This window comes from Ditibartonella choladocola (genome assembly GCF_002007565.1).
Classification (GTDB): domain Bacteria; phylum Pseudomonadota; class Alphaproteobacteria; order Rhizobiales; family Rhizobiaceae; genus Bartonella; species Bartonella choladocola.
On the sequence record NZ_CP015625.1, the window covers coordinates 2,475,001 to 2,532,671 of the forward strand.

General features: G+C 46.9%; 50 protein-coding genes and 1 riboswitch. Of the genes, 33 read left to right on the forward strand and 17 right to left on the reverse strand.

The genetic code is table 11. The annotated features are described in order from the left end of the window. Nucleotides 1-471: 471 nt before the first annotated feature. Nucleotides 472-1,407 (reverse strand): zinc ABC transporter substrate-binding protein, encoded by a 936-nt coding sequence (locus tag BBC0122_RS10710; RefSeq protein WP_149866696.1) that lies wholly within the window; start codon nt 1,405-1,407, stop codon nt 472-474. Nucleotides 1,408-1,613: 206 nt separating this feature from the next. Here BBC0122_RS10710 and BBC0122_RS10715 point away from each other — a divergent pair, with 206 nt between their 5' ends. The 6 genes from BBC0122_RS10715 (at nt 1,614) to BBC0122_RS10740 (ending at nt 7,601) form a co-directional block, all read left to right on the forward strand. Beyond that, the gene (locus tag BBC0122_RS10715; protein ID WP_077993707.1) at nt 1,614-2,402 is read left to right on the forward strand and encodes an ATP-binding cassette domain-containing protein; all 789 of its coding nucleotides are present in this window, start codon (nt 1,614-1,616) and stop codon (nt 2,400-2,402) included. Further along, complete coding sequence (locus tag BBC0122_RS10720; RefSeq protein WP_077993709.1) at nt 2,395-3,204, forward strand: metal ABC transporter permease; 810 nt, start codon at nt 2,395-2,397, stop codon at nt 3,202-3,204. Before BBC0122_RS10715 ends, BBC0122_RS10720 begins: the two co-directional genes overlap by 8 nt. Further along, entirely contained in the window at nt 3,194-3,592 is a 399-nt protein-coding gene (locus BBC0122_RS10725) for a Fur family transcriptional regulator (protein WP_077993711.1), read from the forward strand. Before BBC0122_RS10720 ends, BBC0122_RS10725 begins: the two co-directional genes overlap by 11 nt. An 86-nt stretch (nt 3,593-3,678) precedes the next feature. Next, nucleotides 3,679-4,785 (forward strand): HlyD family secretion protein, encoded by a 1,107-nt coding sequence (locus BBC0122_RS10730; protein ID WP_077993713.1) that lies wholly within the window; start codon nt 3,679-3,681, stop codon nt 4,783-4,785. Nucleotides 4,786-4,792: 7 nt separating this feature from the next. Continuing rightward, the gene (locus BBC0122_RS10735; protein ID WP_077993715.1) at nt 4,793-6,358 is read left to right on the forward strand and encodes a DHA2 family efflux MFS transporter permease subunit; all 1,566 of its coding nucleotides are present in this window, start codon (nt 4,793-4,795) and stop codon (nt 6,356-6,358) included. 79 nt (nt 6,359-6,437) lie between these two features. Next, nucleotides 6,438-7,601 carry an iron-containing alcohol dehydrogenase gene (locus tag BBC0122_RS10740; protein ID WP_077993717.1) on the forward strand — a complete coding sequence of 388 codons (1,164 nt, stop codon included), beginning with the start codon at nt 6,438-6,440 and terminating at the stop codon, nt 7,599-7,601. A gap of 558 nt (nt 7,602-8,159) precedes the next feature. On the opposite strand, the gene BBC0122_RS10750 is transcribed toward BBC0122_RS10740, so the two are convergent. Beyond that, entirely contained in the window at nt 8,160-9,293 is a 1,134-nt protein-coding gene (locus BBC0122_RS10750; RefSeq protein WP_077993721.1) for a type III PLP-dependent enzyme, read from the reverse strand. A gap of 100 nt (nt 9,294-9,393) precedes the next feature. Next, nucleotides 9,394-9,681 carry a hypothetical protein gene (locus tag BBC0122_RS10755; RefSeq protein WP_077993723.1) on the reverse strand — a complete coding sequence of 96 codons (288 nt, stop codon included), beginning with the start codon at nt 9,679-9,681 and terminating at the stop codon, nt 9,394-9,396. Nucleotides 9,682-9,985: 304 nt separating this feature from the next. Here BBC0122_RS10755 and BBC0122_RS10760 point away from each other — a divergent pair, with 304 nt between their 5' ends. Beyond that, nucleotides 9,986-10,888 carry a LysR family transcriptional regulator gene (locus BBC0122_RS10760; RefSeq protein WP_077994673.1) on the forward strand — a complete coding sequence of 301 codons (903 nt, stop codon included), beginning with the start codon at nt 9,986-9,988 and terminating at the stop codon, nt 10,886-10,888. A gap of 401 nt (nt 10,889-11,289) precedes the next feature. On the opposite strand, the gene BBC0122_RS10765 is transcribed toward BBC0122_RS10760, so the two are convergent. After that, nucleotides 11,290-11,982 (reverse strand): tellurite resistance TerB family protein, encoded by a 693-nt coding sequence (locus tag BBC0122_RS10765; protein WP_077993725.1) that lies wholly within the window; start codon nt 11,980-11,982, stop codon nt 11,290-11,292. A gap of 394 nt (nt 11,983-12,376) precedes the next feature. Between BBC0122_RS10765 and BBC0122_RS10770 the strand changes: the two genes are divergently transcribed. Then, nucleotides 12,377-13,015 (forward strand): 2-dehydro-3-deoxy-phosphogluconate aldolase, encoded by a 639-nt coding sequence (locus tag BBC0122_RS10770; protein WP_077993727.1) that lies wholly within the window; start codon nt 12,377-12,379, stop codon nt 13,013-13,015. Between the two features lie 285 nt (nt 13,016-13,300). Here BBC0122_RS10770 and BBC0122_RS10780 read toward each other — a convergent pair whose 3' ends face one another. Then, entirely contained in the window at nt 13,301-14,131 is an 831-nt protein-coding gene (locus BBC0122_RS10780) for a ferredoxin--NADP reductase (protein WP_077993731.1), read from the reverse strand. A 246-nt stretch (nt 14,132-14,377) separates the two neighbouring features. On the opposite strand from BBC0122_RS10780, the gene BBC0122_RS10785 reads away from it, so the two are divergent. Both BBC0122_RS10785 and BBC0122_RS10790 read left to right on the forward strand, forming a co-directional pair. Beyond that, complete coding sequence (locus BBC0122_RS10785; RefSeq protein WP_077993733.1) at nt 14,378-15,844, forward strand: phosphomannomutase; 1,467 nt, start codon at nt 14,378-14,380, stop codon at nt 15,842-15,844. Beyond that, nucleotides 15,841-16,128 carry a putative quinol monooxygenase gene (locus BBC0122_RS10790; protein WP_077993735.1) on the forward strand — a complete coding sequence of 96 codons (288 nt, stop codon included), beginning with the start codon at nt 15,841-15,843 and terminating at the stop codon, nt 16,126-16,128. The genes BBC0122_RS10785 and BBC0122_RS10790 overlap by 4 nt, the downstream gene beginning before the upstream one ends. 345 nt (nt 16,129-16,473) lie before the next feature. Here BBC0122_RS10790 and BBC0122_RS10795 read toward each other — a convergent pair whose 3' ends face one another. Further along, nucleotides 16,474-17,850, reverse strand: coding sequence for a nucleobase:cation symporter-2 family protein (locus BBC0122_RS10795; RefSeq protein WP_077993737.1), 1,377 nt, complete (start codon nt 17,848-17,850; stop codon nt 16,474-16,476). Nucleotides 17,851-18,172: 322 nt separating this feature from the next. On the opposite strand from BBC0122_RS10795, the gene cueR reads away from it, so the two are divergent. Continuing rightward, on the forward strand, nt 18,173-18,574 hold the full coding sequence (cueR, locus tag BBC0122_RS10800) for a Cu(I)-responsive transcriptional regulator (protein ID WP_077994674.1): 402 nt from the start codon (nt 18,173-18,175) through the stop codon (nt 18,572-18,574). Nucleotides 18,575-18,769: 195 nt separating this feature from the next. After that, nucleotides 18,770-19,930 (forward strand): alpha-hydroxy acid oxidase, encoded by a 1,161-nt coding sequence (locus BBC0122_RS10805; RefSeq protein ID WP_077993738.1) that lies wholly within the window; start codon nt 18,770-18,772, stop codon nt 19,928-19,930. A 589-nt stretch (nt 19,931-20,519) separates the two neighbouring features. On the opposite strand, the gene BBC0122_RS10810 is transcribed toward BBC0122_RS10805, so the two are convergent. Next, nucleotides 20,520-20,969, reverse strand: a complete 450-nt coding sequence (locus BBC0122_RS10810; protein ID WP_077993740.1) for an Lrp/AsnC family transcriptional regulator — start codon at nt 20,967-20,969, stop codon at nt 20,520-20,522. A 194-nt stretch (nt 20,970-21,163) separates the two neighbouring features. On the opposite strand from BBC0122_RS10810, the gene alr reads away from it, so the two are divergent. Together alr and BBC0122_RS10820 are read left to right on the forward strand one after the other, a co-directional pair. Next, on the forward strand, nt 21,164-22,309 hold the full coding sequence (gene alr, locus BBC0122_RS10815; RefSeq protein WP_077994676.1) for an alanine racemase: 1,146 nt from the start codon (nt 21,164-21,166) through the stop codon (nt 22,307-22,309). Next, on the forward strand, nt 22,306-23,562 hold the full coding sequence (locus tag BBC0122_RS10820; RefSeq protein ID WP_077993741.1) for a D-amino acid dehydrogenase: 1,257 nt from the start codon (nt 22,306-22,308) through the stop codon (nt 23,560-23,562). The genes alr and BBC0122_RS10820 overlap by 4 nt, the downstream gene beginning before the upstream one ends. A gap of 535 nt (nt 23,563-24,097) precedes the next feature. Here the strand turns inward: BBC0122_RS10820 and gcvP are convergent. The 4 genes from gcvP to crcB form a co-directional block, all read right to left on the reverse strand. After that, nucleotides 24,098-26,893 (reverse strand): aminomethyl-transferring glycine dehydrogenase, encoded by a 2,796-nt coding sequence (gene gcvP, locus BBC0122_RS10830; RefSeq protein WP_077993743.1) that lies wholly within the window; start codon nt 26,891-26,893, stop codon nt 24,098-24,100. Between the two features lie 4 nt (nt 26,894-26,897). Then, nucleotides 26,898-27,266 (reverse strand): glycine cleavage system protein GcvH, encoded by a 369-nt coding sequence (gcvH, locus tag BBC0122_RS10835; RefSeq protein WP_077993745.1) that lies wholly within the window; start codon nt 27,264-27,266, stop codon nt 26,898-26,900. Between the two features lie 5 nt (nt 27,267-27,271). Further along, a complete protein-coding gene (gcvT, locus tag BBC0122_RS10840) occupies nt 27,272-28,378 on the reverse strand; it encodes a glycine cleavage system aminomethyltransferase GcvT (RefSeq protein WP_077993747.1) in 1,107 nt (368 codons plus the stop codon). Between the two features lie 143 nt (nt 28,379-28,521). Next, nucleotides 28,522-28,624: riboswitch (glycine riboswitch) on the reverse strand. A gap of 192 nt (nt 28,625-28,816) precedes the next feature. After that, complete coding sequence (gene crcB, locus BBC0122_RS10845) at nt 28,817-29,200, reverse strand: fluoride efflux transporter CrcB (RefSeq protein ID WP_077993749.1); 384 nt, start codon at nt 29,198-29,200, stop codon at nt 28,817-28,819. Nucleotides 29,201-29,370: 170 nt separating this feature from the next. Here crcB and BBC0122_RS10850 point away from each other — a divergent pair, with 170 nt between their 5' ends. The 11 genes from BBC0122_RS10850 (at nt 29,371) to BBC0122_RS10905 (ending at nt 39,028) form a co-directional block, all read left to right on the forward strand. Then, entirely contained in the window at nt 29,371-29,877 is a 507-nt protein-coding gene (locus tag BBC0122_RS10850; RefSeq protein WP_077993751.1) for a prolyl-tRNA synthetase associated domain-containing protein, read from the forward strand. Nucleotides 29,878-29,947: 70 nt separating this feature from the next. Beyond that, complete coding sequence (trxA, locus tag BBC0122_RS10855; RefSeq protein WP_077993753.1) at nt 29,948-30,898, forward strand: thioredoxin; 951 nt, start codon at nt 29,948-29,950, stop codon at nt 30,896-30,898. A 105-nt stretch (nt 30,899-31,003) separates the two neighbouring features. Further along, nucleotides 31,004-31,669, forward strand: coding sequence for an LON peptidase substrate-binding domain-containing protein (locus tag BBC0122_RS10860; RefSeq protein WP_077993754.1), 666 nt, complete (start codon nt 31,004-31,006; stop codon nt 31,667-31,669). Between the two features lie 36 nt (nt 31,670-31,705). Further along, the gene (locus BBC0122_RS10865) at nt 31,706-31,897 is read left to right on the forward strand and encodes a Trm112 family protein (protein WP_077993756.1); all 192 of its coding nucleotides are present in this window, start codon (nt 31,706-31,708) and stop codon (nt 31,895-31,897) included. 159 nt (nt 31,898-32,056) lie between these two features. Further along, a complete protein-coding gene (leuB, locus tag BBC0122_RS10870) occupies nt 32,057-33,169 on the forward strand; it encodes a 3-isopropylmalate dehydrogenase (RefSeq protein ID WP_077993758.1) in 1,113 nt (370 codons plus the stop codon). A gap of 659 nt (nt 33,170-33,828) precedes the next feature. After that, nucleotides 33,829-34,863 (forward strand): aspartate-semialdehyde dehydrogenase, encoded by a 1,035-nt coding sequence (locus tag BBC0122_RS10875; protein ID WP_077972742.1) that lies wholly within the window; start codon nt 33,829-33,831, stop codon nt 34,861-34,863. A gap of 727 nt (nt 34,864-35,590) precedes the next feature. Beyond that, the gene (locus BBC0122_RS10885; RefSeq protein ID WP_077993762.1) at nt 35,591-35,776 is read left to right on the forward strand and encodes a hypothetical protein; all 186 of its coding nucleotides are present in this window, start codon (nt 35,591-35,593) and stop codon (nt 35,774-35,776) included. Nucleotides 35,777-36,026: 250 nt separating this feature from the next. Then, on the forward strand, nt 36,027-36,857 hold the full coding sequence (locus BBC0122_RS10890) for a MetQ/NlpA family ABC transporter substrate-binding protein (protein WP_077993764.1): 831 nt from the start codon (nt 36,027-36,029) through the stop codon (nt 36,855-36,857). Further along, nucleotides 36,851-37,897, forward strand: coding sequence for a methionine ABC transporter ATP-binding protein (locus BBC0122_RS10895; RefSeq protein WP_369805751.1), 1,047 nt, complete (start codon nt 36,851-36,853; stop codon nt 37,895-37,897). Before BBC0122_RS10890 ends, BBC0122_RS10895 begins: the two co-directional genes overlap by 7 nt. Next, complete coding sequence (locus BBC0122_RS10900; protein ID WP_077993766.1) at nt 37,890-38,549, forward strand: methionine ABC transporter permease; 660 nt, start codon at nt 37,890-37,892, stop codon at nt 38,547-38,549. The genes BBC0122_RS10895 and BBC0122_RS10900 overlap by 8 nt, the downstream gene beginning before the upstream one ends. Before the next feature lie 26 nt (nt 38,550-38,575). Then, nucleotides 38,576-39,028 carry a hypothetical protein gene (locus BBC0122_RS10905; RefSeq protein ID WP_077993767.1) on the forward strand — a complete coding sequence of 151 codons (453 nt, stop codon included), beginning with the start codon at nt 38,576-38,578 and terminating at the stop codon, nt 39,026-39,028. 613 nt (nt 39,029-39,641) lie between these two features. Here the strand turns inward: BBC0122_RS10905 and BBC0122_RS10910 are convergent. Then, entirely contained in the window at nt 39,642-41,951 is a 2,310-nt protein-coding gene (locus tag BBC0122_RS10910) for a Tex family protein (protein ID WP_077993769.1), read from the reverse strand. A gap of 157 nt (nt 41,952-42,108) precedes the next feature. Between BBC0122_RS10910 and BBC0122_RS10915 the strand changes: the two genes are divergently transcribed. Beyond that, the gene (locus BBC0122_RS10915; RefSeq protein ID WP_077993770.1) at nt 42,109-43,224 is read left to right on the forward strand and encodes an alkene reductase; all 1,116 of its coding nucleotides are present in this window, start codon (nt 42,109-42,111) and stop codon (nt 43,222-43,224) included. 78 nt (nt 43,225-43,302) lie between these two features. Here the strand turns inward: BBC0122_RS10915 and BBC0122_RS10920 are convergent, their stop codons facing one another. From BBC0122_RS10920 to BBC0122_RS10930, 3 genes are all read right to left on the reverse strand, one after another. Continuing rightward, the gene (locus BBC0122_RS10920) at nt 43,303-44,274 is read right to left on the reverse strand and encodes a WD40 repeat domain-containing protein (protein ID WP_077993772.1); all 972 of its coding nucleotides are present in this window, start codon (nt 44,272-44,274) and stop codon (nt 43,303-43,305) included. Between the two features lie 16 nt (nt 44,275-44,290). Further along, nucleotides 44,291-45,382 carry a CobW family GTP-binding protein gene (locus BBC0122_RS10925; protein WP_077994678.1) on the reverse strand — a complete coding sequence of 364 codons (1,092 nt, stop codon included), beginning with the start codon at nt 45,380-45,382 and terminating at the stop codon, nt 44,291-44,293. 87 nt (nt 45,383-45,469) lie between these two features. After that, the gene (locus tag BBC0122_RS10930) at nt 45,470-46,213 is read right to left on the reverse strand and encodes a creatininase family protein (RefSeq protein ID WP_077993774.1); all 744 of its coding nucleotides are present in this window, start codon (nt 46,211-46,213) and stop codon (nt 45,470-45,472) included. A gap of 166 nt (nt 46,214-46,379) precedes the next feature. On the opposite strand from BBC0122_RS10930, the gene BBC0122_RS10935 reads away from it, so the two are divergent. Next, nucleotides 46,380-46,859, forward strand: coding sequence for a MarR family winged helix-turn-helix transcriptional regulator (locus BBC0122_RS10935; RefSeq protein WP_077993776.1), 480 nt, complete (start codon nt 46,380-46,382; stop codon nt 46,857-46,859). Nucleotides 46,860-47,195: 336 nt separating this feature from the next. Continuing rightward, a complete protein-coding gene (locus BBC0122_RS10940) occupies nt 47,196-48,221 on the forward strand; it encodes a LacI family DNA-binding transcriptional regulator (RefSeq protein ID WP_077993777.1) in 1,026 nt (341 codons plus the stop codon). 430 nt (nt 48,222-48,651) lie between these two features. Here BBC0122_RS10940 and BBC0122_RS10945 read toward each other — a convergent pair whose 3' ends face one another. Next, the gene (locus BBC0122_RS10945) at nt 48,652-49,419 is read right to left on the reverse strand and encodes a gamma-glutamyl-gamma-aminobutyrate hydrolase family protein (protein WP_077993779.1); all 768 of its coding nucleotides are present in this window, start codon (nt 49,417-49,419) and stop codon (nt 48,652-48,654) included. Between the two features lie 316 nt (nt 49,420-49,735). Here BBC0122_RS10945 and BBC0122_RS10950 point away from each other — a divergent pair, with 316 nt between their 5' ends. The 4 genes from BBC0122_RS10950 to BBC0122_RS10965 are packed head-to-tail and all read left to right on the forward strand — an operon-like array spanning nt 49,736 to nt 54,099. Beyond that, nucleotides 49,736-51,028 (forward strand): Re/Si-specific NAD(P)(+) transhydrogenase subunit alpha, encoded by a 1,293-nt coding sequence (locus tag BBC0122_RS10950; protein WP_077993781.1) that lies wholly within the window; start codon nt 49,736-49,738, stop codon nt 51,026-51,028. Then, complete coding sequence (locus tag BBC0122_RS10955; RefSeq protein WP_077993783.1) at nt 51,028-51,438, forward strand: NAD(P) transhydrogenase subunit alpha part 2; 411 nt, start codon at nt 51,028-51,030, stop codon at nt 51,436-51,438. Before BBC0122_RS10950 ends, BBC0122_RS10955 begins: the two co-directional genes overlap by 1 nt. A gap of 11 nt (nt 51,439-51,449) precedes the next feature. After that, complete coding sequence (locus BBC0122_RS10960; protein ID WP_077993785.1) at nt 51,450-52,850, forward strand: NAD(P)(+) transhydrogenase (Re/Si-specific) subunit beta; 1,401 nt, start codon at nt 51,450-51,452, stop codon at nt 52,848-52,850. Between the two features lie 46 nt (nt 52,851-52,896). Beyond that, a complete protein-coding gene (locus BBC0122_RS10965) occupies nt 52,897-54,099 on the forward strand; it encodes an NnrS family protein (RefSeq protein WP_077993787.1) in 1,203 nt (400 codons plus the stop codon). Nucleotides 54,100-54,777: 678 nt separating this feature from the next. On the opposite strand, the gene BBC0122_RS10975 is transcribed toward BBC0122_RS10965, so the two are convergent. Further along, a complete protein-coding gene (locus BBC0122_RS10975) occupies nt 54,778-56,094 on the reverse strand; it encodes an NAD(P)H-dependent oxidoreductase (protein WP_077993791.1) in 1,317 nt (438 codons plus the stop codon). A gap of 364 nt (nt 56,095-56,458) precedes the next feature. On the opposite strand from BBC0122_RS10975, the gene BBC0122_RS10980 reads away from it, so the two are divergent. Then, a complete protein-coding gene (locus BBC0122_RS10980) occupies nt 56,459-56,932 on the forward strand; it encodes a MaoC family dehydratase (RefSeq protein ID WP_077993792.1) in 474 nt (157 codons plus the stop codon). The last annotated feature ends 739 nt before the right edge of the window (nt 56,933-57,671 follow it).

The following is a 57,671-nucleotide window of genomic DNA, read 5'->3' on the forward strand; positions in this document are numbered from 1 at the left end:
AAAATGCGGATTTCAGGATGAAAAAACGGGATTCATCAAAAAAATATGCCGTTTTTTACAGAATCGGTTTTGTCGACTAACGAATCGCGGGCGAATCTTTCAAGTTGCGAGAACTTACCGGAGAATCTCCTGCCAATATCCGAGCACTTGCCGGAGTATCGCCTGCTGATTCTTACAAGTTTGTTTTCCTCACTTATAAGAGACGCTGATAAAACTTCCGCAATCCGGTTTCAGTTCAGGCATTGGTTATGATTCTTGAAGCATTGTTTGAAATGACATTTTCCGATTCTGGAGCACAATTATGGGCTCTGGAACCGGATTCCGGATATTGACGCATGCCACCGGGATCGGTTCTTTGTTTTTCGATTTATATGTTCGCTTGGCAAAGATTGATTGTGACCTCTGCACCTTTCAAAATGCAGATATGACAATCAGGTTCCATTCGAGAGCCAAAATTTTAATCGTCAAAATTTATTTGCGTGTGAGGCAATTGACCAGATTGTCGGCAAGATTGGCAATCAATTCGGGATAAAGTCCGGCGCCTTCGGGCAAGGACTGTCCGAGAGGATCGAGCATACCGACTTTAGCGGGCGTGTTTTCGATAACGATATCGACCAACTTGTTGGGATATTGGGGTTCGGCGAAAACACAAACAACCTTTTCTTTCAAAATGGTCGTTTTGATTGCACTTATCCGTTGGGCACCAGGTTGACGTTCCGGATCAAGAGCGACAGACCCTATGGCATGAAGGCCGAAGCGGTGTTCAAAATAATGGTAGGCATCGTGAAAAACAATGAAGTTCTCGTCGCTTACCGGTGCAACAGATTGTTTTATGTTCTCTTCGGTTTCGGCAATCACTTTATCATATGCGTTTGCATTATGATGGTAGACTTCGGCATGATCGGGATCTTTCTTTGCCAAAACATCGGCCACATAGGCTAAAACTTTTCGGGCATTTTCCGGATCAAGCCAGAAATGAAAATCCATGGCATGCGCCGTGTCACTCCCGTGATTATGGTCATCACCGTGGTGTTCAAACAAGCCGCCTTCCCTGATTGGAAGGAGTTCAACTCCGGGAGCTTGCGAGAGCGCAATCATCCGGTCTTTCAAACCAAAATTTTCGATGGGCTTGATAAGAAAAAGTTCCATATCGGGGTTGGCGATGAAAATAATATCGGCTTCAGACAATATTTTTGCATCGGAGGGTTTTAACGCATAGCTATGTTCGGAGCCTGACTGTTTCACAATCAAAGCAGGTGTACCCAATTTTCCCATCACGGCAGCAACAAGCGAATGAAGCGGTTTTATGGAAACCACCACTTGCGGCACTGAAGACGCTTGAGCATTTACACCTGAAACGACAGCAAACAGACACGCCGACAATGCATAAAAAAGAGACCGAAACACTATCAAGCTCCGAATGTTACTTTATTACATTACGGTTTTGTATTAAGTCAGCCATTAAAAAAGTACAAGGATTTTGCATATCAAACTTTGGTGTGAAACAGGCTGGGTCAAGGTTATGCGTGTAATTGAATTTTCATCAAAAGATCGGCCGATCATTCAGAAATTGGATGACTGACTGCAAAACCCCGATACCGAAGGATAGAAAAATGGATAAAGAATGGCTGCTATCGCTCAACAAGGCAGGCATCGAAAGAAATGGTCGCTGGCTTGTCCACGACATTGATCTTGATATTTATCGTGGAGAAATTGTCACATTGATCGGTCCGAACGGTTCGGGAAAATCGACAACGGCAAAAATGGCACTGGGAATTTTGAAGCCGTCCGCGGGGACTGTAACCAGAAAAGCAGGCTTGCGCATTGGCTATGTGCCGCAAAGATTGGTAATCGACCCATCTCTGCCTTTGACAGTCCGCCGTTTCCTGACCTTGACGGCCAAACTTGATAAGAAAGGCATAAAATCGGTTTTATCGGAAACCGGTGTTGAAGATTTGGTAAATGCCAATGTTGCCGATTTGTCGGGTGGAGAATTGCAGCGGGTTCTGCTTGCCCGCTCTATTGCAAGAAAGCCTGATCTTCTTGTTCTCGACGAACCGCTACAGGGGGTTGACTATAATGGAGAAACCGAACTTTATGGATTGATTGCAAGTTTGCGCACAAAGCTTGATTGCGGCATTCTTCTTATCTCGCATGATCTTCATATTGTTATGGCAGCGACCGATCGCGTGATTTGTCTGAATGGACATATTTGTTGCAGCGGGGCGCCAACGGAGGTTGCCCAAAGCGAGGCTTACGGGCGTCTTATCGGTGCGATACCGGATAATGGTTTGGCGCTTTATGAGCATCACCATAACCACCGTCATAACATTCATGGTGCAGTTATCAATGCTCCATCGGGAAAGCCAACGAAAAATATCGGAGCCAACGACAATGCTTGACGATTATCTTGTAAGAGCGTTTTTAGCCGGTATCGGCGTGGCATTGATGGCGGGGCCGCTCGGCTGTTTTATCGTCTGGCAAAAGCTTGCCTATTTTGGCGACACGATGGCGCATTCGGCTTTGCTTGGCGTGGCATTTGCCCTGCTTTTCAATATTGATACGGTGCTCGGTGTTTTCCTTGTTGCTGTCATTGTTTCCATTGCACTCTTTATTCTTCAGGCAAGAGAAAAATTGTCGGGAGATTCGCTTTTGGGAATTCTTGCCCATGCAACGCTCGCCATCGGGCTTATCCTGATCGGATTTATGACCTGGACGAATGTCGACATCAACAGTTACCTGTTCGGGGATATTCTGGCAGTTTCACGCACCGATTTACTGACAGTATGGATTGGCTGTGCCTTTATTCTGGTTGTCCTTTTTATTTTATGGCGTCCACTTCTGGCACTGACGATCAATATCGACATGGCAAAAGCCGAAAATATGAAGCCGGAACGCGCCCGCTTCATATTTATGCTGCTTATGGCCATTGTCATTGCTGTTGCCATCAATATTATCGGCATCCTTTTGATAACTGCACTTCTCATTATACCTGCCGCCACTGCCAGACGCTTTTCAACAACCCCTGAACAGATGGCCATTCTTGCCTCTCTGATCGGTATTGTGGGAACGGTTCTCGGCCTCTATGCGTCAATCGGGTTTGACAGCCGTTCCGGCCCCAGCGTTGTCGTTGCACTGTTTATTCTTTTTATTGCAAGCCGGTTGACGAGCGCAGCCATCAAGGAATTTTCCCATGACAAATAAGCTGACGCGCAACCAGATGCTTGTGCTCGCCGTTCTTGAAAACGAACACACACCTTTGAGCGCCTATACAATCCTTGACCGGCTTCGCGACAAGGGGTTTCGCGCGCCTTTACAGGTCTATCGCGCGCTTCATAAACTTGTTTCCGAAAAATTGGTTCACAAGCTTGAAAGTGTCAATGCGTTTATGGCCTGCTTGCACCCTGAATGCCATAAACATGGGCTTACCGTTTTTATCATTTGTGAAAAATGCAGCCACGTTGCAGAGGTAGAAGATCCGACACTTGCCGAAACTATTCTACAAATGACACAAAAAGAAGGCTTTTTACCGGAAACAACCACTATTGAAATCCGCGGTTTGTGCACCAATTGCAACCGCAAGCGGGCTTAAGCGTTGATAGCTCATCCGTTTTATTGACGGTATTGACCGTTTTGGATAAACACCGCATTCCTTCATCAGATCTGGAAGTTTGTACCATGCCAGAATTCTCGAACACCACGCCTAAGACAATGCAGGCCAAACAACGCCCCCACAAGAAAATTGCTATCATCATAGCACTCATCGTTGCTATTGCAGTTTTGTGGCTGGGGTTCAGGTGGCTTACCGAATGGCGTTTTCTTGTCACGACCGACGACGCTTATGTTCAAGGTGACATTGCCTCTATAGCCCCGAAAGTGAACGGTTATATCGACGATATACCGGTTGAAACCAACCATTATGTTAAAAAAGGTGACGTGTTATTCCGTCTGGATGATGGCGATTATAAAATTGCCTATGACGAGGCGGAAGCCAAACTTCAAACGCAAAACCGCACACTTGCACGTATTGAAGCGCAGATTGCCGCTTCAAAAACCTCGCTCGACGAAGCCAATGCGCAAAAGGACGCTGCCAATGCAGTGGCCGTCAACGCCGATATTACATTAAAACGTGCAAAAGAACTGAATGTCGGGAGTTTCGTTGCAAAATCGGCTGTTGATAATGCCCAGTCGGCCTACGATCAGGCCATTGCCAATGTCACGCGCGCCAAGGCGCAAATTGCTGCGGCGGCTGCCAATATTACAGTTCTTGAAGCGCAACATGACGAGGCGGTAAGCGAAACGCGAAGCCTTGAACTGGCACGCGACAAAGCCCGTCGTGACCTTGATTTTACAGTGTTGCGCGCGCCTTTTGACGGCGTTTTGGGAAATCTTGCCGGTAAAAAAGGCGACTATGTCGTCGTTGGTCAACGTCTGGCTGCACTGGTTCCTGTCAATGCCCTTTATATTGATGCCAATTACAAGGAAACCCAACTTCCTTCGATCTATGGTGGTGAAAAAGTGCGCATCTCTGTTGACGGGCTTGATGGTGAAAGCTTTGAGGGTACAGTCGTTTCATTGTCACCTGCATCAGGTGCTGTTTTTTCACTTTTGCCACCGCAAAATGCCACCGGCAATTTTACCAAAATTGTCCAGCGTGTTCCGGTCAGAATTTCGATACCTGAAAATATTCTTGCAACCGGGCGCATTCGCGCCGGCATGAGCGTTGTTGTCAGCGTCGACATGCGCACAAAACCGGAAGGTGCAAAACCCTTGGCAATGAAGTGAGGTTTTGATGACCGCTGCCAGCCTCCCCCACATGGAAGAACATATCGAACCGAAAAAAATCGTGGCCTTTGTGGCTATGGTTTTCGGCATGTTTATGGCTATTCTCGACATCCAGATTGTCTCTGCCTCCTTGTCGGAAATACAGGCAGGACTTTCTGCAAGCTCGGATGAGATAGCCTGGGTGCAAACATCCTATCTCATTGCCGAAGTCATTATGATTCCGTTATCAGGATTTTTGGGCCGGTTGTTGTCAACGCGTGTGCTTTTTACAATTTCGGCAGCCGGTTTCACCATTGCATCCGCCCTTTGTGCAACGGCCGGTTCCATTGAACAGATGATTGCCTACCGTGCGCTTCAGGGCTTTATCGGTGGCGGCATGATTCCAAGTGTGTTCGCCGCCGCCTTTACTATTTTCCCGCCTTCAAAACAGCCGATTGTTTCACCTATTATCGGGCTGGTGGCAACACTTGCCCCCACGATCGGCCCGACGGTCGGCGGTTATCTGAGCCATGCTTTTTCCTGGCATTGGCTGTTTCTTGTCAATGTGCCGTTCGGTATTCTTGTAACCATTGCCTCATGGAAACTTATCGACTTTGATAAAGGTGACAGCTCGCTTTTCCAATCCTTCGACTGGTTCGGTTTAATTACCATGGCGACCTTTCTCGGCTCCCTTGAATATGTGCTTGAAGAAGGCCCCCGTAATGACTGGATGGAAGACGAAATGATCTTCCGTTTTACAATTGTTATGGGCGTTTCTGCCATTCTGTTTTTCTGGCGTGTACTCACAGCAAAAAACCCGATTGTCGATCTCAAGGCCTTTGTAAATCTGAATTTTGCGCTCGGTTCGATCTTTTCTTTCGTTATGGGTATCGGGCTTTACGGGCTTACCTATCTTTACCCGCTCTATCTTGGAGAAATTCGCGGTTATGACGCCTTGATGATCGGCGAGACGATGTTCGTTTCCGGTTTGATGATGTTTTTTTCCGCTCCCCTTGCCGGTTTTCTTTCCACCAAGCTTGACCCGCGTTTAATGATGGGGCTGGGATTTGCCGGTTTTGGCTGGGGCACATGGCTTGTAACCGGAATGACAGCCGACTGGGATTTCTGGGAATTGTTCTGGCCGCAAATTTTGCGCGGCGGCTCGCTCATTTTGTGTATGGTGCCGATCAACAATATCGCACTTGGTACACTTTCCGCCGAAAAACTTAAAAACGCATCCGGTCTTTTCAACCTCACCCGTAATCTCGGTGGAGCGGTGGGGCTTGCAATCATCAATACCATTATTATGCGACGCACAGATTTTCACTATGAGCGACTATCGGAAAGTGTGCAATGGGGAAACCGGCAGGCAGTCAACCTGTTGAACTCTTTGGCGAGCCAACTTGATATGGCAGGCTTGAACCCGAAAGATTCGGCGTTGATGCAACTTTACAATATTGTCCGCCAACAGGCGACAGTAATGGCTTTTATCGACGCTTTCTTCATACTTACCCTTTTATTCGCAATTCTCACACTTCTGGTTTTTGCTGTGAAAAAGCCGAAAACCGTGAGTGGAGCCGTTGGCGGGCATTAACACTCCAAACTTTGAGGAAAAAACACAAAAAACGATTATGGGTTTTGCTTTTTTTACTCTTCTCACGTAAATATAAATAATGACGATTGCAAACGAATGGACATTTCCAACCGATATTTTGTTGGGGCCAAAAAGCCTTGCAGCACTTGGCTCTGTTTTCGAGAAAAACGGCGTCACAGCAATAATGGTTTTGACCGATCGCGGCCTTAGCCAATCTCCAGCGTTAAAAAAACTGCTTAAACGAATAGACAAACTGAAATTGCCTTTCGGCGTTTTTTCTTCACTGGATGGAACAGCAACGCGTGAAACATTGGAATTGACCGTTCGCCTTTATTTGAGTGGCGGTTTTAATGCTATCCTTGCCTTTGGCGGCGGTGCAACAATGGATCTTGCCAAAATGACCCGCCTGTTTTGTGCTCAAGGTGCCAATGTCAAAACACTCGGAAGCCCTTCCCCTTACACACCGCTCCCTCCGCTCATTGCTGTACCGACGCTCGCCGGAAGCGGTGCCGAAATCAGTGACAATGCCTATTTGATTGATAACGCAAACAATAACAGTTTTAGATTTTATGACAAACGTCTGACACCGACATGTGTCATTGCCGATCCGGTTTTGACAGGAACTGCTCCGGCAAGCTTCATTGCGGGAGCCGCCATGAATGCACTGACGAATGCGATTGATAGCTGGTGCATCCCCTCATTCAATCCGGTTTCGGATGCCCTCGCACTCGAAACAGTCCGTCTCGTCTTTAATCATTTGCCGAAAGCGGTAAGCGACCCCTCGAATAATGAAGCGCAAATTGCCCTGTTGTCGGCTTCGCTTACCGGTGCGCTTGCAGCAAAAAAGGGGTCAGGCATTACCAGTGCTCTCGCGCGTTCAATAGGTAACCGTTATCAAACCCATTTCGGCATGACAGCAGGTGTGCTTTTGCCCTATGTCATTGCCTATAACCAATCGGCAGTGGGAACCAGAATTTCAACGCTTGCCGAACGCCTTAATATAAAGGGCGGTTTTAACGGCTTTGTTCGCCACCTTCTGTCCTTGAGAAAATCTGCCAATATCCCGACAAAATTGGCAGGCTTGACAAAAGACCAGAAAATCAAGGCAAAAGACAAAGCATTGATTGAAAGTGTCGCGGTAGAAGATCAAGGGTCTGATGAACCACTTTTCCGCCTGACGAAAAAAGCAGCACTTGCCATTGTGAACGCAGCAATTGCCGGAAAGATGAACCGCAAGAAATAACAAATCCTGACTGTTTTTTCCCTTCCGCTTGCACCATGGGACAAACAGTTATTCGGGTTTCCGGTTGAAACTCACGGCTTTCACCGAACGGTATGCGCAAAAAAGAATCATTATTTTTTAAAGTCGCGAATTTTGAAGCTTTACATGCGATTTTCGTAAGTTTTGAAAAAAACAGCTTTTATCCTGTTCGGCCTTCCGATTTTTTAAAACAAATCCCGATAAAATTTAAATCACCTCCGGATAAAGGTGCTGTTGCATTTTTTAAAATGCGGCTCAAACGGTGAAAATAGCTGATGAACAACAATGTCTTCCACTTTATTCGACCTTATAAAGTCCCGTTGCAAATAAATTCACGCGATGAAAAAAGCTGGCGGAAGGTAAAAAAAGAGAAGAAAAATATTTGTGGCGGGGAAGATATTTTGGCCTGACTGACAACATTATTTGAACCCTCTACCACTATGAACAAGCACAATTCAAAGCAAATAAAAACGCCCGTAGAAAACTACGGGCGCCAATTGTTGCTTATTCGGATCTTCTCTTATCCAGCGGCATTGCCGGTCAGATAACATAAGAGCGGATCGGCTCGAAACCGTTAAAAGCTACAGAAGCATAGGTCGTTGTATAAGCACCGGTTCCTTCAATAAGGATTTCATCACCGACGGTAAGTGAAATCGGCAAAGGATAAGGTGTTTTTTCATACATCACATCGGCTGAATCGCAGGTTGGTCCGGCAAGCACACAAGGCACTTTTTCATCACTATCCTTTGCTGTTTCAATCGGATAGCGAATGGCTTCATCCATTGTCTCGGCAAGGCCGTTGAATTTGCCGACATCCAGATAAACCCAACGCAATTTGTCATTTTCCGATTTTTTTGAAACCAGCACAACTTCAGAGCGGATAACACCGGCATTGCCGACCATACCGCGTCCCGGTTCGATGATTGTTTCGGGAATACGATTGCCGAAATGTTTTGAAAGGCTATCAAAAATTGCCATGCCATAAGCTTGTGCCGAAGGCACATCTTTCAAATAGCGTGTCGGGAAACCACCGCCCATATTGACGAGTTTCAATATAATGCCTTCCTTGGCCAATGTTCTGAAAACTTTGGACGCATCCGACAAAGCACGATCCCAAGCCTTCAGATTTGTCTGCTGTGAACCGACATGGAAAGAAACACCATAAGCATGCAACCCCAATTCATGGGCACGACGCAAAACCGTAACAGCCATTTCCGGCACACAACCGAATTTGCGTGAAAGCGGCCATTCGGCTCCTTCACCATCTGTCAAAACGCGGCAGAAAACACGCGCACCGGGGGCAGCACGGGCGACTTTTTCAACTTCCTCGACACAGTCGACTGCATAAAGTGAAACACCCAATTCATAAGCGCGGGCAATATCGCGCTCTTTCTTGATGGTGTTACCGAAAGAAATCCGATCCGGTGTTGCGCCGGCATCAAGAACCATTTCGATTTCGGCGACAGTGGCTGTATCGAAAGACGAACCAAGCGACACCAGCAAACGTAGAATTTCCGGTGCCGGATTAGCTTTTACTGCATAAAAAATGCGTGATTGGGGAAGTGCTTTGACAAAGCCTTCATAGTTTTCACGCACCACATCAAGATCCAGAATCATGCACGGGCCTTCAGGGCGTCGTGTTGCGAGGAAATCACGAATACGTTGAGTTGCCATTTCGGTTCTCCTTAGGAAACCCTTCGGGTTCCCTACATCTTGCTTCTCGTGACATCAGCCACGATCAGCCCATGGACAAAGTGCAAGGTCTATATTCGTTTCAACCGGTTATTGGAGGTACCGGAAAAAACTCTATAAAACTTGCGGCGATGGAACAGCGCGCTAACGCATTGCTCCGCTTTGTCTGCCTTTTGATTGGAATAACGAAAACCGCATCCGCACGGAAGGCAATGAGGTGTGCCTCTTCAGTAATTTCGACTTTTGGACAGCCGAAAGACACCAGAAAGGCCCGCACCGTCGTTGCTTCAAGATGTCCCCATTCTTCCGGTTGGCCGTAAGAATGACTGGAGCGGTTAGGTCCAGGTACCGTACCGGTTTTTCTCACCATTCGAGGACCGGCGGACACCCACAGGCACGTGCGACTTTGGGCAAAAACGCATATAAGCGTAACCGTGTCGCCTTTCAATATTTTTTTTAACCTTCAGACAATTTTATTTAGCCACGTGGCAATAATGCACAATTGTTTATTCTTGAAGCCGCCCCACCCTGTGTTGAAAGAAAATTGGGACTTTTCAGAATAGAAAACCGACAGCCGTTTTATAAGTTCGGTATTTTTGTTATTTAAATATAAAACGTGTTTATTGAATAAAATGGCATTTAACGGGTGCTTTTCACGCGAAGGGATGAAACTCTTGGGATTGTTAACGAAAATAAGGGGTTTTATCGAAGTTGTTGAAGCTGGCGGTTTTTCTGCCGCTGCCCGCAAGACCCACAAATCAAAAGCTCTCCTTTCAAAACATGTTCATGAACTTGAAGATGAATTGGGCGCTGTCCTTTTAAACCGGACAACCCGCCAATTATCTTTGACAGAAGCGGGCCACGCTTATTATCTGCGTGCTCTTGAGATCATCAAGGAACTCGACGACCTCAATGACACAATTACACGCTCCAATAAAACCACTCACGGACGCATCAAAATCGGTACATCACGCACCTTTGCCGATGCGCCGATAGGTCAATCTCTTATCGATTTTCTATCGACTTATAAGGACATCCACCTCGACATCAGTCTTGATGACCGGTTTGTCGATATGGTCAATGAAGGTTTCGATCTTGCTATCCGCATTACCGACATGCAGGACTCCTCCCTCATTCAACGCAAACTTATGGACATCCATTCGGTTATTGTTGCTTCTCCCGAACTCCTGAAGGCGACAAACGTTCCAAAATTGCCGCGTGATCTTAAAACACTTCCCTGTCTTGTCGACCGGAACAGCGTGAATTCCGACCATTGGGTATTCAAGGATAAAGAAGGCAGCACCTTTTCGGTTGCCGTTTCCGGACGCATGGCGGTAAACGGTCCGGTCATTATAAAGCGGGCTGCCATTGCCGGCATAGGCTTTGCCAAAATTCCGCGTTTTATAGCCGAAGAAGAGTTGCGTGATGGTCTTATCAAAACCGTTCTTGACGATTTTATACCGGACGGAGCCGGCCTTTATGTGGTTTATCCGCAAAAGCGTTATTTACCGGCAAAAGTGCGCATGTTTATCGACTATCTGGTTCAATGGTTCAAAACCTATGAACAAAAACTGTAAGCAAAACAAAAAATCCGGTTTCCCTTCTGTTACAGTTTTTTTCTTGGTGAAGGGCTAACCGGAACCGGAATCACGATCAAAAACCGGACCAACCCGATCAAAGCAAGCCAAACAATAAGCCATCCGGCTTGTTACCGGTTGCCACCATTTCCACCGCCGGACGGAACGCAACTGCCAAAGCCCGTTATTGCCAAGCCCCTTAAAGAAGAAACTTTGTCAAAGCCGTTCAATTGCAGTTTAAGACTCGACTTAAAAACCCCGTAATAATGTTGGAAGCCCTGACTACCGAACAGAAGCCAAAGCGTTTTCCACTTTTCGGAGTGGTTCGTTTTGCTTATTTGCAGTGGCTTGCTTTGAAATGGCTTGATTAAGCCAATTCCGGAACGATCATCCGGATGGGATTATCGTAAAAAGCTGACAATTGCCTGTTCTATATGTTGTTCAAGATCTTTTGGCAGTCCGAGTTTATCCATAAGATTATCAAGATATTGGCGATTATCCGGCTTATCCGGATCAAGTGTCATACGGGAAGCCACATAAAGTTCGGTTTTTTGTTCGTCTGTATTCACATTGCTGACGAGATTGTCGAGATCAACCGGCTTGTTCAATTCATCCATCAAAAAGGAAGCCGTTTTCTGGTCAATTCCGGAACTTGCAATCTTGTTTTGTATCAGCTCGCGCTCCTTGTCATCGACATGGCCGTCGGCTTTGGCAGCCGTTATCATTGCCCGAACCAATGTCAGGGCAAAATCGCCATTATGGTCGGCACCGGTTTGACCGATTTCTGTCATATCAACTTTGGAATTGGCATTGGCATCATGTTTTTCGAAGTTTTTCAATGCATTGAAGGCAACACTGGCAATCGCCGCCAAGCCGCCGCCTTTTATCAAACCTTCAAGAATATTGCCCTTTTCATTTCCGCCAAATAGTCCGCCCAAGAGATCGACGACCGAAAAGGTCGAAGATGGTGCGGAAGAAGCCGGTTTGTTTGCACTGTCTTTGGAAGCGGTATTGTCAGGGGAAGCGGTATTGTCAGGGGAAGCGGTATTGTCAAACTTCAGCAAATCCGAAAAAATCTGTTTAGGGTCAATCATTGTCGTCTCCGTTTCGTGAAACTCCCGCTTCTTTGAAAAAGTTAGATAGCGCCCGCTCGCCCCATTACAAGCTCGAAGAGAAAACGGGCGTCAGCAATTTCTGCGAACCTTTTTGGGCAGAAGGTGATTTTATTTTGAGGTTTCGGGATGAATGGCCTTTTGCAATCGGCTGATATATTCGCAACTATCCAGCTTTTCGGGAACTCGATCGTTTCAATCTGCTGTTTTTACGTGTTCATCCGAATTCACGTTTTTTTCCGGTATTGCGTTAAACTCCGGTATCACTTTAACTTTAAGTATTTTTGACAAAGCCGACAGGAAACTTGTCCGAACACTCTTTTCTAAAGCTTGGCTTACGCTTATAAGAATTAAAAAAGCTTTTTGGAGAACGATAATGTCTCAGAAGACCGAACGTCTTTTACCTATTCTGCTCGGACAAAGTGTTATTCCGGTTCTTGTTATTGAACGATTGGGAGATGCGGTGCCGGTTGCACGTGCCCTTGTTGAAGGGGGGCTGAAAGCTATCGAAATCACATTGCGCACCCCCGCAGCGCTTGATGCCATCCATGCGGTTTCGGAAGATGTGCCTGATGCCATTGTCGGAGCCGGTACGATTTTGAACGGCGACCAATATGTATCGGCTGAAGGTGCGGGGGCAAAATTTATTGTCAGCCCCGGACTGACCGGCGAACTCATCGACGCTGCCGAGGATAGCGATGTACCGCTTCTTCCCGGAGCAATCACGCCAAGTGAATTGATGGGTGCACTCGAAGAAGGCTACCAATGTTTGAAATTTTTCCCGGCAACGGCGGCCGGCGGCATTGATTTTGTCAAATCGCTGGCTTCCCCTTTTGCCGAGGTCAAATTTTGCCCGACGGGCGGTATTTCGCAAAATAACGCCGCCGATTGGCTGAAATTGCCCAATGTCGTTTGTATTGGCGGCTCATGGGTTGCACCGAAAAAACTGATTGATGCCGGTGATTTTAAAGCCATTACCGAACTTGCGAGAAACGCAACAAAATTGACTGCCTGAAAAACCGGTAGGCAAACAACCGCCCAAGCTCATTGGAATATAAAGGCTTGGCAAAGAAATAGGAAAACCTGCCAAAGCGGGCGGAATTGCTAATAAACAGGAAGCCTCGGAGCCTTTAAAACTTTAAAGCCCTTGAGCCCTTGAGCCCTTAAGCCCTTGAGCCCTTGAGCCCTTGAGCCCTTGAGCCCTTGAGCCCTTGAGCCCTTGAGCCCTTGAGCCCTTGAGCCCTTGAGCCCTTGAGCCCTTGAGCCCTTGAGCCTGTCCAAAAACAGTTTTACTCTTTTGTCAATCGACAAAAGCGCGTTCAACCACATAAGTAGCGGGGGCGTTATTTGCGCCTTCGACAAGGCCGAAATCACGACACATAGCAGCACAATCTTTGAGCATTGCCATGGAACCGCAAATCATCGCGCGATCGGTTTCCGGATCAAGTTTTTTCAAACCGGTCCGTTTAAAAAATTCGCCACTGCGCATTGTGTCGGTAATTCGCCCCATATGCTCGGATTGCTCCCGTGTGGTCATCGGATAGAATTTCAACTGATCTGAAAATTCGCCAATGAGAGGATCATTTTTAAGTTCCGCAACAAGTTCGCGCGCATAGTCGAGTTCGGCAACAAGCCGCGTTGTCTGGATCAGAATAACTTCTTCAAATTTTTCATAAGTTTCCGGATCACGAACAAGGCTTGCAAAAGGTGCAACACCTGTTCCAGTCGAAAAGAGATAAAGCCGCTTACCCGGCAAAAGCGCATCCAGCACCAGAGTGCCGGTGGCTTTTTTGCGCATCAGCACCGTGTCGCCCACTTTGATTTTTTGCAAATGTTCGGTCAAAGGGCCATTCGGAACTTTGATGGAGAAAAACTCCAATTGCTCGCTCCAGAACGGGCTTGCAATGGAATAGGCGCGAAAAACCGGCTTTTCGGCATTGGGTAGGCCGATCATCACAAACTCGCCCGAACGAAAACGGAAACTGTCCGGCCGGTTCAGGCGGAAACGGAAAAGCCTATCAGTATAATGTTTGACATCCTGCACAGTTAAAGCAAAAACATTTGCCGGTATCGGAAATGAAGACGGCGTGGCAGTCGCATTCGGGGCTGCATTGTCGACAGGCGTTGTCATCGAAATTCTTCCTTAATAAACTTTAGCAGATAAACTTGACAAATTCATGCATGATATAATGCCAAACGGTTGATCTGCCAACATCATAAAGCGAAGTTTCTTTATAATAACAAAATTGTTTTCGTCAAATGACAGTTGTAGATAGTCCGTTGTCTATGCAAAATAATTGCTTCAAAGCCGATAGACAAAACAGCTATTGTGACCACATATAGACAATCGGAAGGCCGTTCGGGAACAAACCACATCATGACAGAACAACTCAAATTCGGAACAAGCGGCTTGCGCGGTCTGGTGAGCGATTTAACCGATGATATTATTATGCGCTACACTTGCGGCTTCTTGCGACATTTGGAACAAATTGGCAAGATCAACAAAGATACAAGTGTTGTTGTCGGCCATGATCTGCGTTCATCAAGCCCGCATATCAAAAACGTTGTCATTAAAACAATCGAAGATCAGGGTTTTTCTGTTATCAATGCCGGTGAAGTGCCAACCCCTGCCCTCGCGCTTTATTCACTCAATTCTCGCTCTCCGGCAATTATGGTTACAGGAAGCCACATTCCCGACGACCGCAACGGGCTAAAATTTTACCGCCCCGATGGAGAAATAACCAAGCAGGACGAGCGAGCTATTGTCAGCGAACTTGATAAATCGGCAAAAGATGAAAAAGGTGGACTTTCAGAAAATAATACGCCCTTTCACCTTGCCGAAAACTATCAATCCCCTCCCGTTGTTCCGGATGTTCTTGAACTTTATCGGAAACGCTGTCTTTCCATTTTGCCGAAATCGGCACTTCAGGACATGAAAATCGGCGTCTATCAGCACAGTTCCATTGTGCGCGATTTTCTCGTCGAAGTTTTATCAGCTCTCGGCGCAAAGACGGTTGCAATCGGGCGGGCCGACCATTTTGTTCCGGTCGATACCGAAGCATTACGCGATTTCGACCGCAAGCTTGCTCTTGATGCCGTTCGCCAATACGGGCTTGATGCACTGGTGTCGACCGATGGTGACGCAGACCGGCCGTTAATTGCCGGTTCTGACGGAATATTTCTGAAAGGTGATGTGGTCGGAATGCTCACAGCAAAATATCTTTTTGCCGATGCTGTCGTCACCCCTGTCACCTCCACCTCGGCGGTCGAGACAAGCCATTTTTTCGAGCATGTTTACCGCACCTCCGTCGGCTCCCCCTATGTTATTGCCGGCATGAAACAGGCGTTAAGCGATGGCTATCATACGATTGTCGGTTTTGAAGCCAATGGCGGCGTTCTTCTGGGAAGCGATATTTCGAGTGAGACCTGCGAATTGAAGAAATTGCCAACACGCGATGCAATGCTCCCCATTCTGGCTTTGTTAGGATTTGCACAATTGCGCGGCTCCTCCGTTCAGGCACTTTCGAGCGGACTTCCCAAACGTTTTACTGCCAGCAACCGGCTTTCCAATATCAATATGGATAATGCCCGAAAGGCTCTCCATAATCTTGAAGATGCTGCAACACGTGTGCATTTTTTCCATCCGCTCGGAAATATCAAACATTGGGATATGATTGACGGTTTGCGTGTCATCATGGAAAATGGTGATATTGTGCATTTCCGCCTTTCCGGCAATGCGCCGGAATTGCGGTGTTATAGCGAAGCGGCCTCGCAAAAACAGGCCGACAAGCTTCTCGAATGGGGGCTTGAAAATATTGCTCGAACCTTGGAGAAAGCATCATGATAAAGGTTATTGCGCATTTCTATATCAAGCCCGAATTTGTTGAAAAGACCGAAAGTCTATTCAAAGAACTCGTTGAAAAATCCCGTAAAGAAAAAGGCTGCATTTCCTACGAACTGTTTGAAGTTGAAGGCGATACCGGTCACATGGTTTTCATTGAAACCTGGAAAGACAAAAGCGCTCTTGATGCACACAGCAAAACCGAACATTTTGTTCGCATCATCGATGAATTGACAAAGATGAGCTACAAGGATTTTCTCGTTAGTGTCATGACACAGAAGCTTTGACACACAAACTATAGCTTTTTCAAAGACAAAAGCAGCATTTGCAAATCTCGTGCTTATGCTGCTTTTTCTTTATTCTTAAACTTTAATTCAGTCGCTCTTCGACAAGCACAGGGAGCGACTATTTCATGCGTTTGTGCAGGTATTGAGTCAATTCTCCTTAGCCGGGATGTGGTCAACCGGCAGTCAATTGAACATATTTCAACCTTCCATCTCACGAGCTTCCCTCCACATTCGCGCGAAAATTATTGTCGTTTCAAAATTATTCGGCCTTCAAAACTCTTCCGGCTTCAAAATTATTCGGGCTTCAAACCGGCTTTTCACATGCCCGTTTATTGAAAGAAAATTCTATTCTTCGTCGACTTGTTGCTGTTCGGGCAAAAGCAGATTGAGGATGATTGCCGTAATCCCGCCGGCAGCAAGTCCCGATTTCATAATATCGGCGATAAAAGCCGGAAGATGACTTACAAAAGCCGGTACTTGCGGCACGCCGACACCAACACTCAAAGCAATTGCAATGATAAGAAGTGCCCGCCGGTCAAGCTTGATTGAGGAAAGGATATTGATTCCGGATGCGGCAACCGAGCCGAACATTATCATGGCAGCACCCCCTAGAACCGGTTCCGGCATTGCCTGTATGAGGGCGGCAATTTTCGGAAAAAGACCAAGGACAACAAGAATAGCCGCAATCCACAAGCCGACATAGCGGCTTGCAACGCCGGTCAACTGGATAATGCCGTTATTTTGCGCAAAGACCGAACTTGGAAATGTATTGAAGAAACCGGCAAGAAGAGAATTGGCACCATTGACAAGCACACCACCCTTTATTCTCTTCATCCATAATGGCCCCGAAACCGGCTCGCTTGAAATTTTGCTTGTTGCTGTGATGTCGCCAACCGCTTCAAGAGAAGTGACAAGATAGATCATGATGAGCGGAATAAACAGCGACCACGAAAATGATAATCCGAAATGAAGTGGCCTTGGCAAAGCGAAAAGTGCGGAATGTTCAAAACCGGAAAAATCGAGTCTGCCCATAAAGCCCGCCATGACATAACCGACAGCAAGGGCAAGAATAATGGCACTGGAGCGCACCCACGTAATCGTCACACGGTTTAAAAGAATGATAAGAGCAAAGACTGTGCATGACAAAGCGAGATTTTGTAAACTGGCAAAACTTCCCCCCTCGCCCAACGATGCATAACCGCCGCCCATACTGACAAGCCCCTCTTTAATCAGGGTAAGGCCGATCAACAACACCACAATGCCGGTGACAAGCGGGGTAATCATACGGCTAATAAAGGGAAGAATGCGCGAAACCGACATTTCAATAAATGAACCGGCAATCACCACACCGAAGACGGCCGACATCACCTCGTTTGCCGGAATACCGCTTGCAACCATGGCAGCAGAACCGGCTGAAAGCGGCCCGACAAAATTGAAACTGGTTCCTTGCACAATCAGCAATCCGGCACCGAAGGGGCCGATTTTTTTACATTGTACAAAAGTCGCAACGCCGGAAATGATTAGCGACATGGATAAAACCATGGCTGTATCTTCCGGCGACACACCGGCAGCGCTGCAAATGATAAATCCCGGCGTAATGATCGGCACGATAATTGCCAATAAATGTTGGAGAGCGGCAAGAAACGCGACAGGTGCATGCGGGTGGTCATTGATCTCGAAAACGAGATCACCCGATTTTTTATGCGTTTTATAGGTCTCCATCGGCTTTCTCCATCAGCACAACATGATGCGTGAAAATTGAAGGGAAATTTTCAAGTTAACGTTCTAGTTGAGGATTGATAAAGAAAGGTCAAGTCTATTCGACTGTGCGCGGCATTTATCCACCAGCAAGCAAGGCCATTTCAATATATAATTCTTATAACAATCCCGCGATGATACGAATCTCTCTCAAGATTTGAGCGGCCGCTTCTTGCAAGAACACATCTTGTTGGCTTTAAAACAACAATTATATGCAATAACGCCATTGAACAAAAAACAGAAAACCGGAAACGCGTTTCTATAAAATCCGGATTGGATGAAAAAAATGAATATTGGTGAAGCAGCAAAACAATCGGGTCTTAGTGCAAAAATGATCCGCCATTATGAGGAAACCGGACTTATTTCACCAGCCCATCGGAGCGAAAACGGCTATCGCGTTTATACTGATGACGATATTCAAACCTTGCGCTTCATCCGCCGCTCAAGACTGCTCGGTTTTTCTTCCGAAGATATTCGCGTTCTCCTCGGATTATGGAAAGATCATAGCCGTGCCTCCAGCGAGGTTAAAAAACTCGCCCTTTCGCATATCAAAACGCTGCAGGAAAAAATGGATTCTTTACAGGTGATGATTAATACACTCGACCACCTTGTCCATCACTGCCATGGTGATGACAGGCCGGACTGCCCGATTCTTGAAGATCTTGCAGGATCCCGTCATTGTCATTAACCAAAATAGTCGTTATATTTTTAAAAAAACTCACTTTCGGCAAATCCGATCATGTTATTTTCAACGCGGCAAATCTTGTAAAGCTTAAAAAAATACCATGCTTTTTTGTCACAATTTAGCGATTTGAAAAAAAGCACTTTTTATTGTGCGAGAAGAATACTACACATAAGATAATAAGAATAAACGGGATTTGAAATGCGTAAAATACTTGAGATCAACGATCTTAAAAAACTTGCCAAACGTCGCGTACCCAAGATGTTTTTTGACTATGCCGATTCCGGAGCATGGACAGAAAGCACTTATCGCGCCAATGAAGAAGACTTCAAAAAAATAAAGCTGCGCCAACGTGTTCTGGTCGATATGACCAATCGTTCGCTTGAAAGCGAAATGATCGGCCAGAAAGTTTCTATGCCGGTTGCTTTGTCACCCACCGGTTTGACAGGAATGCAACATGCCAATGGTGAAATGTTGGCAGCGCAAGCTGCCGAAGAATTCGGCGTGCCTTTCACATTGTCGACAATGAGCATTTGCTCGATTGAAGATGTTGCATCGGTAACCAAAAAACCGTTCTGGTTCCAGCTTTATGTGATGAAAGATCGCGACTTTATCGCCGACCTTATCAATCGTGCAAAAGCGGCCAAATGCGGTGCATTGGTTTTAACGCTCGATTTGCAGATTTTAGGACAACGCCATAAAGATTTGCGCAACAACCTGTCTGCCCCGCCAAAATTCACTTTGAAAAATCTCTGGCAAATGATGACATGCCCGAAATGGTGCATGGACATGTTGCAGACCGATAAAAGAACATTCCGCAATATTGCAGGACACGCCAAAAACGTAACGGATTTGTCTTCGTTGAGTTTGTGGACGGCCTCGCAATTCGACCCGAAGCTTAATTGGAACGATGTCGAATGGATCAAGAAAATCTGGGGTGGCAAGCTCATCCTGAAAGGTATTCTTGATGTTGAAGACGCCAAAATGGCTGTCAAAACCGGTGCCGATGCCATTCTGGTTTCAAACCACGGTGGCCGCCAGCTTGACGGTGCTCCTTCAACCATTTCTGTTTTGCCTGAAATTGTTGATGCTGTCGGAGATATGATAGAAATCCATCTCGATGGTGGTATTCGTTCCGGTCAGGATGTGTTGAAGGCCTTGGCACTGGGAGCTAAAGGCACATTTATCGGTCGTCCGTTCCTCTACGGGCTTGGTGCTTTGGGTAAACCCGGCGTCACCAAAGCCTTGGAAATTATCCGTAACGAGCTTGATATTTCAATGGCACTTTGCGGCAAGAAGAAAATTGCCGACCTCACCCATGATGTTCTTTATGATTTCAGGCCTTCAAAACCGAAACGCTGAAAGAACAACATAATGGACTATTGGATAAGCCGGGCAAAATGCCCGGCTTTTTCAATGCTTCTGCTTTTTTAACGGCAATTTTTTAAAACGCGATTTTTCTTGGACTTCAAAAAACCGATAAAAAGCAACGATTGAAAAGAATAAAAAGTCCGGCACTAAAAACGGGCGGCTTTCAGAGAACACACATCAAAAACCACCTTTGAACCAACCGATAATCACCTTTGTTTTCGCATTTTTCTAGCTGACGGAACAACGCTTTTTGCCAAGCTGAAGGTTCCATATCAGGCTGAAGGCTCCTTGTTAAGTGTCCCCGATTTTATCATTATTTTGCTTTGTCAAAGCCGGATTATCTAACGGTGTTTGTGGCAAGCGGATTTCAAAAAATATAAAACAACTCGCCCATGTTATCGAGCATCTTTCATGACCTTTTGTGCCGGATGTTTGGCCCAAGACCCACAAGGTCAATTCGAGAAAAACAGGCCGGTTTTTGAAGGATTAAAAAAGGCGCTGCGGTGATAAATATCGATTGTCATCGAACAAACGCCGGTATTTGTCAAAAGCCAATGGACATAAAAATGCACCGAAATTCTCACCGCTGCATCAGAACAGAGCGGATGGAAAAGGCCGAATGGATGCGCGCAACACCGGGAAGACGTGATAATATTTCCTTGTGAATGGTTTCATAAGCGGCGGCATTTTCTGCTTCCGCTCGCAACCAATAATCTGCATCCCCCGTCATCAAATAACATTCCTTGATTTCCGGATGGCGGCGCACAGCCGCCTCGAAGCGGTTCAAATATTCTTCCGTCTGTTTTTCAAGTGTAATCTGGATAATGGCAATCAGCCGGTCTTCTCCTTCGACACTTCCTAATATGGCGGTAAACCCGCGAATAACACCGCTTTCTTCCAATAATTTTACACGTCTCAAACATGCCGAGGGGGAAAGCCCCACTTCGGCAGCGAGATTTGCATTGGTCATGCGACCGTCGCGGCGCAACAGGCGGATGATATTACGATCTATTGCATCAAGATTTTGCATAATATTTCAATTTTTCGGATTTACGCTCAATATTCGACGATAAATATCTATAATATTTCAAAAATAGATACAACATTCAAATGCTCTTCACATATGATAGACAACCTGAAATGGCAAAAAGCCACGGGAACAAGCTTAAGGGAACCAATGCAGGCATCCGGATTGGCAACCGGATTTATCTGGGAAATAATGAAATGGGTGAAATTCAAAACAACAATAAAATTCCGACATCAGCCTATGGGGCAATTCTCACAATCAATCTTGATGCCATTGTCGAAAATTACAACACGATAAAAAAAATGGTTGCTCCGGCACAAAGTGCTGCTGTTGTCAAAGCCGACGCTTATGGCCTTGGTGCTCAAAAAGTCGCACCCTTGCTTTATGAAGCAGGATGCCGGTTTTTCTTTGTAGCAGAACTTGTCGAGGCATTCCGGCTTAAAGATGAGTTGCCGACAGATGCTTCCATTGCTGTTTTGAATGGCATTTTACCGGGAACGGAAAAAATAACGGCGGAAGCCGAAATCATTCCGGTTCTGAATTCCTGGGAAGCTATTCTTGACTGGCAAAAATTATGCGCGAGCGAAGCAAAGCGTTTACCCGCAATCATCCAGATTGACACCGGCATGTGCCGCTTGGGGCTTGATAATAGCGAGCTTTACCGCCTTGTCGCCGACCCGTCGATTTTTAACGACGCGGATATAAAACTGGTTATCAGCCATTTGGCCAAAAGCGACGAGGAAAATAGCCCTGCCAATCCTGCCCAGCTTGAAGCAATGAAGAAGGCACTTGCCAAACTGCCAACTTCAAAAGTTGCGCTTGCTGCTTCCGGCGGGATTTTCTTGAACACCGGTTATCATTTCAACATGGTGCGCCCCGGAATTGCCCTTTACGGTGTTGACCCGCTCGGCAAAAGCCCGACAGTTATCAAACCGGTTGTCAGCCTTGACGCCCATGTTATCCAGACACGCCATGTTCCCGCTGGTTCGGCAATCGGCTATGGTGGAACATTTATAACCGAACGGCCAAGCACAATCACAACAATATCGGTGGGCTATGCCGATGGTTGGTTAAGGGCACTCGGCAATAAAGGTTCGGTTTATTTCAAAGGGGTGCGCGTGCCGATTGTTGGCCGCGTTTCGATGGATTCCATCACACTTGATACAACGCATCTTGGTGAAAATGCACCAAAAGCCGGTGATCTTGTCGAACTCATCGGCAAGCACCAATCGCTTGACGATGTTGCTCGCGATGCCGGCACGATACCTTATGAAATTCTAACGTCGCTCGGTCATCGTTACGAGCGCATCTATGTGAAAAACCGCGAGGGAAACAAAAAATGAAAGTGCTTGTTCTGGGAAGTGGTGTCGTTGGTGTAACTTCAGCTTGGTACCTCAATAAAGCAGGCCACGAAGTCACGGTCATTGATCGTGAAGAAGGGCCTGCGCTGGAAACAAGCTATGCCAATGCCGGTCAGGTTTCTTTCGGATATACAACCCCCTGGGCACAGCCGGGGCTGACGCTCAAAGCATTGAAAATGATGCGGCAAGCCAATCCGCCACTTATTATTCACCCCACTTTCAGCCTCGACCAGATGAAGTGGCTCTTTGCAATGTTTATCAATTGCAATGAAAACCGTTACAAGAAAAACAAATCCCTGATGGTGCGCGTATCCGACTATGCCGCCAAATGCCTTCAGGCCTTGCGCGAAGAAACATCTATCCATTACGACGAACGCATGCAGGGCACGATCCAGCTTTTCCGCGATCCCCACCAGCTTGAAGCGGCCAACAAGGATGTCGAGGTTCTCAAAGCAGATGGCATTGCCTTTAAGATGCTCGATAGTGACGGTTGCGTTGCCGCAGAACCCGGATTGGCACCGTTAAAAGATAAAATCGTTGGTGGATTGCAAACCCCTGAAGATGAAACCGGCGATTGCCAGATGTTTACAACCAAACTTGCAAAACTCGCGGTCGATAAAGGGGTTGAATTTTCCTATAATACAATAATCAATAAACTTCTCGTTGAGGGCGGTAAAATTACCGGCGTGGAAACGTCACGCGGTGTAATGCATGCCGATGCCTATCTTGTTGCAATGGGGTCTTTTACGCCGTTTCTTATTCGCGATCTCGGACTTCATGCGCCAATCTATCCGGTAAAAGGCTATTCCATTACAGTACCGATCACCGACGAGGCGAAAGCACCGGTTTCAACCGTTATTGACGATATTTACAAAGTTGCTGTTACAAGACTGGGTAATCGTATCCGCGTCGGCGGCATGGCAGAAGTTTCAGGCTATGAAATCAAGCTCACCGAACCACGCCTGAAAACCCTGCAAGAAGCTTTGGAAATGATGTTTTCCGGCTCCTATGATAAAGACTTCAAGCCGGAACTATGGTCAGGTTTACGGCCGGTAACGCCTGACAGTGTGCCCATTATCGGCAAAACAAAATATGAAAACCTGTTTATCAATTCCGGACATGGTACTTTGGGGTGGACAATGTCGACCGGAAGTGGCCATTTGATTGCCGATATTATCAGCGGCAACAAGCCCGAAATTGACCCGACAGGACTGGACATCAGCCGGTATCAATAATTTTTCGACCAATTAAATGACAATTGAAAAACTTATGCGCTGCAACAGCCTTCTTTTAAAACAAGAAACTGTTGCAGCTTTTCATGCGCACTCTATCCGGTTTGCCTTTTCTCGCTCATGAATTGCATTTTGCGGATTATTCGTTTCGTCTTTAGGTGCTTTTCGTTCTTCCGGTTTTCTATTCCGGCCGGTTGTCCGGTTTTTTAGTTCCTGACCGTCCGTTTGATTTTTGTTCCGCATGCTTACACTTTTTTAGTGCTCGAACCGTCCGTTATTTCAGTGCTCGACCTGCCCGTAATCTTTTCAAAGTTTACTCTTCGTCGGTTCCGGAATGTCCGGAAATTTTATGGAAAATAAACAGACACAGCCAAGGCGAAAAGCTGACCGTTTTCCTCTTTCCGTTTTGTCCATTTCACCAATAGTTCTACATCATTGCGGCACCGCCGAAGATGGCGCCCCAAAACCAAAAAGAATAAAAATCCGAATAAAAAACAGAACAAAAACCAAATAAAAAACCGGCCGAAGCCGGTTTTTTTTAACGATAATTGGAAAGCGGTGGACAGGAACAAATAAGATGCCTGTCACCGGCCACATTATCAATGCGTGAAACCGGCGGCCAATATTTATCTGCCGGATCCTGAGCAGGGTCAGGAAGTGCCGCAATTTTGCGCGAATAGGCATGTGACCAATTGTCATCAATGGTATCGGCCAGAACATGCGGGGCATTGACGAGCGGATTATCATCCTTCGGCCAGACACCCTCACCCACTTTTTTGGCTTCTTCGGAAATGGCAAGAAGGGCGTTGCACAGCCTGTCAATTTCCGATTTCGGTTCGGATTCTGTGGGTTCGATCATCAATGTTCCGGGAACCGGAAACGACATCGTCGGAGCATGGAAGCCATAATCGATCAGACGTTTGGCCACATCGTCGACAGTGATGCCGTAATTATCCTTGAGGACACGCGTATCGACAATACATTCATGCGCAACACGCCCTCTTTTTCCTTTATAAAGAATCGGATAGGCCGCAGAAAGTTGCTCTGCAATGTAGTTTGCATTCAAAATTGCATTTTCGGTAGCAAGTTTCAGCCCTTCGGCGCCCATCATACGGATATACATCCATGTGATTGTGAGAATTGAAGCACTGCCAAAAGGTGCTGCCGAAACAGCATGGCTTGTCGAAAACAGTGCGTGACCGGGAACGAAAGGTTCGAGATGCTTTGAAACGCCGATCGGCCCGACACCCGGACCACCGCCGCCATGGGGAATAGCAAAAGTTTTATGCAAATTCATGTGGCAGACATCCGCGCCGACATCAGCCGGACGGGCGAGAGCAACCAGCGCATTGAGATTTGCACCGTCAAAATAGACTTGCCCGCCATTTTCGTGAATAATCTTGCAAATCTCTTTGATACTTTCTTCATAGACCCCGTGGGTTGACGGATAGGTAATCATCAAAGCAGCAAGATTGTCTTTGTGTTCGACTGCTTTTTTGCGCAAGTCTTCGACATCAACATCTCCGTCCCCTAGACAATCGACCACAACCACTTCCATTCCGGCCATATGTGCCGAAGCCGGATTTGTGCCATGGGCAGAAGCCGGAATGAGACAGATATTGCGATTATGTTCGCCATTTTTGTCGTGATAGCGGCGAATAGCAAGAAGACCGGTATATTCACCTTGTGCGCCGGAATTGGGTTGAAATGAAATGGCGCTGAAGCCGGTAATTTCACACAGCCATTTTTCAAGTTCGGAAATAAGCTGCTGATAGCCGCGACTATCGGTCTTCGGGGCAAAGGGGTGAAGATTTGCAACCTTCGGCCAGCTTAAAGGCATCATCTCGGCAGCCGCATTCAATTTCATGGTGCAGGAACCGAGCGGAATCATGGCGCGGTCAAGTGCCAGATCTTTATCGGCAAGGCGGCGCAAAAAGCGCATCATTTCGGTTTCCGATTGCACAGCATGGAAAAACGGCTGGCTTAAAAAGGAACCATCGCGTTTTTTGCCCAAGAGTTTCGACGGGGCTTTATCACTGAGCGTTGCACCGAAAAGCTTGGCAAGTGCTTTTGCGTCTTCTTCATCCGAAAGTTCATCAAAATTGATGGAAACGGTATCCTTGTCGATAACGCGTATGAGGCGGCCATCACTTTCCGCTTTTTGTTGCAGTTCATCCGCTTTACCGGCAACATTGACGGTTACACAATCGAAATAATGGTCGCCGGCAAGAGCAAAGCCCGCATCTTTGACACTGTCGCCGAACCGGCTTGCAAGATCATGAACGCGGTTGGCAATCGCCTGCAAACCTTCCGGACCATGCCAGACAGCAAAAGCTGTTGCCATATTGGCAAGGAGTGCCTGAGCAGTACAAATATTCGACGTTGCTTTGTCGCGGCGGATATGCTGTTCACGTGTCTGCAATGCAAGACGGTAGGCAACCCGCCCTTTGGTATCAATCGACTGCCCGACAATGCGTCCGGGAATCATACGTGTCAGAGCTTCGGATACCGCCAGATAACCGGCATGTGGACCGCCGAATCCCATTGGCACGCCGAAACGCTGCATCGAGCCGACAACCATATCGGCTCCCCAAAGGGCAGGCGCTTCCATGATTGTCAAAGCCAGAGGATCAGCCACAACAATAACCAATGCACCTTTGGCTTTGGCTTTCTTGATAACATCGCTATGATCGACAAAACGTCCCTTTGTGTCGGGCCATGGCAAAACGATTGCTGCCGTCTTGTCGGTGATCTCGCTCTCTAACCCGATCTCGTAACCTTGCGTTTCTGCCCTTGTTTGAGCCACCGCCAAAGTTTGCGGGTGAAGTTCGCCAAAGACAGAAATGGCCGTTTTTTTATTGCGCGAAAAGCGCACCGCAACGGCGTTTGCTTCGGCAAGTGATGTCGCTTCATCAAGAAGCGAGGCCGCCGCAATCGGCAAACCCGTCAATTCGCAGACAAGAGTCTGGAAATTGAACAACATTTCAAGCCGCCCCTGACTGATTTCTGCCTGATAGGGAGTATAGGCAGTGTACCAAGCCGGATTTTCAAAAAGATTGCGTAAAATGACAGAAGGAACAAAAGTGCCATAATAGCCCTGTCCGATAAAGCTTTTATGGAGACGATTCTGTTCCATCATGTTGTGAAGCTCGTGAAGAGCTGCCCCTTCACTTACAGCTTTTGGCAATTGAAGCGGGCGATGAAGACGGATTGCGTTCGGCACTGCCTGCTCGACCAATTCCTCAAGAGAACCAAGCCCCAATTTATGCAGCATTGCCTTTGCCTCTTCGGGCCGCGGTCCGATATGGCGTGATGAAAATGGAAGTTCCTGCATTTTATTATCCAATCATTGCGATATAGCCGGCTTCATCCATCAGGCTGTCAAGCTGGCTTGCGTCGGAAATTTTCATCTTCCACAACCAGCCCTCTTTTTCCGCCTTCTGGTTAACGAGTGCCGGATCATCGCTCAAAGCGTCATTGACTTCGCTGATCGTACCATCAACCGGTGAAAAAACATCGGATGCAGCCTTGACCGATTCGACAACGGCAACAGAATCGCCCTTTTTGACAGTGCTGCCGACTTCCGGCAATTCAACAAAAACAAGGTCGCCAAGCTGCTCCTGGGCATGGTTTGTGATGCCGACCGTTGCAAGATCACCATCAAGACTGATCCATTCATGATCTTCGGTGAAATACAGTTTAACCATGTGTTTTATCCTTTAAAATAACGATGTTCGACAAAGGGAAGTGAGTGGACAACAAGCGGTATTTTCTTACCGCGAACTTCTGTCTCAAGCTTGGTTCCGGCTTTTGCAAGGTCTATTGCAACATAACCCATTGCAACCGGCCCGTTGAATGATGGACCAAAACCACCTGATGTAACGTGACCGACAAGCTTGCCTGTCTCGTCAAAAATTTCTGCACCGGCTCGCACCGGCTGGCGTGTTTCCGGCATCAAACCGACGCGGCGGCGTGTTGCGCCATTTTTCAATGCTTCAAGAAAAGCCTTGGCACCGAAAAACTCGCCCTTTTCACGCACCGGTTTGGTGACAGCCCAGGTAATTGCCGCTTCAACCGGATTGGTTTTTGCAGTGATGTCGTTGCCATGGAGGCACAAACCCGCTTCCAGTCGCAGACTGTCGCGTGCGGCAAGGCCTATCCATGTCACGCGCGGGTCGCTCAACAGTTTTTCGGCAAGTGCTTGAGCTTCATCAACCGGCAGGCCGATTTCAAATCCATCTTCACCGGTATAGCCCGAACGTGTCATAAACCAGTTTTTCTTCGGTTCAAAACCATGCATGAACTGAAGTTCGTTACCGGGTAAGCCTGCTTTTTTAATGACATCGGCAGCTTCTGGCCCCTGTAACGCCAAAAACACGCGTTCAAGCGGTTCGATTTTGCAGTCAAAGCCGTGCGCGCGTTTTTGAAGTTCGGCAATGTCGGCTTTCGCGTTACCGGCATTGGCAACAACCATAAAACGTTTTTCGCCAAGGCGGGTGACAATGAGATCGTCAAGGATGCCCGCCTCTTCATTCAAAAGATAGTTATAACGTGACTGGCCGATTTGCAGTGCTTCAGCGTCAAGCGGCAGGGCTTTTGACAAAAAGTCGGCTGCACCATTGCCTTCAACCAGTATCAGTTTCATATGAGAAATATCGAACAGACCCGCATGGGCACGCGTATGCAAATGCTCCTTCATAACACCGAGCGGGTAAGTGAGCGGCATGTTCCATCCGGCAAAATTACCGAATTTGGCTCCGGCTTTTTCATGCATATGAAAAAGCGGTAAAGTTTTCAGGTCTTCTTGAGAGTTGCCCATAAATTGCTCCGAGGTTGCGCCAATAGACACACAATGCATCTATTTCACACCCCTCTGTCTTGAGCCTGAGAGACTTGTGGAAAGCTCTCCCCCTCCACTTACACCTTCGGCGCGGGACAAACCCGACTTTCCAGAGCTGTCTTGATCTTTTTACGGTTCCTTGTGCCTGAGAGATTACGGGCTGTTTTCCCCTTCGGCGGTCAAAACACGGTTGACTGTATTTTTACACTCTCCCGCAAAAAGATGGGAAAGGTCAAATTTACCCCTCCCTGACATAAGACCGGTTCTAGCCGATCTTCAAAGTGAAGTCATCCTTAAAAAATCGTTTCCCCCGACTATGTCGGGATATTTAGCCCATATGTTCCTGACAATTCCCCGTATGTTCCTGACAATTAATTGTGATAATCACGATGAAGCCGTTTTGTTTTTTGAAATTTTCTAATGGTTGATCTTGCTGCCGAGATAAAATCCCATAGCTGTCGCGAAAAGACAAAAGGCGACAGAAATAATAATATTGAGAAAGGCTTCACCGACTGCGCCTTTTTTCAAAAGCTCGAAGCTTTGCAAGCTGAAGGAAGAAAAAGTTGTAAAGCCGCCGCAAATCCCCACCATGACAAAAAGCCGGATGGTCTCGCCCATCGGCCATTTTGCCTGAGACATTGTGATAACGCCAAAAAAAGCGATCACAAAAGAACCGACAATATTGATAAGAATTGTTCCCCATGGCAGATTTTTACTGACCGGAACCATGAGGAGCGATAACCAGTAACGTAAAACCGTGCCCAGTGCGCCGCCAAAAGCCACCCATAATGTTGCACTCATCAGACAATCTCCTTAAAGGAAGGAAAACTATTTCAACCCAAGCACCAAATAAAACGCCGACATAAAAATTAAATGCCATAAGATAATATGACGACATAAAACAGAATGCCGCCATAAAGCAAAGTGCCGAAAAGAACAAAGTACCGAAAGAAACAACGTAAGGACTAAAAATGCCAGCAGGAAAACAGGAATTATTGGATTTTCTAAAAACACTTGGCATTCATGTCAAAACAACAACCCATCCGGCAATCTTTACAGTCAAAGAAGGGGAAGACATTAAAAAAACTATCGCCGGCGCCCATACCAAGAATCTGTTTCTGAAAGACAAGAAGGGGCATTATTTTCTGGTGACACTCGGAGCCCATTCGGTTGTCGACCTTAAACATCTTCATGATAAAATCGGTGCATCGGGGCGCCTTTCCTTTGGCAGCCCTGAAAAACTTTCCGAATATCTCGGCCTTTATCCGGGTGCTGTCAGCGTTTTCGGTCTGATAAATGACAAAGACAATCATGTAACATTCATTCTTGATAAGGCGCTTTACAATCACCCTATTATCAATTGCCACCCGATGACCAACGAGGCTACAACCTCTATTGCGCGAGAAGATCTCGTAAAATTTGTTCGCGCCACAAATCATGAACCGCTTATTATTCAGGTTTCAGAGGAAGAGGGTTGAAATTAACAAGCAAAGGCACGATTTTGAGAATAGAAACGAATAGATATTTCGTAAGAAGCAGGACTTGATAATGAGTGACAATCCTTTTGCGCCACAAGGCGGGCAAATGAATGCAAATGTAAATCTGGCCAATCAAACAGGCGCGGCAGATAATTCTGTCATCAAGGATACAACAACGGCCGATTTTTCAAAGGATGTCCTTGTCGAATCAAAAAAACAACCTGTTATCGTCGATTTTTGGGCAACATGGTGCAACCCGTGCAAGCAATTGGGGCCTGTTCTCGAAAAAGTTGTCAGGGAAGCAAAAGGCGCTGTCAAACTCGTCAAACTCGACATTGATAAACATCCGGCCATTCCCGGCCAGATGGGAATCCGTTCCGTACCTGCCGTCATTGCTTTTGTTGATGGTCACCCTGTTGACGGTTTTATGGGGGCAGTACCGGAAAGCGAAGTCAAGAAATTTGTTGCAAAACTCACCGGTAACGAAAAAGAAGCAGCAATTGACGAAGCTTTGGAGACAGCCAATGAATTGCGCAAAAGCGGCGATGTGACAGGCGCTGCTACTTTTTATGCGCAAATTCTGAAACAGGCACCTGATAATGTCACCGTTATTGCCGCTTTTGCCGATATGCTTGTCGAACATGGTGAACTCGATCAGGCAAAAGGCATTCTCAAAGCAGTGCCGGATGCCAAAAAGTCAGACCCTGCCATTCGTGCTGTCGAAGCGAAAATTGCTCTTAAAGAAGAAACCGCCAAATTGGGCGACCCGACAGCATTGAAAAAACGCATTGCCGAAAATCCGAAAGATTATCAGGCAGCCTATGACCTTGCTCTTGTTTATAATGCTGAAAACAAGCGGGATGAAGCGGCCGATTTGCTGCTCGGCATCATGAAAGCAGACAGGACGTGGAATGATGACGGTGCAAGAAAACAATTATTGCAGTTTTTTGAAGCCTGGGGTGCGATGGATCCGTCAACATTGACCGCGCGTAGAAAACTGTCATCATTATTGTTTTCTTGATGATGTGCTTTTATGCTCCCCTCAAGATTTCACCATCATCGGGACGATAGAAATACGTCTCTTCAAGATTTTGTAACCTGTTATGGCTCTGGACGATAAAAAACAATGAAAGCTGGAAATGCCCACTATATTCAGGTGAAAGACCTGCCCGATGAAATCGGTCTGTTTCCGCTCGAAGGGGTTCTGCTTTTGCCGAACGGTTATTTGCCGCTTAATGTTTTCGAGCCGCGTTATCTGGAACTTGTTGAAGATGCGATGAAAGGAAACCGGTTGATCGGCATTATCCAGCCAGAGCCGGAATCAAATAATACCGAAAAGCCGGAGCTTTATAAAACCGGCTGCATCGGGCGCATCACAAGTTTTGCCGAAACCGGAGATGGCCGGTTGATGATCGGCTTGCAGGGGGTATGTCGTTTCAAACTCGAAAAAGAAATTGCAAGTGACAAACCTTACCGGATTGCCAAAATTACGATTGATGAAAGTGACCTTGTCGAACAACAGGATGCAGGCGATAAAATCAATCGCGAAGAGCTTCTTGATACTTTTGAAAAATTTCTCGACGCTCATGAAATGGAAGCCGATTGGGATTCGATCATGCAGGCACCGACAGAATCACTCGTCAATGCGCTTTCTATCATGGCGCCTTTCGGTGCTGCCGAAAAGCAGGCACTTCTTGAAGCACCCGATATTGTTGCCCGTGCTGCAACCCTCGTTGCTTTGACAGAACGCTCGCTCATGGAACATAGTGGTGATGATAAACCGCTCAATTGAACGCTGTCCGCGGTTCAAACGCTTGGATATGATCTGATGGTCAAATATTCGACCGACCCGAAAATGCTTGAACTCCTCATATGCCCTGTAACAGGGGGTGAGCTTCACTATGACAAAGAACGGCAGGAACTCGTTTCCAAAAAAGCACGACTGGCTTTTCCCATTCGTGACGGTATACCGATTATGCTCGCCTCGGAGGCGCGCCCATTGGAAGAAAACGAAATATAATTTTTCCAAAACCTTGTTTCGCTTTCAAAAGAGCATGCTATAACATCAAATGCGATCACATTATTCCAATCAGGGCGGGTGATCCTTTATATTATTATGTGCAAAGGTTTGGATCTTTCGTGTCCAACCGTTTCGACTATTTGAGAGGGCGCAATCGTTATGGCTTCCAGAAAACTATTTCTTCTTCCCGGCGACGGAATCGGCGTTGAGTCGATGGCCGAAGTGAAAAAAATTATTGCTTATATGGATAAAGAACTCGGACTTGATTTCGAGTGCGAGGAAGGGCTTGTCGGGGGTGCCGCCTATGATGCTCATGGTACGGCAATTTCTGAAGAAGATATGAAACGGGCTTTGGCGGCCGATGCGGTGCTTTTTGGTGCTGTTGGCGGCCCGAAATGGGCAAAAGTCCCTTATGAGGTGAGACCTGAAGCGGGGTTGTTGCGGCTTCGTAAGGATCTCGGTCTGTTTGCCAATTTGCGACCGGCCATTTGCTACCCTTCGCTTGCTTCGGCTTCATCGCTTAAACGCGAGCTTGTCGACGGGCTTGATATATTGATTGTACGCGAATTGACAGGCGGCGTCTATTTTGGCGAACCGAAAGAAATCATCGACCTCGGCCATGGGCAAAAACGCGCAATTGATACCCAGATTTACGACACTTACGAGATCGACCGCATTGCAAGAGTTGCTTTCGACCTTGCACGCACCCGCAAAAACAAAGTGACTTCTCTTGAAAAACACAATGTCATGAAAACCGGCATTCTCTGGAACGAAGTCGTTACCGAGGTTCACGACAAGGACTATAAGGATGTAACGCTTGAACATATGCTGGCTGATTCCGGTGGCATGCAATTGGTGCGTGCGCCCAAGCAGTTCGATGTTATTGTAACCGACAATCTTTTCGGTGATATTTTCTCCGATATTGCGGCCATGCTTACGGGCTCGCTCGGTATGTTGCCTTCTGCTTCTCTTGGCGAAGAAGACAAGAAAACCGGCAAACGTCATGCGCTTTACGAACCGGTTCATGGTTCCGCTCCCGACATTGCCGGAAAAGGCATTGCCAACCCTATCGCAATGATAGCGTCACTTGCTATGTGCCTGCGCTATTCTTTCCTCATGGGGGCAGAAGCCGACCGGCTGGAAAAAGCGATTTCTGCCGTTCTTGATGATGGTGTGCGTACAGCCGACATTTATTCGGAAGGCATGAAAAAAGTTTCAACCGGTGAGATGGGAGACGCCATTTTGCAAAAATTCAAAACGATGGTTGCTTGAAACCCGCTTTCAATCGGGTTTATTGAAGGCGATCTTGCGGGAGAAACCGAACTGTCTTCCCTGCCGGTCAAATTCAAATAATGCCGCTGAATATAGGTTAAATGAGCTCATTTTATTCGGCCAAAGCAGGCGGCTACAGAATGTAAAAGCAATAAGGCGGTGGAAAAACACCGCCTTTTTTTAAATTTTGCACCCGTTTTCTTGTGCTTAAAAAATGGCAAACTGACACAATCCGTTTTCTAAAATTTCATTCCGCAATCATTCGGTTAAAATGCTCCCGTTTTTCAAAATATCTTTTATTTTTTCTTTGTAAGTTGAATTTTCATAAAACCTCCATAAGTGACAAGAAATTCAACATGAAAAACAGGCGATTGTTGTTGTGTTTCTTGACAGAAGTGCAAAATAAGTTAAAAGCGATGTGGTCAAGGAGTTTTTAAATGGACTTTACTCGCTTCCATAGCTATCGGTTTTCAAGCTGCAATCGCGGCTTCGATGACTGCTGCGCAGCCTTGACAATTATTGGCCACAAAAAAACGACAAAGAAAATTATCTGACGTCCCTTGGCCAACCTGCTCTCTCCCGGGTCCGGCCCGGGGGGTAAGCCTGACGGCCGCCGGGCTTCTTCACAAAACACGGAGAGAGACAGGAGTTCTGATTAAATGGGTTTTAAGGTTGCTGTTGTTGGTGCCACGGGAAATGTTGGACGGGAAATGCTCAACATTCTTGAAGAGCGCGGTTTTCCGGCTGATGAAGTTGTACCGCTTGCCTCGCATCGGTCATTGGGAACAGAAGTTTCCTTCGGTGACAAAACACTGAAAGTAAAAGTTCTCGATAATTACGATTTTTCCGACACCGATATTTGCCTGATGTCTGCCGGTGGCAATGTTTCCAAAGAATGGGCACCGAAAATCGGCGCGGCCGGTGCTGTCGTTATCGATAATTCTTCGGCCTGGCGTTATGATATTGATGTTCCGCTCATTGTTCCGGAAGTCAATCCGGATGCTATTGACGGCTTCAAAACACACAATATCATTGCCAATCCGAACTGTTCGACAGCCCAGCTTCTGGTTGCTTTAAAACCGTTGCACGATGCCGCAACCATCAAGCGCGTTGTGGTTTCAACCTATCAATCGGTTTCGGGTGCCGGAAAGGCCGGAATGGACGAGCTTTTCGAGCAATCGCGCGCGGTTTTTGTGGCTGATCCTATTACAGTGCGCAAATTCACGAAACGTATTGCTTTCAACGTTATTCCCCATATCGACGTATTCATGGAAGACGGCTACACCAAAGAAGAATGGAAAATGGTTGCCGAAACCAAAAAAATGCTCGACCCGAAAATCAAGCTTACTGCTACTGCCGTTCGTGTTCCGGTTTTCATCGGCCATGGCGAAGCCGTCAATGTCGAGTTTGAAAAGCCCATCAGTGCCGATGAAGCACGTGAAATCCTGCGCAACGCCCCCGGCTGTCAGGTTGTCGACAAGCATGAGGATGGCGGCTATATGACACCTTATGAATCAGCCGGAGAAGACGACACATTTGTTAGCCGTATCCGCGAAGATATTACCGTTGAAAACGGCCTGTCTTTCTGGGTTGTTGCCGATAATTTGCGCAAAGGTGCTGCTCTTAATGCGGTGCAGATTGCCGAACTTCTGATTGCGCGCAATCTGATTACACCCAAGAAAGCCCAAGCATAAAAGCTTGTCGTCACAAATTATTCCGGCTTTGCGCTTCAAAGCCGTTTAAAAAAACCATCCCCTGTAGAGAACTTTTACAGGGGATATTTTTTGAATTGAAAGCGTGGCGAGGGCTTTGTAATTTTCGCCCAAAGCTTGTTGACTTTCTCGTGCAGATTGTCACCGGTCACCTTTCATTGTCACCGGTCATCTTTCAAAGGCGGGATTTCTTTTAATTATAAAGTATAAAGCCCTGCTTTTACCGGCCTGACCTTTCAAAAAAGATTTTTTAAAATAACGGTCATACTGTTATTGACGAGAATTGCCGGTCGGAAAAATGCGAGAAAAATTTTATAAAAAGATTTTTTTAAAAAAGCTGAGTTCCGGATCAATCTGTCGGGCAATAGAGAACAAAAACATAAAATATCCGATTTCAAATGAATTGCACAACAGCTTGCAAGCTCGAATGATCGGCTTTACCCGATAACGCCCGAATTGGAATTGACGACTCATAAGAAATGTCGCCACTTTGAAGGAATTTGAAGTCAATCCACGTTTTTCATGAGCAAATGCCACCGGTAACAAACAATTTAAAACCATTTTAAAAAGCAAAACTGCGGCTAATTGGCATTTTTTGCCAAAAGATATTTTTTTTACCTTTGCAACAATCACGATTGTATATAAAACAAAATAAAGAAAACCATGCAGAAATACCGGTCAATCAACCGGTAATATGTGGAGGCAAAAAATGTTACGTGCTGTTGCACAGGCGATATTAGATTGTGCCGGTTATATCACCGCACTTTTTATTCCTGAAGATGCAACGAATTTTGACTTCATCCGTATGGGCGTAGCACTTGTCATGTTGATTTTATTCTCGATTCTTTGCTGGCTACTTCCCCAGCTTTTTCATAATGGCAAGCGGCCTAATTAATTTGCGAAAAATATTTTCATCAATTTGATTGTTTATAAAAAAATCATCCTGCAACTGAACTGATAGCTATTGAAAATGTTGCTTGGTTTTTATACCACTTCCGTTAAAACAGAATGGCATACTGGTCATGAGTTCCCGGTTCTTTTTTAAATCCGGATTGGGACTTTATCAGGCCGATCAACAAACCGGAATTTTTCAGCCTATGTTTTGAGATGAAACATTCTGAAAATTAACACGAAGGGTTTCAACAATGTTTCTCGATAAGATCAACAGACGTACAGTTCTAGGACTTGCTTTTTCTTTTGCCACTTTTGCAAGTGTTTCAACTTTAGCGCCGGTTCTGGCTCATGCCGAAGATAAAACCAGTATCAAGCTTGGAACAATGGAAGGCGAAGAATCGGAAGTCTGGAAGGTTGCAGCTCAGGAAGCCAAAAAACAGGGTCTCAACATTGATCTTGTTTTTTTCTCCGATTACGCCTTACCGAATGAAGCCGTCAACTCCGGTGATATTGACGCAAATTCATTCCAGCATAAACCCTATCTCGACGCACAAATCGAACAGCGTGGCTACAAGCTTTCGGTCGTAGGCTATACAGTGCTTTTCCCGATGGGTGTCTACTCCCACAAAATCAAAGACTTGAAAGAGCTTCGTGATGGTGCTGTCGTCGGCGTTCCCAACGACCCGTCAAATGGCGGCCGCGCCTTGCGGCTTTTGAACGATATGGGGCTTATCAAGCTCAAAGACCCGAACAATGTTCTTGCCACCAAACTCGATATTGTCGAAAACCCGAAAAAACTCGAAATTCGCGAGCTTGATGCCGGTATGCTCGGTCGCGCCATCGATGATTTCGACATTGCGATTGTCAATACCAACTGGGCTTTGACCACTGGCCTCAAACCTGAAAAAGATGCGATTGCATGGGAAAAGTCCGAAAACAATCCCTATAACAATATTATTGTCGTACGCACCGCCGATAAAGACGAGCCATGGGTGAAAAAACTCGTTGCTGCCTATAATTCGGAACCCGTTCGCGCAAAAATCAAGGAAGTGTTTGGCGTAACTGCCCAGCCATTATGGTAAATTCAAAAATGGGTTCAACATCCGAACCAATCATATCACTTAAAAATATCAGCCGCCGTTTTTCCCGAACGGCGGCCGTTGACCATTTGTCACTCGATATTGAAAAAGGCGAAATTCTTGGAATTATCGGGCGCAGCGGAGCCGGTAAATCGACGCTTATTCGCTGTCTCAATGGTCTTGAACGTATTGATGAAGGACAAATCTTCTTTGAAGGCCATGACGTTTCGCATTTGAGCGAAAGCGAATGGGCGCCCTATCGTCAACGCATCAGTATGATTTTCCAGCATTTCAACCTGTTGTCATCGAAACGTGTGATCGACAATATTGCGTTGCCGCTAAAGCTTGCCGGTGTGCCGAAAGAAAAGCGCCGCGAACGGGCAATGGAACTTATCGAACTTGTGAGCCTCAAAGGCAAAGAGCTGCATTTTCCGGCAGAGCTTTCCGGCGGGCAAAAACAGCGCGTCGGCATTGCCAGAGCATTGGCGGCAAATCCGAAAGTGCTCCTATCCGATGAGGCAACGTCTGCACTCGATCCGGAAACAACCCAATCCATCCTTGAATTGATTGCCGATATTAATAAAAGGCTCAACCTCACCGTTGTTCTGATTACCCACGAAATGGAAGTCGTAAGCTCCATTGCCAACAGGGTTGTTGTGCTTAACAAGGGAAAAATTGTCGAAGAAGGTCGGGTAAGAGATATTTTTGCCTCTCCGCAAGATGATACTACCATTGCGATGCTGCGCATTGTGACACCGCAATTACCGGCCGAATTTGCCAAAAGGTTGAAGCCCGAAGGAGATGAAGCCGTTATCGAGCTCAATATTGCCGGTGACGTGGCAAGAGAGCCATTCCTGCACCTCATCGAATATGAAAGCGGACTGATTCCGCGTATTCTTCACGGCGGCATTGATACGATTCAGGGTGAACCGGTTGGCCGTTTCTTTTTAGGCCTTCCGGCAAAAGACAAAGACAAACTTGACAAGGCGGTTTCCTGGCTTATCAAGCATGGTCGCTATTGCGAGGTTCTCGGTTATGTATGATGTCCTTTCAAAAGAATTGCCGAAAGCAATTATAGACACCATCATCATGACGGTGAGTTCTTCGCTTATGGCGCTCATTCTGGGGCTGCCGATCGGCCTTATCCTTTATATGACCGCAAAGGGAAGCCTGTTTCCCAAAGAAAATCTCAACAGATTACTGAGCTTCCTCGTCAATTGTGTGCGCGCCATTCCGTTTATCATTTTCGCTTTCTATCTTCTTCCCGTGACGCGCATTGTTGTTGGAACCGGTGTTGGCATCAGATCTGTTATTTTTGTGCTGATATTATCGGCGACACCACTTTATGCACGTTTGGCAGAACTGTCATTTCGTGGAGTTGATAAAGGGCTTGTCGAAGCTATCCGCTCGATGGGCGCTTCACGGATGCAAATTGTTACCAATGTCATTGTACCGGAATCATTTTCAAGTCTGGTGACCGGCTTTACTGTGATGGTTATTTCAATTATTAGTGCAACGTCGCTTGCCGGTTTTCTGGGGGGTGGCGGTCTTGGTGACATGGCTATCCGCTATGGCTACCAACGCTACAATCCGGAGATTATGAACATCGTTATCGGTGTTCTGATTATCATGAATCTGGTTGTGCAATCCTTTGGCGACCGTTTGGCGCGCAAGCTTGACCACTCGAAACGTTAGCTATTTCACTTGAGACGGGGAAAATAATGATGAAAGATAATAATAGACCGAAGACAAATTTTGTGTCTATCGTGCCGATTGCCACTTTAATTGCCGCTTCCATGCTGCTTTCCGGCTGTGGCGGACGCGACGCCCATCCGGTCGCTTTGACCAATCCGAACGACAGTGTCATGGATTGTGCAGGTATTTCACGAGAATTCCAAGCCAATGAACGCCAGATTCAGGCAGTCATCCATGAGCGCACAAATGCACAAGGAAAGAATGTTGCATTGGGGGCAGCGGGTATTTTCTTCTTTCCTGCGTGGTTTTTTATGGATCCGAAATCGCCGGAAAGAGTGGAAATTGATGCCTTGCGCAATCGTAACGGCGTTTTACAGGAAATCGCACGCACCAAAAACTGTGCTCCTATGCAATCGCAATTGACGGAAGCCTATAAACAGCTAGACAGCCAAAAAGCGGCTAAGCCCCAAAAGAAATAAACGGAAAAAAATTGATTAAAATAAAAGGCCGGTTAAACCGGCTTTTTGTTTTTATAGTGCTCATAATTGTTCACGATTGCCCATAATGGCTTGCTTTCGGAATGCAACAAAACGGGCAAAAGAACAAAACGCCAATTTTACCAATAGAAATTCGGTTTTCCTGAAACGATGTCCGTTTTTATCATGACCTAAAAACTTTCGGGTGCACACCAGCGCCGGAGACACGCTTAAGCGTGTGCCTATCCGCCTTTCCGGCTTCTTTGGTGTTTATCCCGATTGTCGCCTGCAAATCTTTAACAGAAAAGGTTTTGATTAATGGAGACCTTCACAAGCTCTGATAAACAAGACAAATGCCTTTCGGCACAAAGCCGGAAGGCACAGCCCTTTCCGATGATGATTCAGGCCTTGTCCGATCATAAAAAGCCTTGCCCGATCATAAAAAGTCTTGTCCGATAAATCTTTTTGCCTTTTTCAAAACAGGCAAATTTCTTCTTTTAAAACACAATCATTCTTCGTTCAGCCAATAAGACACAGTTATTTTCTCATCGGCAAAGCGCGCATGTTAAAAAATTCCGGTTTGCCCCTCGAAATTTAATAGTCGTAGCGGCGTTTTTCAATGGCGTTTGCGCAATGCTTCTGCAAGAGCCGAACCGAAACTGCCCTCTTGAGAAACCGGCTTTTTATTTTTCATATTATGCAAGTGATTACGTAACGAATTTTCCGGTGAAGCGGCTTTTGCGCGACTATCCGGATTATCGGGATGTTTTTTCATGCTTAGCGAGATGCGTTTGCGTGCTGGATCAACATCAAGCACTGTCACAGAAACAATATCTCCGGCTTTTACCACTTTATGCGGATCACTCACATAAGTGTCGGCAAGTTGCGAAATATGGACAAGTCCATCCTGATGCACGCCTATATCGACAAATGCCCCAAAATTGGCGACATTGGTCACAGTTCCTTCAAGCTTCATCCCCGTTTTGAGGTCCGAAATCTCGTCGACACCTTCGGCAAATGTTGCTGTTTTGAATTCCGGCCGCGGGTCACGACCGGGTTTTTCCAATTCGCTCAAAATATCTTTAACAGTCGGCAGGCCGAACCGCTCGTCGATAAATGTTTTCGGGTCAAGTTTTTTCAAAGCTGCACTATCGCCCATCAAGGAACGCAAGTCACGACCACATGCAGCAACAATCTTGCGTGCAACACTATAGGCTTCCGGATGCACTGCCGAAGCATCAAGCGGTTCGTCGCCATTGCGGATACGCAAAAAGCCTGCGCATTGCTCGAATGTCTTTGCACCGAGCCGTGGTACAGACTTCAGCCCGTTACGATTTTTGAACGGGCCATTTTCATCACGATAAGCAACAATTGCATCGGCCAATGATGCCCCCACCCCCGAAACACGGGCAAGCAGAGATGGCGAAGCGGTGTTAAGGTCAACGCCAACGGCATTCACCGCATCTTCGACAACACCATCTAAAGCCCTCATCAGCTCGAACTGGTCGACATCATGCTGATATTGCCCGACGCCGATAGATTTCGGTTCGATTTTAACCAATTCGGCAAGCGGATCCTGCAAACGCCGTGCAATCGACACGGCCCCGCGCAGGGACACATCAAGATCGGGAAATTCGTTTGCCGCAAGTTCGGACGCCGAATAGACTGAAGCACCGGCTTCCGAAACAATGACCTTTGTCGGCCGCGGCGCTGGTATATGTTTCAACAAATCGCCAACAAGCTTTTCTGTCTCGCGGCTTGCTGTGCCGTTGCCGATGGCGATAAGATCAACCTGATGTTTTTTAATGAGAGCGGCAAGCACCGCCTCTGCACCACGAACATCATTTTTGGGCGGGAATGGATAGATGGTTGCGGTTTCCTTGAGTTTTCCGGTTTTATCGACCACTGCAACCTTGACACCGGTGCGGATACCCGGATCAAGCCCCATTGTTGCTCTTTCACCCGCCGGTGCAGCCAATAAAAGTGCTTTGAGATTACGGGCAAAAACAGCAATTGCTTCTTCATCGGCTCGTTCATGCAAATCGCGCATGAGATCAAGCGAAAGATGTAAAGATAGCTTTACCCGCCAAGCCCATAAGGCGACACTCACAAGAAAAATATCTCCGGGAAGCTGATCGCCGATTTGATAGGCCTGTTTGATAAGCTTTATGACCGGTTTTTCGCCATTTGGAATATCCTCGTCGACTTCAATATCGACATTCAGGATTTCTTCGTTACGCCCGCGAAACATTGCCAATGCGCGATGGCTCGGCACAGTCGACCATTTTTCTCTATGGTCAAAATAATCGGAAAATTTCGCACCTTCCTGCTCTTTACCGGCAACAACCTTGGCATGGATAAAGGCATGTGATTGCATATAGTGACGTAAATTTCCGACCAGTTCGGCATTTTCCGCCATGGTTTCCGAAATAATATCGCGAGCACCGTCAAGAGCAGCTTTGACATCGGCAATTTTGTCATTGATATAATCTTTGGCAAGAAGCTCCGGCTCTTCGTTCCGGTTTTTCAGAATTTCCTCGGCAAGCGGCAATAAGCCGTTTTCTTTGGCAATTTCGGCACGGGTACGCCGCTTCGGCTTGAACGGGAGATAAAGGTCTTCCAATTCGGCCTTCGAGCTTGCTTTTCTTAAAGATTCTTCCAGTTCCGGACTAAGCTTGTTCTGTTCGCGAATTGCTTGAATAATCGCTTCACGGCGTGCTTCCATTTCACGAAGATAAATGAGCCGTTCCGACAACAGGCGCAATTGTCCGTCATCAAGGCCGCCGGTTACTTCCTTGCGATAGCGGGCAATGAAGGGAATGGTTGCCCCCTCGTCAATGAGGCCGATAGCGGCAGCAACCTGTGATTGATTTGCCTTGATGTCGCCAGCAATTGTTTGGCAGATTGATTGCGCAATTGTCGTCATTCTCTTTACCAGATTCGTTCAATTTTAAGGAGAGATTACGGATCGCGAACCAGAACGCAACCATAATCGTTCCCCTCATAAAAATTAATCAAGCCCTTTTTAATCTGGCTCATTCACCTTATGTTTAAATTTGCAGCCAATATGAAAGGGGCTTTTCATGACAACACTTTTTGACCCGATCAAGGCAGGAGACCTTGTTCTAAAAAACCGCATTGCCATGGCGCCGTTGACTCGCGCTCGTTCGCCCAATGCAACACCCAATGATTTGAACGTTGTCTATTATCGCCAACGTTCGACCGCCGGTCTTATTGTCTCTGAAGGTACGGCCATTTCACAACAGGGACAAGGCAATATCGACGTTCCGGGACTTTACGAAAAAGCCCAGCTTGCCGGCTGGAAAAAAGTAACCGATGCCGTTCATGAAGCGGGCGGCAAAATTGTTGCCCAGCTTTGGCATACGGGACGTATTTCCCACAGTTCACTGCAACCTTCAGGAAAACCGCCTGTTGCCCCTTCTGCCCTTCAGGCAAAAGCCCGAACCTATATCAAAGACAAGGATGGTCAGGGCGAATTTGTTCAAACATCGACACCACGTGCATTGGACGCATCCGAAATCCCCGGCATTATCGACGATTATCGCAAAGCTGCACGCAATGCTGTAGACATTGCCGGTTTCGACGGCGTGGAAATTCACTCGGCCAATGGCTATTTGCTCGACCAGTTCTTGCGTTCCGGCTCCAATCACCGTACCGACGAATTTGGCGGTTCGATTGAGAATCGTTGCCGTTTTCCGCTGCTTGTTGCCGAAGCCGTTGCAAAAGAAATCGGCGGTGGCAGAACCGGTATCCGCATTTCTCCGGTAACCCCTGCCAATGATGCCCATGATCCGGATCCGCAGCCGCTTTTCGATTTTTATGTCGATGCTTTGGCAGCCTATGAGCTTGCTTTCATCCACCTCATTGAAGGTGCAACGGGAGGCGACCGCAATTATACCGAAGCCGATTATGCATTCGACTATAAGCGTTTGAAACACGTCTATCGCGATGCCGGTGGAAATGGAGCATGGATGGTCAATAATGGCTATACCGCCGAAATGGCTGAAAAAGCTGTAGGTTCCGGCTATGCCGATATTGTATCTTTCGGCCGTCCGTTTATTGCCAATCCCGATCTTGTCCGGCGCATCAAAGAGCATGCTCCATGGAACGAGGTTGACCAGACAACACTCTATGGCGGCAATGAAAAAGGCTATACCGATTACCCGACTTTGGGATAACCGGTTCGAGCGTTTAAATAAAAACCACCTGCGCGAGGCAGGTGGTTTTTTTATTCACAAAAATTCCGTTTTTGGCTTTCAGGCAGAAATATCGATAATGCCTGCTTCTCCGCTTTCGGAGCCGAATGCCAGCCGATAGCCTTTATCATCCCAGGTCATGGTTGAAATGGCGCCTTTTCCGGGACGGCGCAAAAGCACTTCCTTTGCATCGGCAAAGCGGATGAACAAAATCATACCGTCATTAAAACCGGCAGCAACAATGTCTTCTTCCGGATGGCAGCACACACATGTGACCATGGCATCGGCACGGGTACCGAGTTCAAGGGGGGCTTTTCCCATCGGGCCGTCTTTCGCCTGAAACGGCCAGACAATAGCCGCCGGAGCGCCGGAAGTGGCAAGCCATTTGCCTTTGGCACTCCATGACCAGCTTTTAACCTTTGCCGGATAGCCGCTCATGCGCAAATGCTGTTCGTCACTCAACCGCCATCCATGCAACGCATTTTCTTGCATCGAAGAAATGACATAACGGCCATCGGGCGAAAATGTAACCGCAAAATGTGCGCCTTTCCATGTAAGGTCGGTGGGCTTTGTGTCGGCACCAAGCCAATGCAATGTCACACCATTATATCGTGCCACCGCAAATCTTAGACCTTTTGGTGCAAAAGCAAGATCTTCCACACTGCGCTCGTGATCGAACTCCTGAAGCCCTTTACCGTCATCAGCCCATGCCGTGCGTGAAAAGGCAAAGGCGTAAGAATTGTCAGGACCGGCTGCAACCGAGGTGATCCACTTTTTTTCATGGCGGGCAAGTTCTCGACATTGAAGAGCACTTGACGTGCGGCAAATCCGGCCATCTTCACCGCCGGTAATCACCGATTTCTTGTCCCGGCTTAACGCAACAGAGGCAATCCCTTGATGTGCCTCGACCACTTTTTGTTTGTCGCCAAGCAGGGTGATTTCACCATTTGCTGTCACAAAGACCGGCTGGTCATCTAAAAATCCCGCAAACAGGCAATAGCTGTCGAGGTCACAATGTGCAATTGTCGGCATAGATTCCTCTCAAAAATCAGGCACAATTCTCGAAACCGGCTTTGAGCTTTTCGGCATCAAGTTTGCGGCCGATAAAGACCAGACGGCTTTCATGCTTTTCGCCTTCTTTCCAGGGTCTCTGGCTGTCGCCTTCCAAAATCATATGGACACCTTGCACAACATAACGGTCTTTATCGCCTTTGAAAGCGATAATGCCTTTAAGTCTTAAAATATCCGGCCCCTGTGTCTGGGTAATCTGCTGGATCCACGGGAAAAACTTGCCCGGATCAAGTTCGCCTGCCCGTAACGAGACCGATTTCACCGTTACATCATGAAGGGCTGCCCCATGGACATGTTCATCTCCGTCATGGTGGTGATGTTCGTGGTCGTGGTCATGATGATGGTGATGATGATCATGGTCGTGGTCGCATTCCGGCCCGCAAACATGCTCTTCCTCTTCCTCGTCATGATCGAGGAAATGCGGATCATTTTCAAGCGCACGGCTCAAATCGAACGCACCGCGATCAAGCACTTCGTTCAAATCGACATTGGAGCGTTGTGTGCGAAAGATAACAGCAGCAGGATTGATTGCGCGTATTGTTGCTTCAACATCGGCAAGTTCCTGCGGGGTAACGAGATCGGTTTTGTTCAAAAGGACCACATCGGCAAAAGCAATCTGGTCTTCTGCTTCGCGGCTGTCTCTCAATTCCAACGGCAAATGTTTTGCGTCGACGAGTGCCACAACAGCATCAAGCTGCGATTTTGCCCTCACATCATCATCCATGAAAAATGTCTGGGCAACCGGAACCGGATCGGCAAGACCGGTTGTTTCGATAATGATACCGTCAAACCGGCCGGGACGGCGCATCAAACCGTCGACAACACGAACAAGATCACCGCGCACTGTGCAGCAGATACAACCATTATTCATCTCGTAAATTTCTTCGTCGGATTCGACAATCAGATCATTATCAATACCGATCTCGCCGAATTCATTGACAATGACAGCATAATGCTTGCCATGATTTTCTGTCAAAATCCGGTTGAGAAGCGTGGTTTTTCCAGCTCCCAGATAGCCGGTCAACACGGTTACCGGAATTTTACGGGGTGTGTTTTCAGTCTCGCTCATAGCATGACCTTTCAAATGACGGGAATTTTTACTGTTGTCGATATAGGCTATCCCGATGCCGATTTCCACCTTTTGAAGGGTAACCTTCTACGAAAGATCGTCAACGTCAAAAGCAAACATATCTTCAACGAGTGCGCGAAAACCTTCCATCGCGTGATCGAATATCGCTTTTCCTGCCTCTCTATTTGCGGCAAGTGCATTTCCTGCCGCACCCGATCTATTGATATCCGCCATTTTCCAACCGAATGGAAATGGCCCGTAAGCCCGCAGATATTTGAATTTTTCTTGAAGCTCTTTTTGCCAATTGGAAAAATTTTGCGCTTTTTCCATATTGACCGTTTCGGGCGCAAGATAAAGCATGAGTGATGTTTCGATAAAGCCTGCATGAATATCAAGGGCTTTTTCCTCGACCGTCATCAAACCTTCAGGAAGACCGAAGCGTCCCCAACTGGTGGCGACAGCAAGCATTTTGAAACGACAGCGCAATTCGGTTATGACAATATTCATCAATGGCGAATTGCCGCCATGGGCGTTGAGAATAAGAAACCTGTCTATTCCGTTTTTGTAGCAATCGGCGCCAATTGCAACCCACCGGTCTATTGCTTGAGAATATTCAAGTGTTTTCGTACCTTCACGACCACCATGTTCAACCGAGTAACCAATATTCTCACCCTCTAGTGTAATAATTTTTTGTCTATCACAAGATAGTTTTTCAATATTTTTGGCAAATGCTTGTGCGATTACAGCATCTGTTGTGAGCGGCAAATGCTCGCCATGATATTCGTGAGCACCGAGTGGTAAAATGGCAATTGTTTTATCTTTTTTTTCCACTGTCTCAAATCCTGATAAAATTCTTTCTTCTTTTTTATATACAGTTTTGTTATCTTTTTAAAACTATAGAATAAAATGCACCTCAACGCGCAGAAACGAATCAGACTGGAATACTATACGCAATCAGATAATTCTTTAGAAACGTCTTCGGGGAGACATAACCTAAATGATCGAGAAAAACCAGATACCGGCACTGGACATCGTTCAATCCACTGCCAGAATGATGAAAACGTTGTTAGCACGTCGGCTTTATGAATTCGGCTTATATGCGGGGCAAGACCGGATAATTCTTTCACTGGCTTTGAATGATGGCCAGTCTCCCGGCAGTCTGGCAAAACAACTCGGCGTAAAACCGCCTACAGTGACAAAGACAATTGCACGTTTGCAAGAACAGGGTTTTGTTACCAAACGCGGTTCGCATAAGGACCAGCGCCAGCTCCATGTGTTTCTGACGAAAGACGGCCACAAGGTTGTAAAGCTTATCGAGGCGGCTATTGCTGCAACCGAACGCGATATTACCTATGGTCTTAACGAAAATGAACATGTCACTCTTCTTAAATTATTGGGACGTATTCAAAAAAATGTGGAAGAACAACAATTGGAATTATCCAATATCTATGCCGAAAATGAAAACGGCATATTCTAGCCTGATGAATAAATGAACGAGTGATTGACGGATGATAAGGAGTGGTCAATTTTTTTAATTCTCTCCTTATCTTTTCATATCTCCTCTCTTTATTTTTCAATATATCGTCTGTTTCGTTTTGCTTTGGTTGCAATTAAAATACCGGTTGTTTGGAAATAAGCTTTCATCTTCCCCGAATATAACGCAGTTTTGTTTTGAAAACCTTGTTTAAAACGCCGTTTCCTATGTGCTGTATCCGGTTTTAGGCTTTTCTCGAACCGGACAAGGGGCTATCTATTCCATTGGCATGAGGTTGGGGGAACCTCGATCAATTCTATCTCAAGAGGATGAGAAGCGTTGGCGCAAAAAATCAAACTTTCCACAATTGCCGATGCATTGAATGTATCGACTGCTACGGTTTCGCTCGCACTTCGTGACAGTCCGCTCGTTGCCGACGATACGCGTGAGAAAATCAAGAATTATGCACGTAATATCGGCTATATTTATAACAGACGCGCAGCAAGTTTGCGCACATCGCGATCAGGCATTGTCGGTGTCGTCGTCCATGACATTATGAATCCGTTTTTTGCCGAAATCTTGCGCTCTATCGAAACAGAGCTTGACCGTTCGCGCCAGACATTCATTCTGTCAAACCATTACGACCAGTTGGATAAGCAACGCAATTTTCTGGAAACGCTTCTCCAGCTTGGTGCAGATGGTGTCATTATGTCACCGGCAATCGGAACCCCTGCAAAAGACATTGAAATGGCACAAAATAACGGTTTGCCTGTTGTCTTTGTTGCCCGCCATGTCGAAGGGGTCGACGTACCGGTTTTCCGTGGTGATGATACTTACGGCATTTCGCTTGCCACCAACCATCTTATCTCGCTCGGGCATAAATGCATCGCCATGGTTGGCGGTACAGATTATACCTCGACAGGCCGTGACCGTTATGAAGGCTATCGCCATGCCATGCAACTTGCCGGACTTGAGGTCAAACCGGAATGGCGTCTTGAAGGACCGCGAACCAAACAGGCAGGCTTCGAGATAGCACCGCAATTTCTGGCACTTAAAGATAAACCCACTGCCGCTGTCTGCTTCAATGATCTTGCCGCAATCGGCTTGATGAACGGAATTGCCCGTGCGGGCCTTGTTGCAGGACGGGATATTTCTGTGACCGGCTATGATGATCTCGAAGAAGCGGAAATTGCCACCCCCGCACTCACGACAGTCTGGAATGGTCAGCGCGAAGTCGGAAGACGCGCAGCGCGTGCTCTCCTTGACCTGTTGAACGGTATCGAAGTCAAAAACGGTCACGACCTCATTAAACCGGAACTGCGCATTCGCCAGTCAACCGGCCGCATGGTGCCGCGAAAAGACTGAAAAACCCGAAATCTCCGATATTTTAGAATGACTTTCGCTCAACGGTCAGGCAGCGAACTTTTTTGCCCGTTTCCGTTCCTTTCACAGTAGAATTGGAGTGCATCGTGAAAAAAGAGGGGCAAGATTAAAAATCGAACCTTAAGAATGGCGAAATTTTTGTTGGCAGGCCGCTAGCCAATCGCGGAAATACAATCAAATTCCTCTTAAAGCCACATAGCGGGAAAGCGATCGAATTCCTCTTAAATATCTATAATTGATTGCTTTTACATGGCCGCAAAGTTCTTTAAACAATGCTATAACGGCTTTGGAAATCAAGAGTTATCCATTCCGGAACAAATAAACCGGATTGTTCGGGCAAGCTTTAACGGGGTCTTACTTTCCCGATGTTATCCATATTGCACAAGGGGTTTTTACATTTCTTAAGTGCGTGTTATTTTTCAAGACGTTTATCTTTATGATGATGCACTGCCGCACCGAATGCCTTGAATATTTTATTGGATGGCTCGTCGCTTGTTGCCCAATATTCAGGGTGCCATTGGACACCAAGCGCAAAATCTTTTGCATCTTTCACACTGACAGCTTCAATTGTGCCATCGGGGGCTGTCGCTTCGGCAACAAGACGCGGCGCCAACTTATTGATTCCTTGCTGGTGAACAGAATTGACCATGATTTCACCAGTTCCTACAATTTTTGAAAGCGATGTATTACCGCTCACGTGAACCGTTTGCCTGATGGCGAATTTTTTGTCACTGTCATTTTTATCATTCGCTCTATGGTCGAGCTTCCCCGGTATTTTTTGTAGCGCCGGTGAAAGCGTTCCGCCGAGAGCGACATTGAGTTCCTGTATGCCGCGGCAGATTGCAAGAAGCGGCAAACCTTGCCTGATTGCAGCGTCAATGAGAAAAAAAGATGTCTCGTCACGGGAAAAATCGAACGGTTCGTGGTCAGCCGTTGCTTTTTCACCATAACGAGCGGGATTTACATTGGATTTTGCGCCGGTGATGAGAACACCGTCAACCACCGCAAGTATGGATTGAATATCGGCATCCCGCCCAAGTGACGGCACAATAAGAGGGGCAACATCGGCTACCTTTGAAGCCGCTTCAAGATATTGTTGAGGCGCACCATGCCAGACATAACCGTCAAAACAAGGGCAATCTGCCGGTACAGCAACAAGCGGTTTTAAACAGTCAGTCATTGGTTTTGCCCTCAAGCTCTTTGACCAGCCATTCGACCAATATTTTTGAAAAACGGACTTTTGTCAAATGTGCAATTTTCTAAATGCAATGACTTTGATTTTAAATTCAATCATTTTGATGAAGACTTTTTGTGGACTTTTCAAAAGCCATAGCGCGAAATGCGAAATTTTATCAAAAACACTAGAAATGATATGGTTTTACCGTTAAAACTAAACCGTTTCAATTTTTTCGTGAAATAATCCGGCATTGTGAATAGGTGGGGAGAAAAGACTGTCAAAAGCAGCTTCTCTTTCCGAAAACTCAAGGAGATAACATTTGGGTCAAACAATTTTTGTTGCCAAAGAAACAGCCGAAGGGGAAACGCGCGTTGCCGCGTCTCCGGAAACTGTCAAAAAGCTTATCAATCTCGGCTATGATGTGTCAGTCGAGAAAGGTGCCGGTCTCCAGTCCTTGATAAGTGATGAGGACTACAAGGAAGCCGGTGCAAAAATCGTTGGTGCAAACGAGGCTAATAAAGCCGACATCATTTTGAAATTGCGCCGTCCAAGTGCCAAGGAAATATCCCTCTATAAAAAGGGTGCCAACCTCATCGGCATTCTTGATCCATTCGGTCACGAGGATGATGTCAAGGCCATGGCCAAAGCCGGATTGAATGCCTTTTCGATGGAATTCATGCCGCGCATTACGCGTGCACAAGTCATGGATGTTCTATCATCACAGGCAAACCTTGCCGGTTATCAGGCGGTGATTGATGCAGCCGAATATTATGACCGCGCCCTTCCCATGATGATGACGGCCGCAGGAACCGTTCCGGCTGCCAAGGTTTTTGTTATGGGCGCCGGTGTTGCCGGTCTTCAGGCCATTGCCACCGCGCGGCGTCTTGGTGCATCTGTCACGGCAAATGACGTGCGCCCTGCAGCAAAAGAGCAGGTCGCTTCACTCGGTGCAAAATTCATCGCCGTCGAGGATGATGAATTCAAAGCTGCCGAAACGGCTGGCGGCTACGCCAAGGAAATGTCGAAAGAATATCAGCAAAAGCAAGCGGCTTTGACTGCGGAGCATATTGCCAAACAGGATATTGTTATTACAACCGCGTTGATTCCCGGTCGTCCGGCACCGCGCCTGATTACCAAGGATATGCTTAAAACCATGCGCCAGGGTTCGGTCGTGGTTGATCTTGCCGTTGAAAGAGGTGGCAATGTCGAAGGCGCTGTCGCTGACAAGGTTGTTGAAGTGGAAGGTGTAAAAATTATCGGCTTTACCAATGTTCCGGGCCGCATTGCCGCCACCGCTTCCCAGCTTTATGCACGCAATCTTTATGCCTTTGTCGATATTATGACAAACAAGGAAACGAAGGCGTTTACTATCGACCGGAATGACGAGCTTGTTAAAGCCACATTGCTTACTTTTGACGGTCATGTTGTTCATCCCCGTTTTGTAGAAGAAACGGGTGAAAAAGACGCCGATAAGAAACCGGCTTCGTCAAAAACAACCGCGGCAAAAAAAGCCGATGAAAAGGTTGAAAAACCGGCAAAGCATACATCGTCAAAATCTAAAGAACCGGCCGCCAAAGCCGATAAAAAAACAAATGAAAAAGGAGCCAAATAATGTCTAACGAGGCTCTCGACAAAGCCCTTCAAGGTCTCGATCAGGCCATTGCTGCTGTGCGTGAAGCAGGCGGCCAAATTTCCAATAATGCGGCTGAAGCCGTTCACAATGCGACAGGCGGTGTTATTGACCCGTTCATTTTCCAGTTTGCGATCTTCGTACTGGCGATTTTTGTCGGCTATTATGTTGTCTGGGCCGTCACTCCGGCTCTCCACACACCACTCATGGCTGTTACCAACGCAATTTCTTCGGTTATCGTCGTTGGTGCGCTGCTTGCTGTCGGCCTGTCGGCTTCAGGTCTGGCAAGCGCTTTCGGTTTCATCGCTTTGGTACTTGCAAGCGTCAATATTTTCGGCGGCTTCCTCGTTACCCAGCGCATGCTTGCCATGTACAAGAAAAAAGATAAGTGAGGCTTGAACCTATGAGTGTTAATTTTGCAGCCTTTCTTTATCTCGTCTCCGGTGTCCTGTTCATCATGGCACTGCGCGGACTTTCCCATCCGACAACCAGCCGCAAGGGCAATGCCTATGGCATGGTCGGCATGGCTGTTGCCATCATCACAACATTATTGCTTGCCCGTCCGAGCTTTGGCGGTCTTGTCCTTATTATTATAGGTCTTGCCATTGGTGGTGCTATCGGTGCAGTCATTGCCCGCCGCATCGCCATGACTGCAATGCCGCAACTTGTTGCCTTTTTCCATTCGCTGGTCGGCCTTGCTGCTGTTATGGTGGCTGCCGGTGCGCTTTATTCGCCGCATTCCTTCGGCATTGGCGAAATCGGCTCTATCCACGGGCGGGCACTCGTTGAAATGGCAATCGGTGTCGCAATCGGCGCAATCACTTTTACCGGTTCCATCATTGCGTTCCTGAAACTTGATGGGCGCATGTCCGGTAAACCGATCATTTTGCCGAACCGTCACCTCATCAATATTGTCCTTACAGTGGCAATTGTTCTCCTCATCGCAACGCTTGTCGGAACCGAAAGTCATCTGGTTTTCTGGCTCATTGTGCTTTTGTCACTTGTTATCGGTGTCACATTGATTGTGCCGATCGGTGGCGCGGATATGCCGGTTGTTGTTTCCATGCTCAATTCCTATTCGGGATGGGCTGCCGCAGGTATCGGCTTTACGCTCGGAAATATGGCTCTTATCATCACCGGTGCGCTGGTTGGTTCATCGGGAGCTATTCTTTCCTACATTATGTGTAAAGGCATGAACCGCTCGTTTATTTCCGTGATCCTCGGCGGTTTCGGTGGCGAAAGCGCCGGCCCTGCCGGAAATAATGAAGTGGAACGCCGTCCTGTCAAACAGGGTTCGGCAGACGACGCCGCATTCATTATGAAAAACGCCAACAAGGTCATTATTGTACCGGGATATGGCATGGCCGTTGCACAGGCTCAACATGCATTGCGTGAGATGGCCGACAAGCTCAAGGAAAACGGTGTCGAAGTCAAATATGCCATTCATCCGGTTGCCGGTCGTATGCCCGGTCACATGAATGTGCTGCTTGCCGAAGCCAATGTACCCTATGACGAAGTCTTCGAGCTTGACGATATCAATTCCGAATTTGCCGAAGCAGATGTTGCTTTTGTCATCGGCGCCAATGACGTGACCAACCCTGCCGCCAAATCGGATCCATCTTCGCCGATTTATGGCATGCCGATTCTCGACGTGTCGAAAGCGGGAACAGTTCTGTTCCTGAAACGTGGTATGGGAACCGGCTATGCGGGCGTTGAAAACGAGCTGTTTTTCCGCGACAACACCATGATGCTTTTTGGCGATGCCAAAAAAATGGTCGAAAGCATTGTCAAAGCTATGGAATAAACCTTAAGATGCCGCCATCAAGGCGGCATTTTTTTGAGGAACGATCATGGCAAGTTCAGCCGAACAGATGAGAGCGTGGCAAGGCCCGGCACTTTTGAGTTACGGTTATCGTCCGTTTTTTCTGTTTGCTAGTATCTGGGCTGTATTCAGCCTGTTTATCTGGATTTTCCTTTTTTCCGGCAAAGATGTGCTGGCAATCGGAATTGATCCGTTTTCCTGGCACGCCCACAGCTTTCTTTTCGGTTATTTATGGGCCGTCATTGCCGGTTTTTTGATGACTGCCGTTCCCAATTGGACCGGTCGTTTGCCCATTGTCGGCTGGCCACTTTTGGGTCTCGTATCCTTGTGGCTTATCGGGCGCATTGCCATGGTGCTTTCATCCGATCTGCCTGCGACTGTAACAGTCGGGCTTGATTTGCTGTTCCCGTTTCTTTTTACCATCGCAATCGGCCGCGAAATTATTTATGGAAAAAATTGGCGCAATCTCAAAGTGCTTATTTTGCTTGTTCTGCTTTTCTGCGCCAATCTGATTTTCGACTGTGAAGCTTTCAATGGTGTTTATGCTGCCGATGGCTATGGCGCACGTCTTGCCCTTGCCATTGCAGTTTTCCTTATTGCCATTATTGGTGGCCGCATTGTGCCAAGCTTTACACGCAATTGGCTTGCCAAACGCGGAAACACAAAACTGCCTGCCCCGCACGGGCACGTTGACCAAACCATCATGATTTTTACGGCTATTTGCCTCGTTTTGTGGATTCTTTTTCCCGATACAAAATTGACTGCCCTATTATGCGGCCTTTGTGGCATTGCCAATCTTTACCGTCTTCAAAGGTGGCGGGGTTTGGCAACTTTGAAAGAACCGCTGGTTTTTGTGCTTCATGTCGGCTTTCTGTTTATTCCGCTAGGGTTTATCGCTTTGGCGCTCGGCACATTCGGAATTATTCCGGGGGGACGCGCACCTGTACAACATTTATGGATGGCCGGTGGCATCGGTATGATGACAATGGCCGTTATGACGCGTGCAAGCCTTGGCCACGCAGGCCGCCCGCTTACGGTTTCCTGGCCGGTTGTGCTGGTTTATCTCGCACTTTTCCTATCGGTCTGGTTGCGGCTTTTTGCCGGCATTGCCAATAACAATCTGCCAACACTCCACCTTGCCGGAACTTTATGGATTCTGGCTTTTTCAGGTTTCGTCGTTCTCTACTGGAATGTCCTCACCAAACCGCGCAAACCCCGCGTTCCGAATTGACATGGATGATCGGAAATACCCGCCGCTATCATCTTTTTTACGGCGGCATTATAGGCTTCCGCCTTTCACCCTTTCTCGGAAGATAATTTAGCGCATTTGCACCTATACATTTGCGCTTATAAATCGCGCTTCTAAAATTGCGCTTAACTGTTTGTCTTATTGTGGTTTTCTTGAAGTTTCCGTTCCAGCTTTTGACAGTAAGATCAATTGAACTGCGGGCGCGCGGCTTTCAACGATCACTCATTCTCTAACCGGAACCACCGCTAATAGATGCGGGCGCGTCCAAAAAGGCTAAAGCTTGTTCTGCTATATCAGTTGAACCAGACCTTACATCGTATTGATGCGCATTTTTCTGCGCGTTTCACCGCACGTTTCACTGTACATTTCACTGCATATTTTGCTTCACGTTTTGCAGATCTGTTTTTGAAATTCGTCTGCCCTTATCCGGACGACATCCAATAAAATATGTGACGTACCGGACTATGCAAAAGCCCCTCGTTTCCGTTCCGAAGAATAAAAAATTCAACGAACGGGGGCTACCCTCTTTGCAAAACCGGCAATTTCAAAACTTTCCCGATCAATAAAGATTGCCATTGGAACGATGATGAGTAACTCATTCCCGATCAATAAAAATCGCAATTGGAACGATTACGAATGACCGGTTTTTAAAAATATCAATCAGCCGTAAATGAGCTTATCCTGTTTTTTGCGTAGGCGTGCAATCCACTGGTTTTCATTGATCGCCACATTTTTTGCAGTAATCAGCTCGTTTTTCTTGATCGGTGCAGTGACTGTTGCCCCTTCAAGCAAACCACAGGGAATTGCCTCGTTTTTCCTTGCATCTTCGACTGTCATATTCCATGCGCGATAGGTATAAAGTCCGATAAAATCGAGCTTGTCACCGGGTTTCAAATCTTTCTTGGCAACGGCGCATACTTCTGCAACAGGCCGATCGAGTGGAACCATATCGGCCTTTCCGTAGAGCATGACGCGTGCGCAGGTGAGCGGCACTTCCATAGCTGTAAGATGATAAGGGCGATGGAATGTAAAATAAGGCCCTTCACCGATTTTCAGGTCTTCCATACGTTCCCAAACACGCGGGTGGCGCATTTCGGCAACCACAAAAACCCCCGGTGAAACGCCCCGCCCGATCGAATAGTCGACAACGCCGGATTTTGATAAAACGCCACCATCTTTTTCAGGAATGAGCACCTTGTTCAGGCGGTCGATGTCGGCTTTCGGGCCATGCATTCCGGGACAATCGGGAACAAGGCCGGTTGCATTGGCAATCGCCGTCATTTCGACCATGGTTTTTGAACCATCAATGAATTCGACAAGCATACGCACATTCATATTGCGCCTTTTCGCTTCTTCTTCATAATGATCGGGGACTGCATCAAAATCGAGCGGGTTGTTTTTGCCCTTTCCGGCAGCAACAACATTGTGTCCGAGTGCCGAAACAAATTCGATCAGTTCCATGCAGGAGGATGGTTCGTCACCCGCACCGAGCGTGTAGATAAGGCCGCGTTTTTCGGCTTCATGTTTGAGATAAGGGCCAATCGTGACATCGGCTTCAACATTCATCATAACGAGGTGTTTGTTGTTTTGCAACGTTTTATAGCCGATTTCGGCTCCCGCTTCAGGATAGCCTGTCGCATCGACAATAACATCGACAAGCTCGTTTTTCAGCAACATATCAAGATCGTCGGTGGCGGCGATTTTCCCTTGTTCGATTGCTGCTGTCATTTCCGACGCATTGGAAACTTCCTTTGCATGTCCTTGCTCGTCATAGGCAATTTTTGCCGCATCCATCACCCGTTCAGGTGTTCGTGTCGAAACGGCTGCAACCTCGATGCCATCCATATGGGCAACGCCTGTCAAAAGGTCGGTTCCCATTTCCCCGCAACCTACCAGCCCTATGCGGATAGGCTTGCCGCTTTCCTCACGTTTTTTAAGGTCGCGGGCCAAACCGATAAGAGCTACATTGCTTGTCATTTCAAAAAATTCTCCCGTAAAAAACGAACCATCACACCCTGATATAACTATTTCCGATATAGGGCTTTATCAGTCGTTCAACGCATAATCTTTTCTTCAAAGGTCTAATAACAACGATAGAGAATTGCAAGGCTCGTCATTGATCGCAAGCAAATAGAGGGGATCGCAAGCAAATAGAGGGGATCGCAAGCAAATAGAGGGGATCGAAAGCAAATAGAGGGATGACAAAACCGCCCGTTTTGAAAACAAAAATTTGCGCGAAATATATTTGACATATATAAGCACCGTGAGAACTTGAAAAAGAATGCGTCCTTAACAATTCGGGCGCATGGCTGACGGAAGATATTGAACAAGGAAGAAGCTCATGCCCGGCAAAGTGACTGTTGATGATATTCCCGCTTCAATCGGCAAAGAGGTGGGCGTTTCGGATTGGCGTACTGTCACACAGGAAATGATTAACCAGTTTGCCGATGCGACCGACGACCATCAATGGATCCATGTTGACGAAAAACGCGCCAGCGAAACGCCTTTTGGCGGTACAATTGCCCATGGCTTTCTAACTCTTTCGCTTCTATCGACATTGGCCTATGAAGCCCTTCCGGAGCTTGAAGGCACAACAATGGGAATCAATTACGGTTTTGACAAAGTGCGCTTGATGAGCCCTGTCAAAACCGGTGCAAAGGTGCGTGCCCATTTTGTTTTGAGCGATGCGGAAATTCGCCCATCGGGAAGAATTGTTTTCCATTATGCTGTAACCCTTGAAATCGAAAATGTGAAAAAACCGGCTTTGACAGCCGACTGGATAACAATAGCCATGGTGCCGCCAAAGGCTTCATAAGCTTCATTGAAAAGGTTTCAGCTCTGAAATCCCGTGCGGCTGTTCAGCCAACTTTATTTCGGCATTTTTAAAAAAAACCGGTTAAAAGACACCGGCCATTTCCTTTTCATTTTCGCCAAAAGCGGTAGTTAACGGGGTCAAGTATCCGGACTTTGAAACAATAAAGGCCAAGCCCGCGCAAGCAAATGCCAAGTAACAAGGGGCAACCAGGAGAACAAGCCTTTGTCGGAAAGACTGGCAAAATAAAAGCCGTTTTGTGTACGGTTATTTTTTCCGATCAATAGACAGTATCTTTGACGATCAAAAGCAAATTCTGCGCGAGCTGCGTTTTATCGCTCTATTTCTTCGCTCTTGAAATAGGGGGCTTCACACTTGAAATACGGGGCTTCACACTTGAATTAAGGGGTTTCATACTTGAAACAGAGGGCACACCTGAAAAAAGATGAACGTTAAAACTGAACTCCCCCTATCTTCAATCTCCCCCTATCTTCAATAATGATGGAAATTCCAAAAATATCGAACAGGTGAGTCGGTTCTTGTTCTTTTACTTTTCCCGTTTGGTGTGAGTTGCCGATATTTTATTAAAAAGAACCTTTGGAATTTCGATAACGATCTAAAAATTGTGGTTGTTTCGGCCTATTTTTGCCTTTTCTCTTCTTTACAGGCCGATAAAGGCCAAGCATTTTTTAAAAAACACAGCTTTTATAAAAGCAATATAGACAAGCACGCCTTTTATGTG

What these genes read in the sequence shown, in the direction of transcription:
- BBC0122_RS10765 (WP_077993725.1), bottom strand. Translation starts at nt 11,982, where the DNA reads ATGATTGACCCTAAACAGATTTTTTCGGATTTGCTGAAGTTTGACAAT.
- BBC0122_RS10730 (WP_077993713.1), top strand. Translation starts at nt 3,679, where the DNA reads ATGCCAGAATTCTCGAACACCACGCCTAAGACAATGCAGGCCAAACAA.
- BBC0122_RS10960 (WP_077993785.1), top strand. Translation starts at nt 51,450, where the DNA reads ATGAGTGTTAATTTTGCAGCCTTTCTTTATCTCGTCTCCGGTGTCCTG.
- BBC0122_RS10915 (WP_077993770.1), top strand. Translation starts at nt 42,109, where the DNA reads ATGACAACACTTTTTGACCCGATCAAGGCAGGAGACCTTGTTCTAAAA.
- BBC0122_RS10965 (WP_077993787.1), top strand. Translation starts at nt 52,897, where the DNA reads ATGGCAAGTTCAGCCGAACAGATGAGAGCGTGGCAAGGCCCGGCACTT.
- BBC0122_RS10900 (WP_077993766.1), top strand. Translation starts at nt 37,890, where the DNA reads ATGTATGATGTCCTTTCAAAAGAATTGCCGAAAGCAATTATAGACACC.
- leuB (WP_077993758.1), top strand. Translation starts at nt 32,057, where the DNA reads ATGGCTTCCAGAAAACTATTTCTTCTTCCCGGCGACGGAATCGGCGTT.
- crcB (WP_077993749.1), bottom strand. Translation starts at nt 29,200, where the DNA reads ATGAGTGCAACATTATGGGTGGCTTTTGGCGGCGCACTGGGCACGGTT.
- BBC0122_RS10850 (WP_077993751.1), top strand. Translation starts at nt 29,371, where the DNA reads ATGCCAGCAGGAAAACAGGAATTATTGGATTTTCTAAAAACACTTGGC.
- BBC0122_RS10780 (WP_077993731.1), bottom strand. Translation starts at nt 14,131, where the DNA reads ATGACAACGCCTGTCGACAATGCAGCCCCGAATGCGACTGCCACGCCG.
- BBC0122_RS10790 (WP_077993735.1), top strand. Translation starts at nt 15,841, where the DNA reads ATGATAAAGGTTATTGCGCATTTCTATATCAAGCCCGAATTTGTTGAA.
- BBC0122_RS10715 (WP_077993707.1), top strand. Translation starts at nt 1,614, where the DNA reads ATGGATAAAGAATGGCTGCTATCGCTCAACAAGGCAGGCATCGAAAGA.
- BBC0122_RS10770 (WP_077993727.1), top strand. Translation starts at nt 12,377, where the DNA reads ATGTCTCAGAAGACCGAACGTCTTTTACCTATTCTGCTCGGACAAAGT.
- BBC0122_RS10905 (WP_077993767.1), top strand. Translation starts at nt 38,576, where the DNA reads ATGATGAAAGATAATAATAGACCGAAGACAAATTTTGTGTCTATCGTG.
- alr (WP_077994676.1), top strand. Translation starts at nt 21,164, where the DNA reads ATGGGTGAAATTCAAAACAACAATAAAATTCCGACATCAGCCTATGGG.
- cueR (WP_077994674.1), top strand. Translation starts at nt 18,173, where the DNA reads ATGAATATTGGTGAAGCAGCAAAACAATCGGGTCTTAGTGCAAAAATG.
- BBC0122_RS10725 (WP_077993711.1), top strand. Translation starts at nt 3,194, where the DNA reads ATGACAAATAAGCTGACGCGCAACCAGATGCTTGTGCTCGCCGTTCTT.
- BBC0122_RS10785 (WP_077993733.1), top strand. Translation starts at nt 14,378, where the DNA reads ATGACAGAACAACTCAAATTCGGAACAAGCGGCTTGCGCGGTCTGGTG.
- BBC0122_RS10810 (WP_077993740.1), bottom strand. Translation starts at nt 20,969, where the DNA reads ATGCAAAATCTTGATGCAATAGATCGTAATATCATCCGCCTGTTGCGC.
- BBC0122_RS10860 (WP_077993754.1), top strand. Translation starts at nt 31,004, where the DNA reads ATGAAAGCTGGAAATGCCCACTATATTCAGGTGAAAGACCTGCCCGAT.
- BBC0122_RS10895 (WP_369805751.1), top strand. Translation starts at nt 36,851, where the DNA reads ATGGTAAATTCAAAAATGGGTTCAACATCCGAACCAATCATATCACTT.
- BBC0122_RS10805 (WP_077993738.1), top strand. Translation starts at nt 18,770, where the DNA reads ATGCGTAAAATACTTGAGATCAACGATCTTAAAAAACTTGCCAAACGT.
- BBC0122_RS10910 (WP_077993769.1), bottom strand. Translation starts at nt 41,951, where the DNA reads ATGACGACAATTGCGCAATCAATCTGCCAAACAATTGCTGGCGACATC.
- trxA (WP_077993753.1), top strand. Translation starts at nt 29,948, where the DNA reads ATGAGTGACAATCCTTTTGCGCCACAAGGCGGGCAAATGAATGCAAAT.
- BBC0122_RS10885 (WP_077993762.1), top strand. Translation starts at nt 35,591, where the DNA reads ATGTTACGTGCTGTTGCACAGGCGATATTAGATTGTGCCGGTTATATC.
- BBC0122_RS10925 (WP_077994678.1), bottom strand. Translation starts at nt 45,382, where the DNA reads ATGAGCGAGACTGAAAACACACCCCGTAAAATTCCGGTAACCGTGTTG.
- BBC0122_RS10755 (WP_077993723.1), bottom strand. Translation starts at nt 9,681, where the DNA reads ATGGTGAGAAAAACCGGTACGGTACCTGGACCTAACCGCTCCAGTCAT.
- BBC0122_RS10750 (WP_077993721.1), bottom strand. Translation starts at nt 9,293, where the DNA reads ATGGCAACTCAACGTATTCGTGATTTCCTCGCAACACGACGCCCTGAA.
- BBC0122_RS10945 (WP_077993779.1), bottom strand. Translation starts at nt 49,419, where the DNA reads ATGACTGACTGTTTAAAACCGCTTGTTGCTGTACCGGCAGATTGCCCT.
- gcvH (WP_077993745.1), bottom strand. Translation starts at nt 27,266, where the DNA reads ATGGTTAAACTGTATTTCACCGAAGATCATGAATGGATCAGTCTTGAT.
- BBC0122_RS10935 (WP_077993776.1), top strand. Translation starts at nt 46,380, where the DNA reads ATGATCGAGAAAAACCAGATACCGGCACTGGACATCGTTCAATCCACT.
- BBC0122_RS10955 (WP_077993783.1), top strand. Translation starts at nt 51,028, where the DNA reads ATGTCTAACGAGGCTCTCGACAAAGCCCTTCAAGGTCTCGATCAGGCC.
- BBC0122_RS10820 (WP_077993741.1), top strand. Translation starts at nt 22,306, where the DNA reads ATGAAAGTGCTTGTTCTGGGAAGTGGTGTCGTTGGTGTAACTTCAGCT.
- BBC0122_RS10875 (WP_077972742.1), top strand. Translation starts at nt 33,829, where the DNA reads ATGGGTTTTAAGGTTGCTGTTGTTGGTGCCACGGGAAATGTTGGACGG.
- BBC0122_RS10920 (WP_077993772.1), bottom strand. Translation starts at nt 44,274, where the DNA reads ATGCCGACAATTGCACATTGTGACCTCGACAGCTATTGCCTGTTTGCG.
- BBC0122_RS10890 (WP_077993764.1), top strand. Translation starts at nt 36,027, where the DNA reads ATGTTTCTCGATAAGATCAACAGACGTACAGTTCTAGGACTTGCTTTT.
- BBC0122_RS10975 (WP_077993791.1), bottom strand. Translation starts at nt 56,094, where the DNA reads ATGACAAGCAATGTAGCTCTTATCGGTTTGGCCCGCGACCTTAAAAAA.
- BBC0122_RS10740 (WP_077993717.1), top strand. Translation starts at nt 6,438, where the DNA reads ATGACGATTGCAAACGAATGGACATTTCCAACCGATATTTTGTTGGGG.
- gcvP (WP_077993743.1), bottom strand. Translation starts at nt 26,893, where the DNA reads ATGCAGGAACTTCCATTTTCATCACGCCATATCGGACCGCGGCCCGAA.
- BBC0122_RS10720 (WP_077993709.1), top strand. Translation starts at nt 2,395, where the DNA reads ATGCTTGACGATTATCTTGTAAGAGCGTTTTTAGCCGGTATCGGCGTG.
- BBC0122_RS10735 (WP_077993715.1), top strand. Translation starts at nt 4,793, where the DNA reads ATGACCGCTGCCAGCCTCCCCCACATGGAAGAACATATCGAACCGAAA.
- BBC0122_RS10865 (WP_077993756.1), top strand. Translation starts at nt 31,706, where the DNA reads ATGGTCAAATATTCGACCGACCCGAAAATGCTTGAACTCCTCATATGC.
- BBC0122_RS10795 (WP_077993737.1), bottom strand. Translation starts at nt 17,850, where the DNA reads ATGGAGACCTATAAAACGCATAAAAAATCGGGTGATCTCGTTTTCGAG.
- gcvT (WP_077993747.1), bottom strand. Translation starts at nt 28,378, where the DNA reads ATGGGCAACTCTCAAGAAGACCTGAAAACTTTACCGCTTTTTCATATG.
- BBC0122_RS10980 (WP_077993792.1), top strand. Translation starts at nt 56,459, where the DNA reads ATGCCCGGCAAAGTGACTGTTGATGATATTCCCGCTTCAATCGGCAAA.